This is a genomic window from Rhodobacter sp. SY28-1 (assembly GCF_005222785.1).
Taxonomy (GTDB): Bacteria; Pseudomonadota; Alphaproteobacteria; order Rhodobacterales; family Rhodobacteraceae; genus Tabrizicola.
In genome coordinates this window covers 893690-950073 of sequence record NZ_STGH01000003.1, presented here as the reverse complement: position 1 = coordinate 950073, position 56384 = coordinate 893690, and the positions used below count along the sequence as shown (strand labels likewise).

At 66.3% G+C, this 56384-nt stretch carries 54 protein-coding genes and 1 tRNA gene (2 of these 55 running past the window's edge); 27 read left to right on the top strand and 28 right to left on the bottom strand.

All coding sequences use genetic code 11. The features are described 5' to 3' along the window. Positions 1–301, top strand: the 3' portion of a protein-coding gene (locus E8M84_RS18800; RefSeq protein WP_137112710.1) for a TrkH family potassium uptake protein. It extends 1148 nt beyond the left edge of the window; only the last 301 of its 1449 coding nucleotides appear in the window; the start codon falls outside the window, past its left edge; the stop codon is at positions 299–301. Positions 302–325: 24 nt separating this feature from the next. Here E8M84_RS18800 and E8M84_RS18795 read toward each other — a convergent pair whose 3' ends face one another. Next, positions 326–2089, bottom strand: a complete 1764-nt coding sequence (locus E8M84_RS18795) for a serine protease (protein WP_137112709.1) — start codon at positions 2087–2089, stop codon at positions 326–328. 176 nt (positions 2090–2265) lie between these two features. Between E8M84_RS18795 and E8M84_RS18790 the strand changes: the two genes are divergently transcribed. From E8M84_RS18790 to E8M84_RS18740, 11 genes are all read left to right on the top strand, one after another. Then, positions 2266–3192 carry a glycine--tRNA ligase subunit alpha gene (locus tag E8M84_RS18790; protein WP_137112708.1) on the top strand — a complete coding sequence of 309 codons (927 nt, stop codon included), beginning with the start codon at positions 2266–2268 and terminating at the stop codon, positions 3190–3192. Beyond that, the gene (locus tag E8M84_RS18785; protein WP_137112707.1) at positions 3189–3665 is read left to right on the top strand and encodes a DUF6446 family protein; all 477 of its coding nucleotides are present in this window, start codon (positions 3189–3191) and stop codon (positions 3663–3665) included. Before E8M84_RS18790 ends, E8M84_RS18785 begins: the two co-directional genes overlap by 4 nt. Positions 3666–3667: 2 nt before the next feature. Next, positions 3668–4333, top strand: a complete 666-nt coding sequence (locus E8M84_RS18780) for an FkbM family methyltransferase (protein WP_137112706.1) — start codon at positions 3668–3670, stop codon at positions 4331–4333. A 9-nt stretch (positions 4334–4342) separates the two neighbouring features. Continuing rightward, on the top strand, positions 4343–6622 hold the full coding sequence (glyS, locus tag E8M84_RS18775) for a glycine--tRNA ligase subunit beta (protein WP_137112705.1): 2280 nt from the start codon (positions 4343–4345) through the stop codon (positions 6620–6622). 158 nt (positions 6623–6780) lie between these two features. Then, on the top strand, positions 6781–9327 hold the full coding sequence (locus E8M84_RS18770; protein WP_137112704.1) for a putative PEP-binding protein: 2547 nt from the start codon (positions 6781–6783) through the stop codon (positions 9325–9327). 186 nt (positions 9328–9513) lie between these two features. Further along, positions 9514–10137, top strand: a complete 624-nt coding sequence (locus tag E8M84_RS18765) for a cell wall hydrolase (protein WP_137112703.1) — start codon at positions 9514–9516, stop codon at positions 10135–10137. An 84-nt stretch (positions 10138–10221) separates the two neighbouring features. Next, on the top strand, positions 10222–11127 hold the full coding sequence (locus tag E8M84_RS18760; protein WP_137112702.1) for a dihydroneopterin aldolase: 906 nt from the start codon (positions 10222–10224) through the stop codon (positions 11125–11127). Between the two features lie 46 nt (positions 11128–11173). Then, a complete protein-coding gene (gene folP / locus E8M84_RS18755; RefSeq protein WP_137112701.1) occupies positions 11174–12193 on the top strand; it encodes a dihydropteroate synthase in 1020 nt (339 codons plus the stop codon). Continuing rightward, positions 12190–13533 carry a phosphoglucosamine mutase gene (gene glmM / locus E8M84_RS18750; protein WP_137112700.1) on the top strand — a complete coding sequence of 448 codons (1344 nt, stop codon included), beginning with the start codon at positions 12190–12192 and terminating at the stop codon, positions 13531–13533. The genes folP and glmM overlap by 4 nt, the downstream gene beginning before the upstream one ends. A 177-nt stretch (positions 13534–13710) precedes the next feature. Next, positions 13711–14529 carry a hypothetical protein gene (locus E8M84_RS18745; RefSeq protein WP_137112699.1) on the top strand — a complete coding sequence of 273 codons (819 nt, stop codon included), beginning with the start codon at positions 13711–13713 and terminating at the stop codon, positions 14527–14529. Then, entirely contained in the window at positions 14526–14996 is a 471-nt protein-coding gene (locus E8M84_RS18740; protein WP_137112698.1) for a hypothetical protein, read from the top strand. The genes E8M84_RS18745 and E8M84_RS18740 overlap by 4 nt, the downstream gene beginning before the upstream one ends. Positions 14997–15002: 6 nt before the next feature. Here the strand turns inward: E8M84_RS18740 and E8M84_RS18735 are convergent, their stop codons facing one another. Further along, the gene (locus E8M84_RS18735) at positions 15003–15779 is read right to left on the bottom strand and encodes a hypothetical protein (protein WP_137112697.1); all 777 of its coding nucleotides are present in this window, start codon (positions 15777–15779) and stop codon (positions 15003–15005) included. 133 nt (positions 15780–15912) lie between these two features. On the opposite strand from E8M84_RS18735, the gene E8M84_RS18730 reads away from it, so the two are divergent. After that, positions 15913–16140 carry a hypothetical protein gene (locus E8M84_RS18730; RefSeq protein ID WP_137112696.1) on the top strand — a complete coding sequence of 76 codons (228 nt, stop codon included), beginning with the start codon at positions 15913–15915 and terminating at the stop codon, positions 16138–16140. Positions 16141–16151: 11 nt separating this feature from the next. On the opposite strand, the gene E8M84_RS18725 is transcribed toward E8M84_RS18730, so the two are convergent. Next, entirely contained in the window at positions 16152–16463 is a 312-nt protein-coding gene (locus tag E8M84_RS18725) for a hypothetical protein (protein ID WP_137112695.1), read from the bottom strand. Positions 16464–16564: 101 nt separating this feature from the next. Next, complete coding sequence (gene ilvC, locus E8M84_RS18720; RefSeq protein WP_137112694.1) at positions 16565–17587, bottom strand: ketol-acid reductoisomerase; 1023 nt, start codon at positions 17585–17587, stop codon at positions 16565–16567. 127 nt (positions 17588–17714) lie between these two features. On the opposite strand from ilvC, the gene E8M84_RS18715 reads away from it, so the two are divergent. The 4 genes from E8M84_RS18715 to E8M84_RS18700 all read left to right on the top strand — a co-directional run bounded on the left by E8M84_RS18715 (position 17715) and on the right by E8M84_RS18700 (position 20982). Then, positions 17715–18173 (top strand): Lrp/AsnC family transcriptional regulator, encoded by a 459-nt coding sequence (locus tag E8M84_RS18715; RefSeq protein ID WP_137112693.1) that lies wholly within the window; start codon positions 17715–17717, stop codon positions 18171–18173. After that, positions 18170–18652, top strand: a complete 483-nt coding sequence (locus tag E8M84_RS18710; RefSeq protein ID WP_137112692.1) for an Lrp/AsnC family transcriptional regulator — start codon at positions 18170–18172, stop codon at positions 18650–18652. The genes E8M84_RS18715 and E8M84_RS18710 overlap by 4 nt, the downstream gene beginning before the upstream one ends. 99 nt (positions 18653–18751) lie before the next feature. After that, positions 18752–19855, top strand: a complete 1104-nt coding sequence (locus E8M84_RS18705; protein WP_137112691.1) for a mandelate racemase/muconate lactonizing enzyme family protein — start codon at positions 18752–18754, stop codon at positions 19853–19855. Positions 19856–19857: 2 nt separating this feature from the next. After that, entirely contained in the window at positions 19858–20982 is a 1125-nt protein-coding gene (locus E8M84_RS18700; RefSeq protein WP_137112690.1) for an aminotransferase class V-fold PLP-dependent enzyme, read from the top strand. Between the two features lie 55 nt (positions 20983–21037). Here E8M84_RS18700 and E8M84_RS18695 read toward each other — a convergent pair whose 3' ends face one another. The 4 genes from E8M84_RS18695 to E8M84_RS18680 all read right to left on the bottom strand — a co-directional run bounded on the left by E8M84_RS18695 (position 21038) and on the right by E8M84_RS18680 (position 23787). Next, positions 21038–21289 (bottom strand): hypothetical protein, encoded by a 252-nt coding sequence (locus E8M84_RS18695; protein WP_137112689.1) that lies wholly within the window; start codon positions 21287–21289, stop codon positions 21038–21040. Positions 21290–21547: 258 nt separating this feature from the next. Beyond that, positions 21548–22771, bottom strand: coding sequence for a UbiH/UbiF family hydroxylase (locus tag E8M84_RS18690; RefSeq protein ID WP_137112688.1), 1224 nt, complete (start codon positions 22769–22771; stop codon positions 21548–21550). Positions 22772–22832: 61 nt separating this feature from the next. Next, positions 22833–23075, bottom strand: coding sequence for a hypothetical protein (locus tag E8M84_RS18685; RefSeq protein ID WP_137112687.1), 243 nt, complete (start codon positions 23073–23075; stop codon positions 22833–22835). Positions 23076–23139: 64 nt separating this feature from the next. Beyond that, on the bottom strand, positions 23140–23787 hold the full coding sequence (locus E8M84_RS18680) for a pyrimidine 5'-nucleotidase (protein WP_137112686.1): 648 nt from the start codon (positions 23785–23787) through the stop codon (positions 23140–23142). Between the two features lie 95 nt (positions 23788–23882). On the opposite strand from E8M84_RS18680, the gene E8M84_RS18675 reads away from it, so the two are divergent. Next, the gene (locus E8M84_RS18675) at positions 23883–24518 is read left to right on the top strand and encodes a GntR family transcriptional regulator (protein WP_137112685.1); all 636 of its coding nucleotides are present in this window, start codon (positions 23883–23885) and stop codon (positions 24516–24518) included. 12 nt (positions 24519–24530) lie between these two features. On the opposite strand, the gene E8M84_RS18670 is transcribed toward E8M84_RS18675, so the two are convergent. Together E8M84_RS18670 and carA are read right to left on the bottom strand one after the other, a co-directional pair. Further along, positions 24531–26399, bottom strand: coding sequence for a glycosyltransferase family 2 protein (locus E8M84_RS18670; RefSeq protein ID WP_137112684.1), 1869 nt, complete (start codon positions 26397–26399; stop codon positions 24531–24533). Positions 26400–26472: 73 nt separating this feature from the next. Continuing rightward, a complete protein-coding gene (gene carA, locus E8M84_RS18665) occupies positions 26473–27627 on the bottom strand; it encodes a glutamine-hydrolyzing carbamoyl-phosphate synthase small subunit (RefSeq protein WP_137112683.1) in 1155 nt (384 codons plus the stop codon). 181 nt (positions 27628–27808) lie between these two features. On the opposite strand from carA, the gene E8M84_RS18660 reads away from it, so the two are divergent. Then, the gene (locus E8M84_RS18660; protein WP_137112682.1) at positions 27809–28267 is read left to right on the top strand and encodes a GatB/YqeY domain-containing protein; all 459 of its coding nucleotides are present in this window, start codon (positions 27809–27811) and stop codon (positions 28265–28267) included. Positions 28268–28319: 52 nt separating this feature from the next. Continuing rightward, positions 28320–29756 carry a phage tail sheath family protein gene (locus E8M84_RS18655; protein WP_137112681.1) on the top strand — a complete coding sequence of 479 codons (1437 nt, stop codon included), beginning with the start codon at positions 28320–28322 and terminating at the stop codon, positions 29754–29756. Here the strand turns inward: E8M84_RS18655 and E8M84_RS18650 are convergent. The 3 genes from E8M84_RS18650 to E8M84_RS18640 form a co-directional block, all read right to left on the bottom strand. Continuing rightward, a complete protein-coding gene (locus E8M84_RS18650) occupies positions 29719–30141 on the bottom strand; it encodes a hypothetical protein (protein WP_137112680.1) in 423 nt (140 codons plus the stop codon). The genes E8M84_RS18655 and E8M84_RS18650 overlap by 38 nt on opposite strands. 73 nt (positions 30142–30214) lie before the next feature. Further along, entirely contained in the window at positions 30215–30607 is a 393-nt protein-coding gene (locus E8M84_RS18645; RefSeq protein WP_170971997.1) for a hypothetical protein, read from the bottom strand. Between the two features lie 41 nt (positions 30608–30648). Continuing rightward, complete coding sequence (locus tag E8M84_RS18640; protein WP_137112678.1) at positions 30649–31140, bottom strand: DUF2244 domain-containing protein; 492 nt, start codon at positions 31138–31140, stop codon at positions 30649–30651. A 103-nt stretch (positions 31141–31243) separates the two neighbouring features. Here E8M84_RS18640 and E8M84_RS18635 point away from each other — a divergent pair, with 103 nt between their 5' ends. Further along, entirely contained in the window at positions 31244–31933 is a 690-nt protein-coding gene (locus E8M84_RS18635) for a gamma-glutamylcyclotransferase (protein ID WP_205914638.1), read from the top strand. Here the strand turns inward: E8M84_RS18635 and E8M84_RS18630 are convergent. The 4 genes from E8M84_RS18630 to lipB form a co-directional block, all read right to left on the bottom strand. Then, complete coding sequence (locus E8M84_RS18630; RefSeq protein WP_137112677.1) at positions 31930–32877, bottom strand: alpha/beta hydrolase; 948 nt, start codon at positions 32875–32877, stop codon at positions 31930–31932. The two genes, E8M84_RS18635 and E8M84_RS18630, sit on opposite strands and share 4 nt — an antisense overlap. A 74-nt stretch (positions 32878–32951) precedes the next feature. Then, positions 32952–34631 carry a cytochrome c oxidase subunit I gene (gene ctaD, locus E8M84_RS18625; protein WP_137112676.1) on the bottom strand — a complete coding sequence of 560 codons (1680 nt, stop codon included), beginning with the start codon at positions 34629–34631 and terminating at the stop codon, positions 32952–32954. A 206-nt stretch (positions 34632–34837) separates the two neighbouring features. Further along, positions 34838–35248, bottom strand: coding sequence for a cytochrome c family protein (locus E8M84_RS18620; RefSeq protein ID WP_137112675.1), 411 nt, complete (start codon positions 35246–35248; stop codon positions 34838–34840). Positions 35249–35338: 90 nt separating this feature from the next. Next, positions 35339–36010 carry a lipoyl(octanoyl) transferase LipB gene (gene lipB / locus E8M84_RS18615; protein WP_170971996.1) on the bottom strand — a complete coding sequence of 224 codons (672 nt, stop codon included), beginning with the start codon at positions 36008–36010 and terminating at the stop codon, positions 35339–35341. 110 nt (positions 36011–36120) lie between these two features. On the opposite strand from lipB, the gene E8M84_RS18610 reads away from it, so the two are divergent. From E8M84_RS18610 to E8M84_RS18585, 6 genes are all read left to right on the top strand, one after another. Beyond that, positions 36121–37668, top strand: a complete 1548-nt coding sequence (locus tag E8M84_RS18610) for a peptidoglycan-binding domain-containing protein (RefSeq protein ID WP_137112674.1) — start codon at positions 36121–36123, stop codon at positions 37666–37668. Between the two features lie 85 nt (positions 37669–37753). Further along, a tRNA-Leu gene (locus E8M84_RS18605) sits at positions 37754–37840 on the top strand. 285 nt (positions 37841–38125) lie between these two features. After that, positions 38126–39226 carry an ABC transporter ATP-binding protein gene (locus tag E8M84_RS18600; RefSeq protein ID WP_137112673.1) on the top strand — a complete coding sequence of 367 codons (1101 nt, stop codon included), beginning with the start codon at positions 38126–38128 and terminating at the stop codon, positions 39224–39226. Between the two features lie 74 nt (positions 39227–39300). Beyond that, entirely contained in the window at positions 39301–40362 is a 1062-nt protein-coding gene (locus E8M84_RS18595; RefSeq protein WP_137112672.1) for an ABC transporter substrate-binding protein, read from the top strand. A 54-nt stretch (positions 40363–40416) separates the two neighbouring features. Next, entirely contained in the window at positions 40417–41670 is a 1254-nt protein-coding gene (locus tag E8M84_RS18590; protein ID WP_137112671.1) for an ABC transporter permease, read from the top strand. Positions 41671–41680: 10 nt separating this feature from the next. Continuing rightward, positions 41681–42652 carry an ABC transporter permease gene (locus tag E8M84_RS18585; protein ID WP_137112670.1) on the top strand — a complete coding sequence of 324 codons (972 nt, stop codon included), beginning with the start codon at positions 41681–41683 and terminating at the stop codon, positions 42650–42652. A 72-nt stretch (positions 42653–42724) separates the two neighbouring features. On the opposite strand, the gene E8M84_RS18580 is transcribed toward E8M84_RS18585, so the two are convergent. From E8M84_RS18580 to E8M84_RS18530, 11 genes are all read right to left on the bottom strand, one after another. Next, on the bottom strand, positions 42725–43663 hold the full coding sequence (locus E8M84_RS18580; protein WP_137112669.1) for an AEC family transporter: 939 nt from the start codon (positions 43661–43663) through the stop codon (positions 42725–42727). Then, the gene (locus E8M84_RS18575; RefSeq protein ID WP_137112668.1) at positions 43660–44463 is read right to left on the bottom strand and encodes an MBL fold metallo-hydrolase; all 804 of its coding nucleotides are present in this window, start codon (positions 44461–44463) and stop codon (positions 43660–43662) included. The genes E8M84_RS18580 and E8M84_RS18575 overlap by 4 nt, the downstream gene beginning before the upstream one ends. Further along, positions 44463–45272, bottom strand: a complete 810-nt coding sequence (locus tag E8M84_RS18570) for a TatD family hydrolase (protein ID WP_137112667.1) — start codon at positions 45270–45272, stop codon at positions 44463–44465. Before E8M84_RS18570 ends, E8M84_RS18575 begins: the two co-directional genes overlap by 1 nt. Before the next feature lie 6 nt (positions 45273–45278). Continuing rightward, positions 45279–46412, bottom strand: coding sequence for a DNA polymerase III subunit delta' (locus tag E8M84_RS18565; RefSeq protein ID WP_137112666.1), 1134 nt, complete (start codon positions 46410–46412; stop codon positions 45279–45281). Between the two features lie 193 nt (positions 46413–46605). Next, complete coding sequence (locus tag E8M84_RS18560) at positions 46606–47292, bottom strand: winged helix-turn-helix domain-containing protein (RefSeq protein WP_137112665.1); 687 nt, start codon at positions 47290–47292, stop codon at positions 46606–46608. Then, on the bottom strand, positions 47289–49964 hold the full coding sequence (locus E8M84_RS18555; protein ID WP_137112664.1) for a sensor histidine kinase KdpD: 2676 nt from the start codon (positions 49962–49964) through the stop codon (positions 47289–47291). Before E8M84_RS18555 ends, E8M84_RS18560 begins: the two co-directional genes overlap by 4 nt. Next, positions 49964–50539: a potassium-transporting ATPase subunit KdpC gene (kdpC, locus tag E8M84_RS18550; RefSeq protein ID WP_137112663.1), complete on the bottom strand. Its 576-nt coding sequence runs from the start codon at positions 50537–50539 to the stop codon at positions 49964–49966. Before kdpC ends, E8M84_RS18555 begins: the two co-directional genes overlap by 1 nt. A gap of 11 nt (positions 50540–50550) precedes the next feature. Beyond that, positions 50551–52584 carry a potassium-transporting ATPase subunit KdpB gene (gene kdpB / locus E8M84_RS18545; protein ID WP_137112662.1) on the bottom strand — a complete coding sequence of 678 codons (2034 nt, stop codon included), beginning with the start codon at positions 52582–52584 and terminating at the stop codon, positions 50551–50553. A gap of 7 nt (positions 52585–52591) precedes the next feature. Then, positions 52592–54265, bottom strand: coding sequence for a potassium-transporting ATPase subunit KdpA (gene kdpA, locus E8M84_RS18540; RefSeq protein ID WP_137112661.1), 1674 nt, complete (start codon positions 54263–54265; stop codon positions 52592–52594). A 13-nt stretch (positions 54266–54278) separates the two neighbouring features. Next, positions 54279–54377 (bottom strand): K(+)-transporting ATPase subunit F, encoded by a 99-nt coding sequence (kdpF, locus tag E8M84_RS18535; RefSeq protein WP_240790447.1) that lies wholly within the window; start codon positions 54375–54377, stop codon positions 54279–54281. A 433-nt stretch (positions 54378–54810) separates the two neighbouring features. Next, positions 54811–56384 carry the 3' portion of a prolyl oligopeptidase family serine peptidase gene (locus tag E8M84_RS18530; RefSeq protein ID WP_137112660.1) on the bottom strand. Its footprint extends 241 nt past the window's final position, so the window shows 1574 of its 1815 coding nt (coding positions 242–1815); its start codon lies beyond the right edge, outside the window; the stop codon is at positions 54811–54813.

Sequence of the window (56384 nt, the reverse complement as noted above, 5' to 3'; positions counted from 1 at the left end):
GGCAGTCGGGGATGACGTGCTGAACGCGCTGGTCATGTTCGTGTCGAGTTTCATCCTGATCCTCGGCACGATGAGCGTGGCGATGACACTGCTTGGGGTGGACACCGTCTCGGCCGTCTTCGCGGTCTGGACGACGCTGTGCAATGTCGGTTACGGCTTCGGCCCGCTGGTCGAGCGGACCGGGACCTTCATCGACTTCCCGCCCGGGGCCATCGCGATAATGACGCTGTGCATGATCCTGGGACGGCTGGGCCTCTTGGCCATTCTGGTCATGCTGCTGCCGGCATTCTGGCGGCGGTAGGTTTCCCGGTCCGCCGCCGACCCCTCACTCCCAGCAGGAGACGAGCGCGGTCATGCCGGCGGCCTGTTCCGACAGGGCTGCGGGGTCCAGAGGGGCGGTCGCGGTCGTGGGAAGCGTCGCCACGCCGGTCGGGGTCAGAAGCCGGGCGATCTCGGGCGCGGAGAGGGCGAAGGCAACGCCTGCGGGCATCAGCTTGCCGCCCTGCGGCTGGGCGGGCAAGAGCATGCCGAGGACGCTGCCAGAGGCGTCAAGCACTGCGCCGCCCGCATCGCCGGGCAGCGATTGCAGGGCGAGGCGGGAGTAGGCGGTTTCGCCGTTCAGGCCGGTGACGTCCTCCAGCGTGCCGAAGGTGATGACCGGGGCGGGCAGGCGGTCTTCGTAGGAATAGCCGGGCACGGCGATCTCGGACCCCGGTCGGGCGGGGGCGGTGGCAAAGCCCGCGACCGCGCGGGGGGCAAGCGCAGTTTTCGGGGTGAGAAGGGCCAGTCCGCTGGTCTTGTCGGCAAGGGTCACGGTCGCCTCGGTCGCGCGGTCGATGGTGACGCGGCTGCAACTGTCGACGGCTTCGACGGTGGTCAGGACCGCGCCTTCGGGCGAGATGTAAAAGCCGGTGCGGCTGAGGCGGGGTTTGCGCACCTCAAGCCCGGCCAGCAGGCCCGAGCGGGTCTCGGCGCCCATCACCGCCATGCCGGGGTCCAGCACGCCGTCGCCGTCGGGCGAGAAGCTGTCCTCGATCACCTTGATGATGCGGGCGTCGCGCGCCTCGTTCCCGGGGGTGGAGATCAGCATCCAGCCCTTGATCCGGCTGCCCTTCAACTCGGCGAAGACCGTCGTGTCGGCCTTGGGCGAGGTGCCGCGGATGCGGAAGCTGCGGTCGCCGCGGTCGCGGGGGCCGTCGAGCGGGACGGATTCGAGCGTCTGGAGCACGTCGTAGAGGCCGTAAAGCGCGGCCTGGTCGCCGGGTTGCGAGATCAGGACGATGCGGGGGGCATCGTCGGTTTTCGCTCGGTAGTGGACGAAGGGCGGCTCGTAGTGGTCGAATTCTACCAGGCCCAGGGGCAGGGTGACGGTGATGCCGGATTCCGCCTCGGTGATTTCGGTGAAGCCGAAGGCGGAAATCTCGCCCTTCCAGGCGTCCAGAAGTGCACGGCGCTGGCGGGTGGTCAGGATGCCGGTCGGCTCAAGCATGCCCTGCGCTTCTTGCCAGGCGGCCATGGAATTGCGGGTGCCGGGGCCAAAGGCACCGTCGATGGCGCTGGAATAGAAGCCGAACCATTGCAGCGCAGTCTGCAGCTCGCGGCGTTCCTCGGGGGTGAGAAGCGCCTCGCTGTCACGGGCCTGCTGGCGGTCTTCGTCAGGGGCCTCGACAGCGTCGGGTTCCGGGGTTTCGATCGTAGTGGCAAGGTCGGCGGCCAGGTCGGTTGCCGGTTCCGGGGCAAGCGCTGTTGCACCATCTTCGGGGAAGATCTGTTCGCCATAGCGGGCGCCATCGTCGACAAAGCTGTCCGAGGGGATCTGCCCTTCGCGTCTCAGCGCGCCAAGCCGGATCGGGGCTTCGTCGGTCGGGTAGGGCCCAAGCGCGATGCCATACCAGCCGGAGGAAAGGCGGAAGGCAGCGGCTTCGGGAAAGAGCGCCGCATAGGCGCGGGCCCGGTCAAGGGCAGTCTCCAGGTCCGGATGCGCCTCGACCTGGACCCAGGCCCGACCCTCCTGTGCATTCGCCTGCGGTGAAGGGGATAGGATCATCGTTGCAAGAACGGCGACAATCAACGCAAGCGGTCTGAACATGAACAGGTCCTGAAGACGGTTTCCGGCTAGGGGCCGACATTACGCATGACGCGCGCCGCGACAAGGGTGAAACACCCGCAAGGCCGGTCACGATTGCGCCGGTCCTTTCCGGAATTGACCCCTCTCGCCCCAATGGATAGGGAAGGCGCGACTTTGCCTTTGTCCCGGGGCCATCCATGTCCGACGCCACCACCACGCCAAAAAGCTTTCAGGAAATCATCCTGCGGCTGCAGAATTACTGGGCTGCGCAGGGCTGTGCCGTGCTGCAACCCTATGACATGGAAGTAGGGGCGGGGACCTTCCACCCGGCGACGACGCTGCGCAGCTTGGGGACGAAGCCCTGGGCGGCCGCCTATGTCCAGCCCTCGCGCCGCCCCACGGACGGGCGCTATGGCGAAAACCCGAACCGGCTGCAGCACTATTACCAATACCAGGTCATCATCAAACCCTCGCCTGCGAACTTGCAAGAGCTGTATCTGGGATCATTGGCGGCCATCGGGATCGACCTTGGCCTGCACGACATCCGCTTTGTCGAGGATGACTGGGAAAGCCCGACGCTGGGTGCCTGGGGTCTGGGCTGGGAGGTCTGGTGCGACGGGATGGAGGTCAGCCAGTTCACCTATTTCCAGCAGGTTGGCGGGCATGACTGCAAACCGGTGTCTGGGGAGCTGACCTACGGGCTGGAACGCCTGGCGATGTATGTGATGGGCGTGGACCATGTAATGGACATGCCGTTCAACGATCCGCAGTCGCCGATTGCGCTGACCTACGGCGACATCTTCCGGCAGACGGAGGAGGAATACTCCCGCCACAACTTCGACGGGGCGACGACCGAGATGCTGTTCCAGCATTTCAAGGATGCCGAGGCGGAGTGTCAGCGGCTTCTGGCCTTTGACGCCGATGACCCCAAGTCCGGCAAGCGGATCATCATGGCGCATCCCGCCTATGACCAGACGATCAAGGCCAGCCATCTGTTCAACCTCCTCGATGCCCGCGGCGTGATCTCGGTCACTGAACGGCAGGCCTATATCGGGCGGGTGCGAGCCCTGGCGAAGCTGTGCGCCGACGCCTTCCGGCAGACCGAGGCGGGGGCGGATCAGTGAATGCGGCGCGCGTTATCCTGGGGGCCATCGTGATCGTTGCCGCCGTCGCGGGCGTCTTCCTGTGGTACACGGCCGAGCGCGCCTTCTATGAGGAGGTGGCGTTTCAGCCGGGGGCCGAAATCCGTCTGGTGCCGCTGGTGGGCGACCAGCCGGAGGCCATCGTCGTGAACGGGATCGAGGGGATTGACGCGGACAGCTCTCCCATCAAGTTTCGGGCGTGCTTCACCACGCCTCTGACGCTGGCCATGCTGACCGAGACCTACCGGACCTATGAGGGCGCCGAACCGCTGGTCGCGCCGCGCGGGTTCGACTGTTTCGACGCCGAAGCGATTGGTCGGGCGCTGGAGACGGGCGAGGCGCTGGCCTTCCTGTCCGAGCCGGAGATCCACCCCGGCGTCGACCGGGTCGTCGCGGTGTTTGGCGATGGCCGCGCCTATGCCTGGCACCAGCTGAACGGGAGCCTTGGGGACTGAGGATGGCCGAGGCCGAGGACCCCCTGCGGAAGCTGAAGCGCCGTCACAAGCGCGACCTGCACTATGCGCGGGCGGAAGGGATGCTGTCCGGTGTCGTCTCGATGCTGCGACCGGGGGATGTGGCGGTGGATTGCGGGGCGAACCGGGGGGATGTGACGGCGCTCTTGGCCTCCAGCGGGGCCGAGGTCCACGCGTTCGAGCCTGACCCCTACAACATCGAGAAGCTGACCGAACGCTTTGCCGGGGTGTCGAACGTGCATCTGCACGCGGCTGCCGTGGGGACTGGAGCAGGCACCATCCGCCTGATGCGTGCCGCGAACTGGGAGGCGAACCCGGAGCTGGCTTCGGTCAAGAGCACCGTCGTCGCGGGCGGCCAGAACATCGCGGACGGCGAGGGGATCGACGTCGAACTGATCGACTTTCCGGCCTTCCTGCGCGGACTTGTCGGCGCGCATGGCCGGGTGGCCTTCGTCAAGATGGACATCGAGGGGGCCGAGCTGGACCTTCTGTCCGCGATGCTGGAGGCGCGGCTCTTCGACGATATCCAGCTGACCGTCGCCGAGACGCATGAGCGCAAGTTCAAGGACCTGCGCCCCCGCTTTGCCGCCCTGCGCGCCGCCATTGCCGACGCCTATCCGCCGACCCGCGTGAACCTCGACTGGATCTAGGAACAAGACATGCCCGACCTTCTGATCGAACTCTTCTCCGAGGAAATTCCGGCGCGGATGCAAGGAAAGGCCCGTGAGGACCTGCGGAAGCTGGTGACCGACGGGCTGGTCGAGGCGGGGCTGACCTATGCCAGCGCGGGCGCGTTCTCGACGCCGCGGCGGCTGGTCCTGTCGGTCGAGGGGCTGACCGCGGAAAGCCGCCCGGTGCGGGAGGAGCGGAAGGGGCCTTCGACCAGCGCCCCGGCGCAGGCGGTGGAGGGGTTCCTGCGGTCGACCGGGCTGACGCTGGACCAGCTGGAGCGGCGGGCGGACAAGAAGGGCGAGACCTTTTATGCCGTGGTCGAAAAGCCGGGTCGTCAGGCGGCGGAGATCGTGGCCGAGGTGTTGGAAGGCGTGATCCGCAACTTCCCCTGGCCGAAGTCGATGCGCTGGGGCAGCGGGTCGTTGCGCTGGGTGCGGCCATTGCAGTCGATCATCTGTCTCTTGTCCGATGAGACCGGCGCGCATGTGGTGCCGATGTCGGTGGACGGGATCGAGGCGGGGAACGTGACCGAGGGGCATCGGTTCATGGGCATCGGGCGCTTCGTGGTCTCGGGGTTCGATGACTATGTCGTCAAGCTGAAGCGCGCGAAGGTGGTGCTGGACACGGCGGAACGCGAGGCCGCGATCTGGCAGGGGGCGCAGAACCTGGCCTTTGCCGCCGGTATGGAAGTGGTCGCGGACCCGGGGCTTCTGACCGAGGTCGCGGGGCTGGTGGAATGGCCGGTGCCCCTGATGGGGCGAATTGCGGATGCGTTCCTGGGCCTGCCGCCGGAGGTGCTGCAGACCAGCATGAAGGAGCATCAGAAGTTCTTCTCGGTGCGGAACCCGAAGACGGGGCGGATCGAGGGGTTTGTCACCGTCGCCAATATCGAGGCGGCGGATGGTGGCGAGGTGATCCTGAAGGGCAACCAGAAGGTGCTGGCCGCGCGCCTGTCGGACGCGAAGTTCTTCTGGGAGAATGACTTGCGGGTGGCGAAGGCCGGGATGGGCGAGTGGGTGGAGGGGCTGAAGGCGGTCACGTTCCACAACAAGCTTGGCTCTCAGGCCGACCGGATCGACCGGATTGCCGCCTTGGCGCGGGAGATTGCGCCACTGGTCGGGGCGGATGCCGATGACGCGGAACGCGCCGCGCGGCTGGCGAAGCTGGACTTGCGCTCGGCGATGGTCGGCGAGTTCCCCGAGTTGCAGGGCGTCATGGGCCGCTACTATGCGCTGGAGGCCGGGGAGAAGGCCTCCGTCGCCGATGCGGCGCGGGACCATTGGCGGCCGAAGGGGGAGAGTGACTCGGTCCCTGTGGAGCCGGTGTCGGTCGCCGTGGCGCTGGCCGACAAGATCGACACGCTGACCGGGTTCTGGGCGATTGACGAGAAGCCGACAGGGTCGAAGGACCCGTTTGCCCTGCGGCGCGCGGCGTTGGGGGTGGTGCGGTTGGTCCCTAGCAATCGGACTGTGAAACTTGTTCCAATTCTGCAGACAGCTTTGACGTCCCACGTTGCATATGAAATTCGATATCGCACCACTGCTGAGGCCATGCGGCGCATCATCGAACGGGAGTTTGAGAATCTTTCGGAAGCCTTCCACAATCAGTACGGGCAAGGTTGGGAGCGACTCTTCTCCGATGTCTACCCAGTTCTAAGGGAAGACATGTGGCAGTCGGAACTGGGCCAAGGGTTATTTGACAAGCTCTTGGCGCGTCAGTTGGACTGGATCGCCGACGTCGCTTCTGACCTCCTCTCCTTCTTCCACGACCGCCTCAAGGTCTACCTCAGGGACCAGGGCGTCCGGCACGACATCATCGACGCCTGCCTTGCCATGCCGGGGAACGACGACCTGACGCTGCTCGTCAAGCGGGCCGCGGCGCTGTCGGAAACGCTCAAAACCGAGGACGGGGCGAACCTGCTGCAGGGGTTCAAGCGGGCGAACAACATCCTGTCTCAGGCCGAGGCGAAGGATGGGGTCGAATACTCCTTCGGGGCGGATGTGAAGTTTGCCGAGACGGAGGAGGAGAGGGCGCTGTTTGCGGCGCTGGACAAGGCAGAGGCGGCGATCTCTCCGGCCATGCAAGCAGAGGATTTCGGGACCGCGATGGCCGCGATGGCCGCTCTGCGCGGGCCGATTGATGCCTTCTTCACCGCGGTTCAGGTTAACAGCGACAACGAGATCATCCGGCGGAACCGGCTGAACCTTCTCCACCGCATCCGGGCGGTCTGTTCGGGCGTGGCCGACCTGACGCGGATCGAGGGGTAAGCAGCCCCCTTACCCCCATCTCTTCCCCACGATGGGAGGGGAGGTGCCAAGTGGTTCGTGTTTTCAACGACTGCCCAAAGATTCGTCATACAACTGACATGTCACGCTTGATTGACGGGTCTTTCGGCGTATGCTGCGCGTGAACATCAGGTGCTGCAGTGCAGAAACACGACCCCATTCCGGAATACGCCCAGATCTCGCCATCGGCGCAGATCGCCACGGCGTCGCATGGGTGGCGGGCGAAGTGTTTGCAGCGGCTGGTCCGCCTTGACCTGCCGGTGCCGAAGTCGGTGGCGCTGCCTGCAACCACGGTCCGCGCGATTGCCGCGGGGCATGGGGTCGACACGCGCGGCATCCTCGACCATTTCGGCGACGGGCCGCTGATCTCGGTGCGCCCCAGCCCCGCGAACCCGGACTGGGGCGGGCCGGCGACGATCTTGAACATTGGCCTCAACGCCAAGCGCCACGCTCGACTGGCCGAGACGCATGGCGAGACGGCGGCAGATGCGCTCTACCTTCGCTTTGTGCAGGCCTATGCAATTCACGTCGCGCGGCTGGACCCGGACGTCTTTGACGGGCTGAAACCGGGGCCGGGTGCGTTGAAGGATGCGCTGCGCGAATACGAGGTCGAAACGGACGAACCCTTCCCGCAGGACCCGGCCCAGCAGCTGTCGGAAGTGCTGCGATCGATGGCACGGGCCTGGGAGGGCACCTCGGCCCGGCTTCTGCGGCAGGCCAAGGGGGCGCCGGAGGAGGCGGCCTTGGGCCTTGTCGTGCAAGAGATGGCGCAAGGGATCGGGCAGGGGATTTCCGGATCGGGCGTGATCCAGTTCGTCGATCCGGTCACGGGCCAGCCGCAGATCACCGGGCGCTATCTGGGACAGTCGCAGGGTCGGGATGCGCTGAAGACGACCGAGGCGCTGTACCTGACGCGCGACCCGCGCGGGGCGTCACTGGAAGATGTCTCGCCCGAACTGTTCGCCACGCTGGTCGAATATGGGGCGACCTGCCGCGCGCGGCTGCGCGAGGAGATGCAGATCGAGTTCACCATCGAGGACGGGCGGCTGGCAGTGCTGGACGCGGTCAAGGTGCAACGCTCGGCCCGTGCGGGGTTGCGGATCGCGGTGGCATTGGCCGAAGACGGGGTGATCCCGCGCGACGAGGCGGTGTTGCGGGTCGAACCCCGGGCGCTGTCGGAACTGTTGCACCACCAGGTCGATCCGCGCGGGGCGCGTGATGTGATTGCCCGGGGGATCGCGGCCTCACCCGGGGCGGCGACGGGCAAGCTGGTGTTTTCCTCGGCGGCGGCTCAGGCGAGTGCGTCGAAGGGGGAGCCCTGCATTCTGGTGCGGCGCGAAACCTCGCCCGAGGATATCCGGGGGATGCATTCTTCGGCGGCAGTGCTGACCGAACGCGGCGGGATGACCAGCCACGCGGCGGTGATCGCGCGCGGGTTGGGGCTGCCTTGCGTGGTGGGCGCGTCCGATGTCCGGCTGGACACGCGAGACAAGAAGCTGACCGCCGCCGATGGCCGCGTTTTCCGCGAAGGCGACGTGGTGACGCTGGACGGATCCAAGGGCGAGGCGCTTGCGGGGGCGGCCGAGATGCTGCCGCCGGCGCTGGACGACAGTTTTCGCAGGCTTTTGGCCTGGGCCGATGAGGTGCGCGACATCGGGGTGCGGGCCAATGCCGACACGCCCGCCGATGCCGAAACCGCGCGCAAGTTCGAGGCGCAGGGGATTGGCCTGTGCCGGACCGAGCACATGTTCTTCGACGAGGACCGCCTTGTCGTCATGCGCGAGATGATCTTTGCCGATACGCCGGGCGACCGCGCGGCGGCCCTTGCGCGGCTGTTGCCGATGCAGCGGGCAGATTTCGTGCAACTGTTTGAGATCATGCAAGGTCTGCCGGTCTGCATCCGTCTGTTCGACCCGCCTTTGCACGAATTCCTGCCGTCGGACCGGGAAGGTCTGCGCGGGCTGGCCGAAGCGCTGGACCGGCCCCTGTCGGAAGTGACCCGGCGGGCCGAGGCGCTGACCGAGGTCAACCCGATGCTTGGGATGCGCGGGGTGCGGTTGGGTGTCGTGCTGCCGGAAATCTATGACATGCAGGCGCAGGCGATCTTCGAGGCGACGCTGGAATCCGCCCGTCGCGGCGCCCCGATTGTGCCGGAAATCATGATCCCCCTGGTCTCTGCCCGCCGCGAGGTCGAACTGGTCAAGACCCGGATCGACGCTTTGGCCGCCATGGTGCGCACCAAGGCCGGGGCGGCGTTCGACTACAAGCTGGGCGTGATGGTCGAAACCCCGCGCGCGGCCCTGCGGGCGGGAGAGATCGCCCAGCATGCCGCCTTCCTGTCCTTCGGCACCAACGACCTGACCCAGATGACCTACGGCCTGTCGCGCGACGATGCCGGGCGCTTCATGAACACCTATGTCCGGCTGGGCGTCTTCCCCGAGGACCCGTTCCACATCCTCGACATCGACGGGGTGGGTGAGCTGTTGCACATCGGGGCCGAGCGGGGACGCAAGACCCGGAAAGACCTGACACTTTCGATCTGCGGCGAACACGGCGGCAACCCGGAATCCATCGACTTCTGTCGCCGCGCCGGGTTCGATTATGTGTCCTGCTCCCCCTACCGAGTGCCAATGGCGCGGCTTGCGGCGGCGCATCTTGCGCTGAAGGATCGCAGTAAAACCGTTTAATATCAGTTAATTGTAAGGAAATCTTCACCATTTCCCTATGATTTTCGGCGGTATTTCGCTTATGCAGCATTGATTTTCGTGGCATTTCCGCAACAGCGGTAGACCCCCCGGGATGCATCCCCTACCTCCCCGCCAGCTTGCCAAGGCGGGGAGACTTCCGCCGGGAAACAATGACGGAAGAGCAGAATGAAACGCGACCTTGTGACCTTCGCGCTGGCGATGGGACTGGCAGCCAGTACTGCTACGGCGGATTCGAACTGGAACACTGGCATGTTCGGGCTGATGCCGACGCCTGCGTCCTACTCGCAGGACCTCAAGCGGTTGCCCCCGCCCGAGCTTGACGCGCCGTTGCCCGCGGTGGCGATGACCGAGGGCCTGACCGAGGATTGGCTGATGTCCCGGCCCGCACCCGAAGGCGATGCCGAATGGCAGTGCCTGACCGAAGCCCTGTATTTCGAAGCACGCGGCGAAAGTCTGGACGGCCAGATTGCCGTGGCCGAAGTGATCCTGAACCGGGTCGACAGCCCGCTGTACCCGCGCACGGTCTGCGGCGTGGTCAAGCAGCGTGGCGGTGGCGGGTGCCAGTTTTCCTACGTCTGCACCGGCAAGAAGAAGATGCGCGAAAAGGGTGCCGCCGATCTGTCAGGCCGCATTGCCCGCGCCATGCTGGACGGTGCCCCTCGGGTGCTGACCGCAGGTGCCACGCATTTTCATACGCGGGGCGTCAAGCCCAGCTGGTCCAAGCGGTTCTCGCGCACGGCCGCGATTGGCGCGCATCTGTTCTACCGGCAACCCGGCGCCAACGGCTGATGTCGCCTTCTGCGGCTTCGGTGACGCCTTCCCGCTTGGCCCTCGCGACCCGCGTGGTATGAGGGGCCGAACGGCGGAGGACCCCTGATGAGCGATATCGAGTTGGCTTTCGCCCATCCCGAGGACCGGGCCGAGGCGTCCGCGGGCGCAGGTATGCGCGACCGGATATCCTTGCGCGACCATGTGGTCGAGGCGGATATCGGTGCCTTCCAGAAGGAACGCGGCCACAAGCAGCGCCTGCGCTTCAACGTGGTGGTCGAGGTCCGACCGGTGACCGAGCCGCTGGAGGACGACGTCGACCGCATCCTGTCTTATGACCGGATCACCGAATCCATTGCGGCGGAACTGGCGGCCGAACGGCTGAACCTGTTGGAGACGTTGGCGGAACGGGTGGCCGAGCGGATCCTGGCCGAACCCGCGGCGATGCGGGTCTTCATCCGGATCGAGAAGCTGGACGTCGGTCCGTATGCCCTGGGGGTCGAGATCGTCCGGTCGCGTGCCGAACGCCCGGTGCAGAAGGCCGGGGCCGAGGGGATGGAGGCGGTCCATCCGCTGGTGGTCTTCCTCGACAATGCTACGATCCACGCGCCTGACCTTTCGGCCCGACTGGATCACTTGCTGGCGGAGAGTTTGCCGCTGATCCTGACCGTGGGCTTGCCTGACCTGCCGCGCCCGGTCACGGGGCACAAGCCGACGCAGCGCCGGGTAGACCTTTTGGCGATGGAGCAGAACGCTTGGGCGCTGGCTGCGCGCGATGCGCGCTGCGTGGTGGTGGCGACGCGGACCGAGATCGATTGGGCGATGAAGCGCGGGCAAACCGTGGTCTGGGCACCGTCCAAGCTGGTGCTGGATGCGGTCGACGGCCCGAAAGGGACCGATCCGGTGGGCCTGTCGCTGTGGTTGGCGGAAACCATGTCGGCCACGGCGCTGGTCGTTCACGGCGACGTTGCAGTCCCGGCAGGAAGCCGCGTCCCGGTGAAACGCGCCTGACGCTTCCCCCTTGAAAAGCGCTTGGGGTTCGGCCACTCCGAAAGCCATGGAGTATTTCAGACCTATCGCGATGACCGATCCGGCCCGGCCCGAGGGGGCCATGCCGCTGGCCGGGGGCTGGTGCTGGTTCGATCGGGTCGAGGTCCTGTCGCGCGCGATTCCCAGCCGGATCATTCCGGCGTCCGAGGTGCCTGCGGCGGTGCTGCATCGGCTGACGGCCCCGCGCCCGGCCTTTGCGGGCCTGACGATGGACCGCCCGCGGCTGATGGGCATCCTGAACGTGACGCCGGACAGTTTCTCGGACGGGGGCAGATTCCTGGGCGCCGAGGCTGCAGTGGCGCAGGCGACGGCGATGGCGGCAGGGTCCGAGATCATCGACATCGGCGGCGAAAGCACCCGGCCCGGTGCGGTCGAGGTTCCGGTCGAGGAGGAAATCGCCCGCACCGTCCCGGTGATCCGGGCGCTGCGGGCGGGCGGGCTTGCGGCGCCGATCAGCATCGACACGCGGAAAGCGCGCGTGGCCGCCGCCGCGCTGGAGGCGGGGGCGAGCATCGTCAACGATGTCTCGGCTTTCGACTTCGACCCGACGCTGGGGCCGCTGGTGGCCAAGGCGGCGGCACCGGTGGTGCTGATGCATGCGCAGGGCGTGCCGGCCAGCATGCAGGACGATCCGCGATATGGCGATGTGCTTCTGGATGTCTATGACGCTCTGGCCACGCGGCTGGCGCGGGCCGAGGCACTGGGGATAGACCGGTCAAGGATCGTGCTGGACCCCGGCATCGGCTTTGGCAAGACGCTGGAGCACAACCTGACGCTACTGCGCGGGATGTCCCTGTTTCATGGCCTGGGTTGTGCGCTGCTGCTGGGCACCTCGCGCAAGCGGTTCATCGGGACGATTGGCCGGGCCGAGGCGCCCGAAACCCGCGCGCCGGGGTCCATCGCTTTGGCTTTGGCGGGGGTGGCGCAGGGCGTGCAGATCACTCGCATACATGACGTGGCCGAGACGTGGCAGGCGCTGCGGCTTTGGCAATCTTTGAATACCGATCATTTGGAGGATGAGGCATGAGCCGCAAGCTATTTGGCACTGACGGCGTCCGGGGGCGGGCGAACAGCTGGCCGATGACGGCGGAACTGGCGTTGAAACTGGGCGCGGCGGCGGGGCGGTATTTCCGCCGCGACGGCTCCTCGGCGCATCGGGTGGTGATCGGCAAGGACACGCGGCTGTCGGGCTACATGCTGGAAAACGCGCTGACGGCGGGGTTCTGTTCGACGGGGATGAACGTGCTGCTGCTCGGGCCCGTGCCGACGCCTGCGGTGGGGTTCCTGACCAAGTCCATGCGGGCGGATGTCGGCGTGATGATCAGTGCCAGCCACAACCCGCACCAGGACAACGGGATCAAGTTCTTCGGGCCGGACGGGTTCAAGCTGTCGGACGCCGCCGAGGCCGAGATCGAAGCGATGATCGAGGGTGAGATCGCGCCCGCGAAGCCCGAAAACATCGGCCGGGCCAAACGGATCGAGGATGGCCGGGGGCGGTACGAGGAGTTCGTGAAGACGAGCTTTCCGACCGGCCTGCGGCTGGACGGCCTCAAGGTGGTGGTCGACTGCGCGAACGGGGCGGCCTACCGGACCGCGCCCGAGGTGCTGTGGGAACTGGGGGCCGAGGTGATCCCGATCGGGGTCGCCCCCAACGGGACCAACATCAACGACCGCTGCGGGTCGACCCATACCGAGACGGCTGCCGAGGCGGTGGTGACCCACGGCGCGCATGTGGGGATCGCGCTGGACGGCGATGCCGACCGGATCATGATCCTGGACGAGACGGGCCGGGTCGCGGACGGCGACCAGATCATGGCGCTTCTGGCGGCCCGTTGGGCGTCGGAGGGGCGGCTTACCGGGGGCGCCTTGGTCGCGACGGTGATGTCGAACCTTGGGCTGGAGCGGTTCCTGCAAGGCCGGGGCCTGCGGCTGGAGCGGACGGCGGTGGGCGACCGCTATGTCGTCGAGCGGATGCGGGAAGGCGGGTTCAACCTGGGCGGCGAGCAGTCGGGGCATATCGTGATGACCGACTATGCGACGACGGGGGATGGGCTGGTCGCGGGGCTGCAGTTCCTGGCGGAGATGGTTCGGACCGGGAAACCGGCGTCGGAGCTGACACGGTCCTTCGAGACGGTCCCGCAGATGTTGAAGAACGTCCGTTTCACCGCCGGGGCGCGGCCATTGGAGGTCGCCTCGGTGCAGGAGGTGATCCGGGCCAGTGAGCAGCGGATCGAGGGGCTGGGGCGGATCCTGATCCGGAAATCGGGGACGGAGCCGCTGATCCGGGTGATGGCGGAGTGTGAGGACGAGGTTCTGCTCGCCGCCGTGGTGGACGAGATCGTGGGGGCGGTGGAGGCTGCGGTCTGACGGATGTGCCCACGGTGGACAAATCCGGTTCACCGAATGAAATCAGTTGCTTGGAAAATCGCGTTAAGGCGGTGTTAACCTCTGCCCGAACACCCGGAGGGTCAGGCTTTCCGCTCTGGCGCGGGGCGCACGGGCGCGGCACTGTCCGCAGGAACGGACCTAGGGAATGGGCGGAACATGCAGAAGATAGGCTGGGGTTTCGGTGTCGTCGCGGTGCTTTGGGGTTCCTCTGTGCTGGCGCAGGACCTGTCGCTTGCAGGCCATACGATCAGCGTGACCGATGACGGAATGGGCAGCGCGGCGCTGGTCGTGGATGGCGAGGTCCTGCACGAGAACGGGGTGATCTACCTGGATGAGGCCACGCAGCAGATCAGCGGGCTGACGGTCATCACCGGCGTGGCCGGGGCGGGCGGGAATGCCTGCGGGGCGGCGCCCTTTGTGCTGGCGCTGCAAGAGGGGGCGGCACCGGCCTTCTATGGCCCGCTTGACAGCTGCCGCGAGTTCACGATGCAGGTCCAGCCGGAAGCGCTGGTGTTTTCGACTGAACCGCTGCCATCGGAACCTGGCGAGGTCTGGGTCTGGAACCCGGTCACTGGCATGACCGAAGCCCTGCCCGAGGAGTTCAGCGCGGACAGCGCGGCAGGCTGGGACGCGGTGCCCACGCTTGCCCAGGCCCATCCGGTGGATGCGATGAAGCTGGCCCCGGTGCAGGCGGCGCTGCAGGCGGGGCTTGGCGCGGACTATGCGGTCTTTGCCGAGCGGATTTCGGACCTTGGCTCAGGCGATCTCACGGCGGAAGGCTATCTGGGTCAGGCCTGCCTGAAGTTCACCTGCGATGCGGACTGGGCCTTCCTTTACCTGCACCCCGCGACCGAGGGGGTCTTTGTCGGCTGGCATGTGGAGGGCGAGATCGAACCGCATATCTGGCCGAAGGACACCAATCTCTGGCCCGCCGAGGCGATGGCGGCCCTGCGCGCGGCGGGGGGTGAGGGATGAGGGCGCTGAAGGCAGGCGCGCTGGCGCTGGTGGCCGGGGCGGCAGGAGCCGAGGTCAAGGACGAAGAGTACTATGCGGGCGACCAGCTGGTGCAGATCGAGGTCTTCGACGGGACGGAGATCATGTGGGTCGGCCCGAACCAGTACGAGCGGACCCAGGTCCTGTCCGGCCCCGACATCGAGATCCTGGCAGAGATGACCGACGACGAGGCGCTGCAGATGCTGGGAGTGCGGGCGCTGGTGGCGGTGCAGCCGGGCACGCACAGCTGCGAGAACCTTGGCAATCCGCTGGCGTATCATGTGGTCACGCTGGGCGCGGAACTGGCAACCGACGGGCCGCTGACCACCTGCGTCGAACTGACGGTTTCGCTCACTCCGGGCGCGATCCTGCTGGAGGAGGACCCGATGGGTGAGGGCGAGTCTTACACCTGGGTCCCGCGGCAGGGCTTTGGCGGCGCGGCGAACTGACCGCAATCAGCCGCGCGGCTTTTGCGCAAGGGCATAGTCGCCGCGATAGGCGAGGCTGCCGTGGTGGGTGATCTGGGCTGTCTCGTGACACCAGATCTCACCACCGCAGCCGTCGATCCAGCGGCGGCAGAAGGACGTGTCCTCGCCGTGCATCACCGCGCCGCCGCGGCCGCGCAGGTGGCTGAAGAAATCGTGGAAATCCGCGCCGGGGTAGCCCGGGCCGTTGAAGCCGGGGACGGGCAGGGCTGCGCCCGTCTGCACCATGCGTTCGGGAACCTCGCGACGGATCAGCATGAAGCCGGTACCCGCGCCCGGGACCTTGCGAAAGCCGTCGCGGGTGACATGGGGCCAGGGTTCGCCGACCTCGAAAACCTCGGGGATGTTGTAGCGCAGGGATTCGGCCAGCAGCTGTTCGGTCGGGGCACGGTCGGCTGCGGGCTTTGCCGCTTCACGCTCGATGGCGGTGCGGAAGACTTGCCAGCGCATCTGGCGCTGGGGGTAGGGTGCCACTGTGAAATCGGCGTCGAAGTTCAGGAGCTCGAAGAAGAGCTGCGGCTGGTAGCTCATGTCGCTGTCGAGAAGGAGCGCGTGGGTGAACTTCCTGTCCGCCAGAAAGCAGGACATCAGGTAGTTGCGCGAGATGACGAGGTCGGACCATTCGTAAGTCTTGAGCGCAAAGGCGATGCCGCGTTTGGGAAGCTGCTGAGTGAGGCCAAGCAGGCTGTGCACGGCGGGCGTGTCGATCTGGCCGCCGGTGGGCATCAGGATCATCAGGGTGGTCATGCGCGCCCTCGCTTGGGATGGGCAAGGGTTTGCGGCGGCAGCCTGGGTTGTCAAGCGGGGAACCGGATGCCGCCGGGGCGGTTGACCCGGTGACGGGTGCCGCCGGGGCGCCCCTTATCAATCGGAGGCCAAGATGTTTGGTGGAGCCATCGTTCCGTTCCTGTCGCTGTTCACCCTGCTGGCGGTGGGCGTTTTCGCGCTGATCTCGAAAGAGCGGACAAAGGACCGGATGCGCAACCCGAATGCGCCGGTGTCGACCCTTGCCAGGGACGGCAAGTATGGCGGGGTGGCGTTCCTGTTGCCGCTGGAGGCGCGGGTGCGTCGCGTCGAAGTGCTGCGCCCGGTCTACGCCTTGATCTAAAGCTGGGTGGTCTACCGCTGCGGTGACCAGCCGTCAGTGCAGGACAGTGCGGTAAAGCGCTGGGTGCAAGTGACGAGGCTGCCGTCGGGCAGGGCGAAGGTGAGCGCAAGGCCGAACATGACGCCCTGGCCGCCGACTCCCGTCGCCTCGCCCTCTTGCGGGGCGCGGGCGGAGGGCTGGACCGGGATGGTCTGGCCGTCCCGCATGAGCGCGGTGATCGGCCGGGTGGCAAGATCGTTCAGCGCGACGCTGGCGCCGGTGTTGGTCAGGATGAACCACAGGACCGCAAGGGCGATCAGGGCGATTGGGATCCATTTGCGCATGGCGGCCTTCGATGCGGCATCTTCGGGCAGGTAAGCCCGGAGGGGCCGGCCCGGCAATGAAAAAGGGCGCCCGGAGGCGCCCTTTTCCGTGTGGGATGCGATCAGTTGCGGGCCTTGTCGACCATCTTGCCCTTGGCGATCCAGGGCATCATCGCGCGCAGTTTTTCACCGACCTTCTCGATCTGGTGTTCGTCGTTGATCCGGCGGGTGGCCTTGAAGAACGGCTGGCCGACGGCGTTTTCCTGCATGAAGTCGCGGACGAACTTGCCGGTCTGGATGTCGGTCAGGACCGCCTTCATCCGGGCCTTGGTCTCATCATAAGGCAGGATGCGCGGGCCGGAGACGTATTCGCCATACTCGGCCGTGTTCGAGATCGAGTAGTTCATGTTCGCGATGCCGCCTTCGTAGATCAGGTCCACGATCAGCTTCACTTCGTGCAGGCACTCGAAGTAGGCCATTTCGGGCTCGTAGCCGGCTTCCACGAGGGTTTCGAAGCCCATGCGGATCAGTTCGACAAGACCGCCGCAGAGGACTGCCTGTTCGCCGAAGAGGTCGGTTTCGCATTCCTGGCGGAAGTTGGTCTCGATGATGCCCGAACGCCCGCCACCGATGGCGGAGCAGTAGGAGAGGCCGATTTCCATCGCCTTGCCGGTCGCGTCCTGGTGGACGGCCACAAGGCAGGGCACGCCGCCGCCCTTGGTGTATTCGCCACGGACGGTGTGGCCGGGGCCCTTGGGGGCCATCATGATAACGTCGACGCCCTTTTTCGGCTCGATCAGGCCGAAGTGGACGTTCAGGCCATGGGCGAAAGCGATGGCGGACCCTTCGCGCAGGTTGTCGTGGACGTACTGCTTGTAGGTCGCGGCCTGCAGTTCATCGGGCATGGTGAACATGATGAGGTCGCACCAGGCGGCGGCTTCGGCGATGCCCATGACCTTCAGGCCCTCGGCTTCGGCCTTTTTGGCGGACGGCGAACCGGGGCGGAGTGCCACGACAAGGTTCTTCGCGCCCGAATCGCGCAGGTTCAGCGCGTGGGCGTGGCCCTGGGAGCCGTAGCCGAGGATGGCGACTTTCTTGTCCTTGATCAGGTTCACATCGCAGTCGCGGTCGTAGTAAACGCGCATTGGGCGTCCTCCGTTTGGTTGATGGGGGGACAATAGGGATTGCTGGCACGTTTCCCGTGCATTCTTTGACTTATTTGTCGAACTATGCAAAGGATCATTCTCTATTTGATCGATTGCCGAGAAATTCATGCAACTGGACGACACCGACCGCCGCATCCTGCGCCACTGGCTGGCCGAGCCGGGGCTGGAGCGCGCGGTCCTGGCCGAACGGGCGGGGGTGACTCCGGCGACGCTGTGGCGGCGGCTGGACAGGCTGCGCGAGGGGGGCGTGATTCGTCACGAGGGCGCGCGGGTGGAGTGGCGGGCACTGGGGTATGAGGTGGAGGTGAGCTTGCGGTTTACCCTGGACAAGACCAACCCGCGGGCCTTTGACGAGTTCATTGTGGCCGCGCGGGAGGTGCCCGAGGTTATCGGGATCGAGACCTTCCTTGGCCGGGTCGATGTGCGCCTGAACGTCATTGCGCGGGATATGGGGCATTGGACCGGCATCTACCGTGACCGGATCTTGACCCTGCCGCATATCGCCGAGGTGGAGGCACTGATGCTGGTGTCCACGATCAAGGAGACCGGGGGGCTGCCGCTGTGATCGATCTTGATGACACCGACCGGGCGATCCTGCGCGAGCTGGTGGCGGACGGGACACTGTCGGCGGGGGAGTTGGGGCGGCGGTTGGGCCTGTCGCAGCCCGCGGCCTGGCGGCGTGTCAGGCGGCTGGAGGAGGCGGGGGTGCTGAAGGGCCTGGCGGTGGAGGTCGACCGCGAGAAGCTGGGGTTCGGGGTCACGGTGTTTCTGGGGGTGAAGCTTGCGACGAAGGGGCGGGTTTCGCTGGAGGACTTTGAACGCGCAGTGCAGGCGATCCCCGAGGTGCAGGTGGTGCAGCATGTGCTGGGGCTGTTCGACTACCGCCTGCGGGTCGTGGCGCGGGACATCGCTGATTTCGAGCGGGTGTTGCGGCGGCGGATCATGACCCTGCCGGGGGTCGGGAACGTCGAGGCGAACGTGCTTTTGACCGAAGAACGTCGCCCGGGGCCATTGGGTGTGGCGGAAACGGTCGGGAAAGCGTGATCTTTGGCGGCTAGGGTCGGGGTCGCTCCTCGTCGCATTTCATGCGCTCGTCGCGATGAGGAGACGAAGTCGAACGAAGAGCCGTGCCGGGGAGAGGCCATGAAGATTGCCAAGCTGGAAACCTTCGACACGCCCTATGTCTGCTTCGTGAAAGCCACGGCAGATACCGGCGATGTCGGCTGGGGACAAACCTCGACCTATCAGGCGGACATCACGGCAGAGATTTTCCACCGGCAGGTTGCGCCTTACGCGCTGGGGACGCAGGTCGAGGATCTGGAGGACACCCTGCGCCGCACCTTCGAGCGGGAGCACAAGTTTCCCGGCAGCTATCTGCGCCGGGCGCAGGCTGGTCTGGATACCGCCGTGTGGGACTTGCGGGGGAAGGTGGCGGGCAAGCCCGTGGCCTCGCTGCTGGGTGGGTCGCCGGGCCGCGTGCGCGCCTATGCCAGTTCGATGAAGCGCGATATCACGCCCGAGGATGAAGCGGCGCGGTTCGTCAAGCTTCGGGACGACTTGGGTTTCGACGCCTTCAAATGGCGCGTGGGGGCCGAGGTGGGGCGCGACCAGGACGAATGGCCGGGGCGGACGGAAGCAGTTATTCCCATTGTTTCCAAGGCGCTCGGCGACGATGTTGAGAAGCTGGTTGATGGGAATTCCTGCTATTCCCCCGCGAAGGCCATCGAGGTTGGGCGGATGCTGGAAGACAACGGCATCGGTCATTTCGAGGAACCGTGCCCGTACTGGGAGGTCGACCAGACCGCCGAGGTCCGGGCTGCCCTGAACATCGACGTGGCGGGGGGCGAGCAGGATTGCGAGCTGACGGCCTGGCAACTGGCCATCGAGCACAAGGCGGTCGACATCCTGCAGCCGGACATCATGTACATGGGCGGCATCTGCCGGACGCTGGAGGTTTGCCGGATGGGCGAACGAGCGGGCCTTCCGATTACGCCGCATGCGGCGAACCTTGGCCTCGTGACAATGTGCACGATGCACCTTCTGCGGGCGATCCCGAATGCCGGGAAGTATCTGGAATTCTCGATCGAGGGTCTAGATTACTACCCTTGGCAGGATGGCCTCTTCCTGAACGACCCCTATCGGATCGAGGAGGGCCGTGCCACAGTGACGGAAGCCCCCGGCTGGGGCGTCGAGATCAACCCTGACTGGCTGGCCCGCGCCCGCCACCGTGTTTCTGAGAGGACCTGAAGATGCCCGGACTGCACGCCCATATCGACCCCGAGGGGCTTGAGGAATTCTCGGTCGTCTTCACCGACCGCTCGCTGAACCACATGTCGGCGCGGTTTCAAGGGGTGATGCGCGACGTGTCGGGCATGTTGAAGGAGGTCTACAAGGGGTCTGCCGTGGCGCTGGTCCCCGGCGGCGGGTCCTATGCGATGGAGGCCGTCGCGCGGCAGTTCGGCAAGGGGCGGGTCCTGATCGTGCGCAACGGCTGGTTCAGCTATCGCTGGACGCAGATTTTCGAGGCGGGCGGGTTCGCGTCCGAGACGACCGTGGTGATGGCGCGGCAGACCGGCAACGATGCCCGCGCGCCCTACGCCCCGCCGCCGATTGACGAGGTGGTGGCGAAGATCCGCGAGGTGAAGCCCGAGGCGGTGTTCGCGCCGCATGTGGAGACGAGCGCCGGGATCATCCTGCCCGACGATTACATCGCTCAGATGGCGGCGGCGGCGCATGAAGTCGGCGCTTTGATGGTGCTGGACTGCATCGCTTCGGGCTGCATCTGGGTGGACATGGCCGCGACCGGGGTCGATGTACTGATTTCTGCCCCGCAGAAGGGGTGGTCGGCATCCCCAAGCGCGGGGGTGGTGATGCTGTCGCCGATGGGCGAGGCGCGGCTGGCGGAGACCACGTCAAACTCCTTTGCGCTCGACCTGAAGAAGTGGTGCGCGATCATGGAGGCCTACGAGAAGGGCGGGCATGCCTATCATGCGACGATGCCCACGGATGCGATTGTGGGCTTCCGCGATGCGATGGTCGAGACGAAGGCGATGGGGTTCGAGGCCGCGAAGGCCGCGCAATGGGCGCTGGGGCGGGCGGTGCGTGCTCTGATGGCGGAAAAGGGCGTGCCGTCTGTGGCGGCCGAGGGGTTCCAGGCGCCGGGGGTGGTGGTCAGCTATACCAGCGACCCCGATGTGCAGAACGGTGCGAAGTTCCGGGGAGAGGGCTTGCAGATCGCGGCGGGGGTGCCCTTGCAGGTGGGCGAAGGACCGGAGTTCAAGACCTTCCGTCTGGGGCTGTTCGGGCTGGACAAGCTCAAGGATGTCGATGGGACGGTCGCGCGGCTGAAACGGGCGGTGGACGTGGTCCTCTAGACGACAGGCCGGAGGGGAGCGCCTCCGGCCTGTGCGTTTGAGCAGAGTGACGAGGTCACTGGGCGTTCGAAAGGATCGCCTGCACGCCACCAGCCACGTCGGACGGGGTGCGGGTGTTCTCGGAGTTCGAGAAGAAGCTGACGATTTGGGCGTACTGCACGTTGGTCAGCGAGGACAGATCAGCGTTCGGCAGGACCGAGAGGATTTCGGACTGGATGGCCGAAGAGAGCGCAACCGGAGCCTGCTGGGCGAAGGCGCCCGAAGCGGTGGCAGCGACCAGAGCCGTGACAAGAGCGATGCGTTTCATGTTGTAATCCTTCTGTTTTGTTTCATCCGCCGTCGTCTGTTGGCGGTGAAAGGAACATGGGATCGAAACCCGGAAAAGGGAAATCACGGCTGACTCACCTGGCCTCTCTGCGATGTGATGGCGTGTGGGACTTGCGGCGAGAGGGCGACGAAATCCAGTGGAAACAGGTGAAGGCGGTCGCCGCATCAATCACATGTTTCACGGAAATCACGCGCACGCGTCAGGTTGCGTCTGCTCTGTGCAATTTTGCACGAAACTTTAGGCCCGGTCTGGCGTAGCAGAATTCTTGCTGAGCCCAAGGCCGGTGCGCATCAGGACCTGGCGGACGGGGCGGGCGGAGTAAAGGGCGTCGAGGGCCTTTGCGCGCAGGTCGCGCAGGATCGGGGCTTCGGCCATCGAGGCACGGTTCAGAAGGTCGATCCCGGTCACGCGGGCCTGCACCTCGAAATGCCGGGCGCGGTGGAAGCTGTCGGTCACGGCGGGCACTCCGGGGTCGTCCCGGTGGGACAGCGCCAGGTCGAGAAGGCTGGCAAGATCGGCCAGCGACATGTTCAAACCTTGCGCGCCAATCGGGGGTACGACATGCGCGGCCTCGGCCATCAGGACGGTGCGGGGGCCGGAGAGGCGGTCGGCGATCTGGCTGATGATCGGCCAGACCGAGCGGCGACTGACCAGAGTCAGGGGGCCGAGGATGCCGGAGGAGCGGGCAGTCATCTCGGTTTCGAAATCGGCCGTTGGCAGCGCGGCGAGGCGGGCGACTTCCGGGCCGGTCTCCATCCAGACGACGGCAGAGGCCGGGCGGCCGTTGCGGTCGGGCAGGGGGACGAGGGTGAATGGGCCGCCCTTGCGGTGCACCTCGGTCGAGACGTTCTGGTGCGGGATATCGTGGGTGACGGCGAAGGCAAGCGCCTTCTGGCCGTACCGGGTGGTCTTGACGCCGATGCCTGCGGCCTCGCGGACGGGGGAGGTGCGGCCATCGGCGGCCACGACCAGTTTCGCGGCGACCTGCGCTCCGTCGGTCAGCGTCACCAGTGCCTCGGCGTCGCGGACCAGCATCTGCGCAAAGCCGGTGCCGGGGCGGAAGCTGACGTTGGGCAGTTCGGACAGGCGGGCGACCATTTCGCGGCGGAGGAGCCAGTTCGGCAGGTTCCAGCCGAACGGGGCGTCCGAGATGTCGGCGGCGTCGAAATCCTTGGTCAGCCGGGCCTCGGGCGCTTCGCCCCCGGCGTCAATGATGCGCATGACCTGCAGGGCGGCGGCGTGGGGTTCGAGCCGCGACCAGAGGCCTGCGGCCTGCAGGACCGGGATCGAGGGCTGAAGGAAGGCGGTGGTGCGCACGTCAGCTCCGTCGTCCTCGGCTGCGGTCACCGGAGGGGTGGGATCGACGCAGATCACGCGGAAGCCGGCAGTGCCTAGGGCGCAGGCCGCTGTAAGTCCGGCGACACCGCCGCCAGAGATCAGGATGTCGGTGGTTTCGCGCATGTCGGGCCTCCTTCCGCCAGCATAGGGCGGCCCGGGGCGGGGGGCCAGAGGACAGGGTGCCTCAGGGTCGGGCGAGGATGATGAGGATGACGAACATCACCGGGACCATGGCCACTGCGGTCAGCACCAACGCGGGCAGGCCCCAGGTTTGCACGGCAAGGACCACGGCGGTCACGAAGATTGTCAGCAGGTAATAGATCGTGTCGGTGTCGCGTTCGACGTCGCGGATCACGCGTCCGACAACGGGGACCTTGCGGGCAAAGCGGCCGAGGGGGCTGGGGGCGGTGACGGCTGTCGCGATCATGGGCATCCTCACGGTTACGAAGTGGACTTAGCGCGATACCGTGCAACGGCCATGCGGCGGAGTGTCACCCCATGAGGCGGGCTAGAAAGGCGGCGAGGTCGTCGGTGTGGTGGTGGATGTGGTCGGCGGGTTCGGGCGCGGGGGCGACGTGGACCGTCCGCATCCCCAGTGCGTGGGGCACGGCGAGGTTGCGGGCGTCGTCTTCGAACATCGCACCCTTTGCGGGATCAAGGCCGTCCTTTCCGAAGACGGTTGCAAAGGCCTGGGCGGCGGGTTTGGGGTGGAACTCGGCGTGCTCGACCCCGTAGATGCCGTCGAAAAGGCCGGCAAGTCCGCGGGCGACAAGGACTTTTTCGGCATAGGGCGCGCAGGCGTTGGTGTAGACGATTTTGCGGCCAGGCAGACGGGCGATGCTGTCGGCCAGCCCGGGGTCGGGCGCGAGGACCGAGAAGTCGATGTCGTGGACTTCATTCAGGTAGGGTCCGGGGTCGACGCCGTGTTCAGTCATCAGGCCCGCCAGCGTGGTGCCGTAGGTCGCCCAGTAGTGGGCGCGCAGGTGATCTGCCCGCGCCCTGTCGACCTTGAGCGCCTGCATGACCCAGTCGGTCATCTTGACCTCGATCTGGTCGAAGAGCCGCATGTGGGGCGGGTAAAGCGTGTTGTCGAGGTCGAAGACCCAAGTGGTGACGTGACTGAAATCCTGTTTCGGCATGGGACGGATGTAGTGCGGGGGCGCGGCATTGGGAAGGCTTGATCGCGGGGCGGGGGCCGCGTTAGGGTCCGGGCCGCGCAGGGGGGACGGAACGGGTGCAGAAAGACGCATATACGCTGTTGATGGAGGCGATCGAGGCCGGGGTCTACAAGCCGGGCGACCGGCTGGTGGAAAGCGAGCTGGCCGAGCGGCTGGGGGTCAGCCGGACCCCGGTGCGCGAGGCGCTGCAGCGGCTGGAAACGCAGGCGATGCTGACGCGCGACGGGCGGAGCCTGATTGTCGCCTCGCTGGATCACAACCAGTTGGCCGAACTTTACACTGTGCGGACCGAGCTGGAGGGGCTGGCGGCCCGGCTGGCCGCGCGACATGCGACGCCCGAGGAAGTGCGGGTCCTGAAAAGCATGGTGGCCGAGGATCGTGCCTTGTTGGGTGGCGATCCGCGGGCGCTGTCCCGGGCCAACAAGCGGTTTCACAAGCAGATCCATCTGGCCAGCCACAACCGGTTTCTGGTGCAGCAGCTGGACCTGGTGCATCGCAGCATGGCGCTGATGGCGAATACGTCGTTTGCGGCCGAAGGCCGGGACGAGGTGGCTCTGGAGGAACATGCCCAGATCGTCGCGGCGATCGAGGCGGGAGATGGAGATGCGGCCTATCAGGCGCTGAAGTCGCATATCAGCAAGGCCTTCGAGACGCGCCTGCGGGTCGATGCGGGCGAATTGCGGATGCGCTAGCGCCTTTCGGCGTCAGTCTGCAGGCTCCTCTGCCGGGTCGAAGAGGCCGTGGGTGGTCTTGTCCCAGTAGAATGGCCGGGTCGCCAGTTCGATCAGCCCCTTGTAGGCGGCGAGCGAGGCGAGCGGGTAGTAGAGCTTGAGCGTCAGGACCCAGATCCGGCTGAGGCCATGCGCGGTGCGACCAAGGCCAAGCGCGCCGATCAGGATGTTCGCGACCTCGGACAGGAAGAAGACCCCGGCGATGCACCAGACGGCGGCCGGGGGGAGGGCTGCGTAAAGCGGGTGGTCGAAGCCGAAGGGCAGAAGGAGGAAGGACCAGAGCAGGGGCGCGAGCAGGAATTGCGCGATGGTGCCGAGGAACAGGACCTGGAACCCGAGGAATCCGCGCGGGCCAAGCTGGCGCCAGAGCTGCACCGGCTGCCGAATGTGGACGGCCCAGGTCATCATGTAGCCCTTGATCCAGCGCGAGCGCTGCTTGATCCACGGGAGCGGGCGGCAGTTCGCCTCTTCATGCGTGACGGTGTCGATGAGTTCAGTGCGGTAGCCGTGGCGCGCAAGGCGGATGCCGAGATCGGCGTCTTCGGTCACGTTGTGCGCGTCCCAGGCGCCGAGGCGGTCCAGCACCTCGCGCCGGAAAAAGAGCGTGGTGCCGCCGAGGGGTACGACCAGCCCAAGCCGGGCGAGGCCGGGCAGGACCAGGCGGAACCAGCCGGCATATTCGATGGTGAAACAGCGGCTTAGCCAGTTGGTGCGGGGGTTGTAGTAGTCGAGGACACCTTGCAGGCAGGCGACCTCGGGCCCCGAGCGCTGGAAGCGTTCGACGACGCGGCGAAGCTGGTCCGGGTCAGGTGCATCCTCGGCATCGTAGACCCCGATGATGGCGCCGCGGGCATAGTCGAAGGCGTGGTTCAACGCGCGGGGCTTGGTCTTGACCTGACCATCCGGCACCACGACGACCCGCATCCAGGGCGGGAGTTCTGAGTTGGCGAGCGCGTCGAGGGTGATGTGATCCTCCGCTTCCACGGCGAGGATGACGTCGAGGAGGTCGGCCGGATAGTCGAGACGGGCGAGGCGGCGGACGAGGCGGGGGGCGATGTCGGCCTCACGATAGAGCGCCACGATGATCGAGACGATGGGCTGGATCGCATCGCTGGCGGGGTCCGGGCCGGGACGGGGGGCGCGGAGGGCGGCGACGGCGGCTGCGATCTTCAGGATTGTCAGGCAGGTTAGGGAGAAGACGGCGAAGGCAAGGGCGGCGAGGCCGGAGGCAAGGGGCGCGAGGGCGAGGGCGAAGAGGATCAGGCCGAGGACGGCCAGGGCGCGCGGCGACTGGTGCAGGCGCGGCCAGTTGCGGCAACTTTCGGCGGGTGCGACGCGGGTTTCGGCGGCATGGGCCAGGCGGTCGCCACGCCGGGCGTGGATCGCGGCCAGGATCGCGCGGGGCGAGGCGATGCCCGCGGCGACGGGGCCGAGGCGGCTTTCCAGCATCGGGCGGAGGCGGTGAAACTCCTCTGGCCGGGAGGTGGCGACGACGGTGACGGCGCCGACCTTCTGCCAGGGGACCAGCCCGTGGCGCAGGCAGTCCTGAGTGCCGACCGCGTCGATCAGGCGGGGGTCGGGGTGCGCGCTGTCGAGATCGAGGACGCGGATGCCGTGGTTGCGGGCATCGACGCCGAGAAGGTCGCGTTCGACGACAAGGCCGCGGGTGCGCAGGACGTCCGGCAGGCGGCCAGCCTCACGCCCCTGATGCGAGAGGGCGGTGAGCATCTCTTCGGGCGCGACGACGCCCGCGCGCAGGAGCGAGGCGCCGACGGCAAAGCGGCGAAGCCCTTTGGGCAAGGGAACGGCAATCTGGTCAACGATCTGTTCGGCGGCACCCATAGCAACCCCCACCTCCGCAGGATGCAGATTGGGGGCTCAGGGTTAACAGGCGGTTAACTGCGTTCCGCCCGTTTCAGGCGGCGCGGCGGGATTTCATCGCGGCGGCGAAGCGTTCGAACAGGTAGAAGCTGTCCTGGGGGCCGGGCGAGGCTTCGGGGTGGTACTGGACCGAGTAGATCGGCTTGCCGTCCACCGCGATGCCGCAGTTGGTGCCGTCGAAGAGCGAGATATGCGTCTCCATGACGCCCTTCGGCAGGGTGTCGGCGTCGACGGTGAAGCCGTGGTTCATCGAGGTGATCTCGACCTTGCCGGTGGTCAGGTCCTTCACGGGGTGGTTCGCACCGTGGTGGCCGTGGTTCATCTTGCGGGTCTTCGCGCCCAGGGCCAGCGCCAGCATCTGGTGGCCAAGGCAGATGCCGAAGAGCGGCAGGTCCTTGGACAAAACGCCCTGGATCATCGGCACGGCATAGGCGCCGGTCGCGGCCGGGTCGCCGGGGCCGTTCGACAGGAACACGCCCTCGGGGTTCAGGGCCAGGACATCCTCGGCGGTGGCGGTGGCGGGCAGGACGGTGACTTCGCAGCCAACGGAGGCCAGGCAGCGCAGGATGTTGCGCTTGGCGCCGTAGTCGATCGCGACCACCTTGAAGCCCGGGCCCTCGCGGCGGGTGTAACCCTCGGGCCAGGCCCACCGCTTTTCATCCCAGCGATAGCTTTGCGCGCAGGTGACATCCTTGGCGAGGTCGAGGCCAACCAGTCCCTTCCAGGCGCGGGCTTTCGCTACCAGTTTCTCGATGTCGAACTTGCCATCGGGGTTGTGGGCAAGGGTGACATGCGGCGCGCCCTGCTGGCGGATCGCGCGGGTCAGCCGCCGCGTGTCGATCCCGCCGATGCCGATGCGGCCGATCTTCGTGAGCCAATCCGTCAGCTCACCAGTTGCGCGCCAGTTCGACGGCTCGGTCGGGTCCCACTTCACCACCATGCCTGCGGCAGAAGGGGTGGTGGTTTCGTCATCCTCGGGCGTGACGCCGGTATTGCCGATATGGGGGAAGGTGAAGGTCACGACCTGGCCCGCATAGGAGGGGTCGGTCATGATTTCCTGGTAGCCGGTCATCGCTGTGTTGAAGACAAGCTCTGCCACCGTCTCGCCCACAGCGCCAAGGCCATGGCCGTAGAACAGGGTGCCGTCGGCAAGTGCGAGGCAGGCGGTAGGCTTCTGCGGCGCAGGCATGGGCGACTCTCCCTTTGGGCAAATTGCGCGGAACCTAAGGAAAGCCAGGGGCAGGGTCAAGCCCGGCTGGGAAAAGGATTGTGTATCAGAATCAATGGGTTGGGAAATGGGGCCACAGTTGCGGTCCGGACGGGTTCAGGGTATTGTCGGAAACTTGGGGAAACTATCGGAAAGACCTGCCATGCTTTTGCGCGACCGTCTGCAGACGGCCCTCAAGGAGGCCATGAAGGCCAAGGAGGCCGACCGGCTGTCCACGCTGCGCCTGATCAACGCCGCCATCAAGGACCGCGAGATTGCGGTCAGGGGCGAAGGGGACGGGGTCGAGGTAGGCGAGGCCGAGATCCTGCAGATCATGGGCAAGATGGTGAAGCAGAGGCAGGAATCGGCGCGGGCCTATGAAGAGGGCGGGCGACTGGAACTGGCCGAGAAGGAACTGGCCGAAATCGGCGTGATCCAGGAATTCCTGCCGCGCCAGATGGACGCGGCCGAGATCGCGGCGGCGGTCGATGCGGCGGTGGCCGAAACGGGGGCGGCCAGCATCCGCGACGTGGGCAAGGTGATGGCTGCGCTGAAGGCCAGGTACACCGGCCAGATGGATTTCGGCGCGGTGGGCGCGCTGGTGAAGGGGCGGCTGGGGTAGGGCCTGCCCTCTGACCGGCGGTTCCGCGTCAGCGGGAGAAGGACGCGGGCGCATGGCCCTGACGCCGGGTGTGCATGTCGAAGAGAAGGTTGCTGGGCAATTGGCCCGGCTGCCGACTGCCGTGACGGCCTTTGTCGGCCCGGTTCCGGGATTGGCGGAAAAGGGGCCGATCCGGGTGATCTCGTATCCCGATTTCCTGGACAAGGTCGGCGCGCCGCCGCCCGAGCCGATGGCGGTGCGGGTCACGCGGCGGCTGGATGCCCAGGGCCGGGTGCTGGCCGTCGCGGTGGACTGGCATGGCCCTGCGCCGCAGGTGCCCGCAGTCGTGCTGCATCCGGCCGTTGCTGCGCATTTCGACAATGGCGGCGGGGCGGCCTGGATCGTGCCGACAACCGGGGGCAGCGCAGAGGAGCTTGTCGCGGGCGTGCAGGCGACCGTAGGCCTGAACGACGTGACGCTGCTGGCGGTGCCGGATGCCGTACACCTTGCGGTCCCGGGCTGGAGCAGGGTGATGGCAGCGGCATTTGCGTCTTGTGCGGCGAATGGGCGGCGGATGCTGATCCTGGATGTCCCGTCCGCGCGGCAAGAGCTGTTCGTGAGCTGGGCCGAGACCTGCACAGGGTTTCGCGCGTCCCTGTCCGGCGTGACGGCAGCTGAGTTGCGCTATGGGGCGGCCTATGCGCCGTTCCTGCAGATGGGACGGGCGCATGAGGTCGATCTGTCGGCGATCCGGGTCGCGGAGGCCCGGGATGAGACTGTCGCGGCAGATGGGACGGTCACGGTGCGGGAGACCCATGGTCTGGTCGGGCGGGCGGTGTCGGCGATCGCGGGAGATCCCGGAGCGCTGTCGATCCGGAGCGCGGCGCTTGAGCTTGCGCGTTCGGCGCGCGTAGTGCTGCCGCCATCGGGGGTCGTCTCGGGCCTGCTGGGGCAGAATGATCGCGAGCAGGGGGTCTGGAAAGCCCCGGTCAACCGGGCTTTGGCGGAGAATGCACAGCCCGCGCTGCCGGTGCGCGCCGCAGACGAGGACCTGCTGCGCGATCCGGTCGGGGGGATGGCAATCAATCCGCTCCGCAGCCTTCCGGGCCGGGGCGTGCGGAAATGGGGTGCGCGCACCCTTGCAGGCCAGGACCCCACCGCCACTTACATCCCCCAGCTTCGGCTGGTGATGTGGGTCAAGGCCTGCCTGTCCCAAGGGCTGGAGCCTTTCGTGTTCGAGCCAAACACACCCGTCACCTGGACCAGGGTGCGCGGGATGGTCCAGGACTTTCTGCTCGGCCTCTGGCGCGAGGGGGCGTTGCAGGGCACGACGCCGGAGCAGGCTTTCTTTGTGGCGGTCGGTCTTGGCCGCACCATGACCGAAGCCGACATCGAGGAGGGACGGATGGTGGTCGAGGCCGGGATTGCGACCCTGCGACCGGCAGAGTTGTCACTCGTGCGTGTGGTTGTGACTATGGTCGGGCCGGACGCCCCGCAGCCCACGCGATGACGAGCCAGAAGACGGACCGGAACGGCAGGGCGAGCGCGGTTCGCAGCTCGACCCTGGTCCCGGCCAGCGCGAGACCCGCGAAGAGTGCGAAGACTGCCAGCGTTGCAAGCCCGATGGCCAGCGCAATCCCGCGGGCAGCGGGGTGGTTTTGCCAAAGGGCAAGGGCACCGATCAGATAGACGACCCCCGCGACGGTGTTGAAGATCACGACGAAGGGCAGGGCGTCCCCCGCCGCCCGCTGGGCGGCCTCGGGGCCAAACAGCACGAGGCTGCCGCTGAGAATGGTCAGGGCGCCGAACGCCCCGGCGGCAATGGCGGCGGGGCGTGTCCAGCGGGGTGAGAGTGCGGGCATGGCCTGATCGTCCCAAGGGAAGGATGCAGGCATCCTGCAACCGCGCGCCGGATGCCGCCTTGACCCTGGTCAAGCCCGCCGCGGCGGGAGACCCCGCCGGACCGGCCTATTCCGGATACTTGCGAACCGCCTTTGCCGCGTCGATCTTTCCGCCCGACTTCTTGGACTGCGCCGTGGCCGTCCACTGGTACTTGTGCTGCCCGCTGGGAGGGCACGGGCTTTTGTACTTGAAGCTGCCAGGCTCGATCACGGTCTGGCCGGTATAGGCGATGGTGCCGCCGCCGTGGTCGAAGCTGGGGTAATTCAGGTCGACCATCTTGAAGCGGATGAACTTGGTCCCTTCCGGCACGTCCGTCAGTTCGAAGCGCGGGTTGTCGACCGTGTTCGGACTGCCGTTGGTGCAGGACTTCAGCGCCCCCCATTCGAAGCCGATCTCGAAGGCCTGGGCGGGCAGGGCGGACAGGGTCAGGGCGACAGCGACGGCAAGAGCTTTGGTCATGGTGGATCTCCCGGGTTCTATCCCGGTCTTGTCCGCAACAATCATGGCCGGCGTAGGCCCGCAATGCGGCGTCCGAGATCTTTCTCCAGCGCGATGCGTTCGTCTTCGGACAGGAAGGCACCGAGCTCGACCTCGCGCCCGTCGCCCTTGAGCGTCAGGTAGTTCGGCACCGGGCCGCCGGTTTCGTGCAGGGTGACGCGCAGCCAGTAGGGGTTCGCCTCCCAGTCCTGGCGGCGGCCCTTGGGGCCGTGGCGGACGAGGGTGACGCGGTCAGGGGAGAGCCGCAGGTCCTCGACAATGTCGCGGTCGCGGCCGTTCTTTCTTAGCGCGAACCAGATGGCCCAGATTGCGCCGAGGAGAAACGGGAGGAGCGCCCAGACGACCGGGCTGCCGATGATGCCCATCAGCGGCACGGCGATCAGTGCGGCGGTCAGGCCGACGAACCAGACGAACCCGGCTTGCGTGAGCGACCGGTGCGGCCAGAGATGCAGGCGGTCCTCGCCGCCTTCGGGGGGAAGCCATTCATAGGGCATGGCTCCTTTCTAATTTCTCGCCCCCGAAAGGGAAGACCCCTGCGGCAGCTTGTCAGCAGGGCGGACCTTTGCGATCCTGCTTCGGGGTGACCGGGGGGCTGCAATGGCAGGTTCGGGTCGGGTGATGGCGCTGGGGCCGGCGCATCTGGCGAAGGTGGCGCGCGAGGTGCCACGGATCGAGTATGCCTCGAACCTGACAAGGATCACGGACGACGAAATGGTTGTCATCGCCGAGCGTATGGCAAGGCAGGTGGACGGCGGGCCGTTCTGGCTGTTCGCCTATGGCTCGCTGATCTGGAAACCGGACTTCGAATATGTCGAGGCGCGGCGTGGGTTGGTACATGGCTGGCGCCGGTCCTTCTGCCTGCCGATCCGGAACTGGCGCGCGACGCCAGACCAGCCGGGGTTGATGCTCGCGTTGCAGCGAGGCGGGGCCTGCTCTGGCATCGCCTACCGGATGCCCGAGGATGATCCGCATGGCCGCATGTTGCGGCTACTGAAGCGCGAGGTCGCCTCTCACGAGGGCCTTCACGGGGTACGGTGGGTGACGGTTCGGACGCCGGAAGGTGCAGTCCGGGCCCTGGTCTTCTACTGTGCGCCAAAGGATGGTCCGGCCGTCGAGCGGCTGACACCGGACGAGCAGGCCCGGCGGCTGGCGCAGGCGGTCGGCCATGTCGGCAGCTGCGCAGAATACCTTTACAACACCGTCAGCCATCTGGAGGCGCTGGGGATCCGCGACCGGTATCTGTGGGACCTGCAGGCCCGCGTCGCGGCCGAGATCGACCGGCTTTAGCCCTTCACCTGCGCCAAGAAGTCATGGAAGGCCTTGCGATAGGCGGCGGGGTCCTCGGCATGAGAGCCAAGGTGGTCGGCCCCGGTCCAGAGCGTGACGGTGGGCGCCGTGCGCGCTGCGGCGAGGGATTGCGAGGGGCCGATGGGAACGATCCGGTCGGCGCTGCCATGGGCGAGGAACAGAGGTCCCGGGAAGACCTGGTAGGCAGCGGCGGTTTCGGCCTGGTCCAGAGTCAGGCTGGTCTTGAACGGCAGCACCTGTTTCGCAGTCCAGGCGATGACCTGTGGCAGGGGTTTCCCGCCCGCGGCGGCGAGGTGATCCATCACGGCGGCAAAGCTGATCGCGGGGCTGTCGAGCGCGATGGCGCTGACGCGGGGGGCGAGCGGGCTTTGCTTCAGGAATTGGCCAAGGATCGCGCCGCCCATCGATTCCGCGACGACGAGCACGCGGTCGGTCTCGGCCGGGGCCATGCGGGTCACGGCGGGTTCAAGATCGGGCCATTCGGTCAGGCCGAAGCCATAGCTTCCGTCGGGCGAAGCGGGGGCGCCCTCGTCGTTGCGGTAGGTCACCAGAAGGACGGTCCAGCCGGCCTCGTGCAGGATCGACAGCGCGCGATAGCCGTCCTCACGCGCGCCGGCGATGCCGTGGACGTAGATGGCACGGCCCGCCTCGGGACCGGCGGCGGGGACTAGCCAGGCCTCGGCCGCACCGAGGGGCGTGTCCAGGGTTACGGTCTGGAAGGGCAGGGACAGTGCCTGCATCGGGTCGCCGCGAAAGCCGAGTGCGAGCGGGTCGCTCGGCGGCTCGGCCGTGGCGAGGGCTGCGGCGATCGGGCCGGTCTTCAAGAGGCCCGCCGTTCCATGGGCCAGGAAATAGCCTGCGATGCCGACATATCCCACGAAAGCCAGCGCCACGAGGGAAAGGAGGAAGAAGACGATTCGCATGGCATACCTCGAAGGCGAAAGGAAAGGGCCCCGGGTGCTGGTGCAGCCCGGGGCCCTTGGATCAGATCAGGCGCTTAGTGCGCGTGGCCCTTGTCCCAGTCGGACTGCTTGGGCAGCTGCTCGAACGTGTGTTCCGGCGGCGGCGAGGGCAGGGTCCATTCCAGGGTGTCGGCGTATTCGTTCCAGTAGTTGTTCTCGGTGATCCGACGGCCCCACAGGAGCGTGTAGAACACGATGCCGATGAAGAACACGAAGGACGCGAACGAGATGAAGGCACCGACCGAGGAGAACCAGTTCCAGTAGGCGAATGCCTCGGGGTAGTCGATGTAGCGGCGCGGCATGCCCTGGCGGCCCAGGAAGTGCTGCGGGAAGAAGGTCAGGTTCGAGCCGACGAACATCATCCAGAAGTGCAGCTTGCCCGCCCATTCCGGATACTGACGGCCCGACATCTTGCCCAGCCAGAAGTAGATCCCGGCGAAGATCCCGAACACGGCACCCAGCGACATCACATAGTGGAAGTGCGCCACGACGTAGTAGGTGTCATGGTAGGCCCGGTCCACGGGGGCCTGGCTGAGGACGATCCCGGTCACGCCGCCGACGGTGAAGAGGAAGAGGAAGCCGAAGGCCCAGAGCATCGGGGTCTTGAATTCGACCGACCCGCCCCAGATCGTCGCGATCCACGAGAAGATCTTCACGCCCGTCGGCACCGCGATGACCATCGTCGCCAGCATGAAGTAGGACTGCTGGGTCAGGGACATGCCCACGGTGTACATGTGGTGCGCCCAGACGACGAAGCCCAGGACCCCGATGGCGACCATCGCGTAGACCATCGGCAGGTAGCCGAAGATCGGCTTGCGCGAGAAGGTCGAGATGACCTGAGAGATGATCCCGAAGGCCGGGATGATGATGATGTAGACCTCGGGGTGGCCGAAGAACCACAGGATGTGCTGGTAAAGGATCGGGTCACCGCCACCCGAGGGGGTGAAGAAGGTGGTGCCGAAGTTGCGGTCCGTCAGCAGCATGGTGATCGCGCCGGCCAGAACGGGCAGGGCAAGAAGGATCAGCCAGGCGGTGACGAAGATCGACCAGCCGAAGAGCGGCACCTTGTGCAGGGTCATCCCCGGCGCGCGCATGTTCAGGAAGGTCGTGATCATGTTGATCGCGCCCAGGATCGAGGAGGCGCCCGACAGGTGGACGGCGAAGATCGCGAGGTCCATCGCATAGCCGCCTTCGGCCGTGGTGGTCAGGGGCGGATAGAGAACCCAGCCCACGCCCGCGCCGGTGCCAAGGTCGCCACCGCCGCCCGGTGCCAGCATCGAGGCCACGCCCAGCGAGGTCCCGGCGACGTAGAGCCAGTAGGACAGGTTGTTCATCCGCGGGAAGGCCATGTCCGGCGCGCCGATCTGCAGCGGCATGAAGTAGTTGCCGAAGCCACCGAAGAGGGCGGGAATGACGACGAAGAACATCATCAGGACGCCGTGATAGGTAATCATCACGTTCCAGAGGTGCCCGTTCGGGGTGCAGGTCGCGGCCGCGTCGGCCACGAAGCGCGCGCCTTCCTGGCACATGTACTGGACGCCCGGCTCCATCAGTTCAAGCCGCATGTAGACGGTGAACAGGACCGAGATCAGGCCGACGAGACCGCCGGTGAACAGGTAGAGAATCCCGATGTCCTTGTGGTTGGTCGACATGAACCAGCGGGTGAAGAACCCGGGTTTGTGGTGTTCGTGGCCGTGGATGGCTGCGTCCGCCATTGGCGTCCTCCGCTTTGGTCGTTCCGTGATGCCGTTCGCCGCCCGTTGATCGGGTTGCCCGGTTTCCCTTGTGATCCCGTCTTTAGCGATGCCGAAGGCAGGTCGCAATGCACGACTTTGCCGCAGGACAGAGATTTTCGGGCGGAATGACGAAGGGCGCGGTTCCGATGCGGAACCGCGCCCCAAAACCGTGCTGTCGGACGGGCTTACTGGGCGACCGAGGCCAGGTACGCGGCCACGTCCTCGCCACCGGCGGAAAGCTTGAAGGACATCTTCGACTTGGCCGCATCATCGCCGAGCGCCTGCTTCAGATAGCCGGCCGGGTCGGCGGTATATGCGGCAAGGCTGGCTTCGTCCCAGACCGCGCCGGTTGCGCCCAGAGCGGCAATCGACTCGCCATATTTGAAGTCGGGGTCCGAGGCCACGCCACGGCCGATGACGCCGTAAAGGTTCGGGCCGGTGCGGCCGCCCTTCTGGATCTCGGTTCCGTCCGGCGCGATCACCGAATGGCAGGCCTTGCACTTCTTGAACGTATCCTCGCCCGCGGCAGGGTCGCCCGCGAAAGCGGGAGCGGCCATGGCAGTGGCGGCAACGGCAAGAAGGATGAACGTCTTCATGATGTCCTCGTGTTCAACTGGGGGCAACGCTGCGCCTCCACGAGCGGAACATGGGGGTGGGGGGCGTTGATATGCAATAGCATGTTGGTGCTATGCGACATCTTGCGCGGCGCAACTGCGCTGGAAGGCCCGTTCGAAGGTGGACATCAGCGCCGCGTCGAGATCGGCCATCGTGACGGGCAGGCCCAGATCGACCAGGCTGGTCACCCCGTGGTCGCGGATGCCGCAGGGGATGATTCCGTCGAAGTGGGACAGGTCCGGCTCGACGTTGATCGAGATGCCGTGGAAGCTGACCCAGCGGCGGAGCTTGATGCCGATGGCGGCGATCTTGTCTTCGCCGGGTTTGCCGTCGGGACCGGGGCGGTCGGGCCGCTGGACCCAGACGCCGACGCGGCCATCGCGGATTTCGCCTGTCACGTTGAACTCGGCCAGAGTGTCGATGACCCAGCGTTCCAGGTCGCGGACAAAGCAGCGCACGTCGCCGCCCCGCGCCTTGACGTCGAGCATCGTGTAGATCACCCGCTGGCCGGGGCCGTGATAGGTATACTGCCCGCCGCGACCGACCGGATAGACCGGGAATCGGTCGGGCTGGACAAGGTCGGCCGGCTTGGCCGAAGTGCCTGCGGTATAGAGCGGGGGATGCTCCAGAAGCCAGATCGCCTCACCGGCGCGGCCCTCGGTCATGGCGGCGACATGCGCTTCCATCGCGGCAACTGTTTCCGGATAGGGCGCTAGTCCGGGTATGTGACGCCATTCTACCAATCTGACGCTCCAATCTTCGGGGCGGTGTGAGGGACTTGATGGAAATCCTGCCTTCCCCAAGGGCAATCCCGTGTTAGGCTGTACCGGGGTTCTTTTCACGGAGTGATGTCATGAAGATCAAGAAGATTGCAACGGCGGCGCTGATGGCCTCGGTCGCCTTATCCCCTCTTTCACCGATTTCCGCGCCCGCGCGCGCCGATGGCAAGGACTTTATCGCCGGTGCGATCATCGGTGGCATCATCGGCGGTGCGGTTGCCAACGAGAACAACAAGAAGAGAACAACGACGACGCGGTCGACCAAGAAGTCGACCAAGTCCTCGATCAGCGCCGAACAGCGCGAGGCGAACCGCGAGGTGCAGACGGCGCTGAACTATTTCGGCTACAGCGTTGGCACGGCAGACGGGTCGATCGGGCCGCGGTCGCGGGCGGCGATCAGCCAGTATCAGGCGTTCCTCGGCTATCCGGCGACGGGCCAGCTGAGCGAGCATGAGCGGACGATCCTGGTCACGTCCTACCATCGCGCGGTGGCGGGCGGGCCGGTCATCGCCTCGACCGTGGCGAGCAGCCCCTATGGGATGAAGGCGATACTGATCGCGCAGCGCGACGAGATGGCTGGGATTGCGCCGGGCGGCACGATGGCCGCGGCTGGCGTGCCGGCGCCGGGCTCGGTTGCAGCGGCTGCGGCTGCGGCGCTGCCGACGCTGGTCGCGGACGAACCCGAGGTTGAGGTGCCAGCCCCCGAGACCGTGGCGGCCCTGCCCGAGGACCCCGCACTTCCGTCCTTCATGAGCCCGGCAGGGTCCAAGGGCTCGCTCGCATCGGCTTGCAACCAGATCGGCCTGACGACCACGGCAAATGGCGGTCTGACCACGGCAGATGCCATGCAGGACGCGAATTTCGCCCTGGGCGAGCAGTTCTGCCTGGCGCGCAGCTATGCGATTTCGCGCGGAGACGAGCTGACTGCGCAGATCGCGGGCTTTACGCCGGACCAGATCGCCGAGCAGTGCGCGGCCTTCGGGCCGGTGCTGAAAGACCATGTGGCGGCGCTGTCGCTGAAACCGGCCGCCGATGTGCTGGGCGGGGTCGAAGGCTTCATCCTGTCGTCTGGCATGTCGCCGGCGCAGCTGTCCGGGACGGCCAAGGTCTGCCTTGGGGTCGGCTATGCCCAGGATGACATGAACGTCGCCATCGGCTCGGCCCTGCTTTTGGCGTCGCTTGGCGAGCGGGGGTATTCGGAATACCTCGGCCACCACCTGAGCCAGGGCTTCGGCGCGGCGGAGCGGCCTGATCTGGCGATGGACTGGTACCAGATGTCGCTGGACGCGATGGAACAGGGCCAGATGGTCGTGGCGCCGGGCGTCCAGGGCCGGGATGCGGTGATCAAGAAGGCGTCCTACCGGATCAACGGCCGGGCATCGGAACTGGAACCCGAGGTCGAGGTGCAGGAGGCGGCGCTGCCGGTCTTCGACGTCGAGGTGCCGGAGACCGAGGTCGCCGAGGCCGAGCCGGTTGTCGATCCTGTGGTCGAAGCTGCGCCCGAGGCTGTCGCGCTGGCCCCTGCGGCAGAGCCGGGTGCGAACGGCGAGATGATGCAGTCGGGCATGCAGGCCGCGATCACCGCGGCGCGGCTGCCGCTGCTCATCTTCCAAAGCAACTGACATGGTCGGAAGGGGGCGTGCAAAATGCCCCTTTTCATCCTGCGCGCCAGTCGCTAGATAGCGGGCGTCCAAACCGGGCCCACATGCGGATGTGGCGGAATTGGTAGACGCGCAGCGTTGAGGTCGCTGTTCCTTAACCGGAGTGAAAGTTCGAGTCTTTTCATCCGCACCAGGGTTCGCTGGACAACGCCAAGGGCGCGGGGGAAACCCCGCGCCCTTCGCCTTTGCAGCCACTTTCTTCGGCAGGATTGCATCCTTTTCTTGCGATGATTGCAGGCAGATCGACTGCCGGGCTGTCGAATACTGTGCGTTCTTCCCGTAGCGGCGCAAAGCTGCCCAAACAGGTCGCGAAAGTGCCGTTTGGCGTCGAAAAACTGCGTTGCATTGGGGGGCGCGTTTCGGTTTAGTCGAATCAAGCCAGAGGGCGAGAAGCCCCGGAACCATCAGGGAGACACGGGTGACGCAAGAGCCCCGCAACGACGCCTTCGTCGCGTTTGAGCACGTCCAGAAAAGCTATGACGGTGTCACGCTTGTTGTGAAGGACCTGAACCTGTCGATCGGCAAGGGCGAGTTCCTGACGATGCTGGGGCCGTCAGGTTCGGGCAAGACGACCTGTCTGATGATGCTGGCCGGGTTCGAGACGGCGACGCATGGCGAGATCAAGCTGGACGGCGTGAACATCAACCAGGTCCCGCCGCACAAGCGCGGGATCGGGATGGTATTCCAGAACTATGCGCTGTTCCCGCACATGACGGTGGGCGAGAACCTGGCCTTCCCGCTGGAAGTCCGCGGCATGGGCAAGGACGAACGCGAAGCGAAGATCAAGCGCGCCTTGGACATGGTGCAGATGGGGGCCTATGCCAACCGTCGCCCCGCGCAGCTTTCGGGCGGCCAGCAGCAGCGGATCGCGCTGGCGCGAGCGCTGGTGTTCGACCCCAAGCTTGTGCTGATGGACGAACCTCTGGGCGCGCTGGACAAGCAATTGCGCGAGCACATGCAGTTCGAGATCAAGCATTTGCATGAATCGCTTGGGATTACAGTGGTATATGTCACCCACGACCAGGGTGAGGCGCTGACGATGTCGGACCGCGTCGCGGTGTTCAACGATGGCCGTATCCAGCAGCTTGCGCCGCCGGCCGACCTGTACGAACGCCCCGAGAACAGCTTCGTCGCGCAGTTCATCGGCGAAAACAACAAGCTGATGGGCACCATCGAGGAGCTGACGGGCGACAAGGCGCTGGTCCGGCTGACCACGGGCGAGTTGATCGACGCGACCGCGGTCAACGCCAAGGAGAAGGGCCACAGGACCCTGGTCTCGATCCGGCCCGAACGAGTGGAGTTCAAGCCCGAGATGATGCCGCCCGGTGCCCACACGATCGAGGCCGAGGTAGTCGAGATCATCTACATGGGTGACATCCTGCGCGCGGTCCTGAAGGTCGCCGGGTCGGATGACTTCGTGATGAAGATGCGCAATACGCTGGGGCAGACCAAGCTGTCGCCCGGCCAGAAGATCAAGGTGGGCTGGCATCCCCAGGATGCCCGCGCGCTCGACCCCTGATACCGTGCGGGGGGCAGGCGTCCCCCGGTCGGAAAAGAGCAATGAAACTTCAGTTCAACCTAGGGAGCTTGCGAATGAAGAAGACCCTCATCCTGACGACCGCCTTGGTCAGCTTTGGCTTTGCCGCCAATGCCGACGTGACGGTCATGTCCTGGGGCGGTGCCTATGGTGCGGCCCAGAACGAAGTCCACGTTCAGCCTTGGGCAACCGCGACAGGCAATACCGCCGTCATGGTTGACAGCGACAACCCGGCAGCACCGGTCAAGGCTATGGTGGAAGCTGGCAACGTAACCGTCGACGTCGCGTCTCTTGAGTATGCCGATGTCATCCGTCTGTGTGACGAAGGCATTCTCGAGCCGATCGATGCGTCGATCCTTGCACCAGGCGCGGACGGAACGCCGGCGCTTGAGGACTTCCTTCCCGGCTCTGTCGTTGAATGTGGCGTTTCGACCGACGTGTGGGCGAACGTCTATGCCTACGACACCACGAAGTTTCCCGAGGGCCCGACGACGGCAGCCGATTTCTTCGACCTGGAGAAATTTCCGGGCAAGCGTGGCCTGAAGCGTGGCGCAAAGGCAGTGCTTGAGTTCGCGCTTATGGCTGATGGCGTTCCGGCGGCAGAGGTCTATGCGACGCTCGGCACTCCGGAAGGGGTAGACCGTGCGTTTGCCAAGCTTGATACCATCAAGTCGGAAGTCGTCTGGTGGGAAGCGGGCGCCCAGCCGCCGCAACTGCTGGCGGATGGCGAAGTGGCAATGACCACTGCCTACAATGGACGACTGTTTGCCGCCATCACGGCCGAAGGCAAGCCCTTCCAGATCGTCTGGGATGGCCAGATCTACGAGAACGAAATGTACGTCGTGCCTAAGGGCGCGCCGAACAAGGATCTGGCGATGGACTTCATCAAGTTCGCCACCACGACCGAGGCGCTGCGTGCTCAGGCCGAACTGATCTCCTACGGTCCGCCGCGGAAGTCTGCGTTGAAGGAAGATATCCTGTTCAAGGGAAGCGAGTTCTCGATGGCACCGCACTCGCCGACCTCTAACCTCGACAACGCACTGTCGTCCGACTTCGAGTTCTGGGTAGACCATGACGCGGAACTGAACGAGCGGTTCAACGCCTGGTTGGCGCAGTAACAAAGACCCGGCCGGGCGCAATCCCTTGCGCCCGGCCACATTTGCGAGGACGGCATGGCCGAAGCGACCAACGAACTTCTGACCACTGCGGATGGCCGCCCGCTGAAGGCCGCGCTGCAGGCCGCACAGGCCCGCGCCAAGCGCCGCGCCTTCCTGCTGGTGCTGCCGCTGCTGCTGTTCGTCCTGCTGACCTTCCTGATCCCCATCGGCCTTATGCTGAAGCGGTCCTTCGAACATGACGGCTTCGCGTCGTCCGCCCCGGCGCTGGTGGCGTGGTTCGAGGCCAATCCCGATTTCAACCCGGCCGACCCGCCGGAAGAGGCCTATGCCGCGCTGGTCCAGGACTTGGCCCGGATGCAGACGGACAAGACGACCGGCATTGCGGGCACGCGGATCAATTATTCCGTCCCCGGTACGATCAGCCTGTTCAAGAAAGGCGCGCGCGAGGCGGGGGACCTGACCCCGCCCTTCAAGGAAAGCCTGGTCGCGGTCGATGCCGACTGGGCGAAACCGGCGCTGTGGCGGGGCATGGCCTCGGCCTCAAACGTCTACACGGCCGAGTTCTACAAGGTCGCCTCGGACTTCAAACTGAACGACGACGGCTGGGCGCGGGGTGAGGACAATGAGCGCATCTACCTCTACCTCTTCTTCAAGACCTTCCTGATCTCGGCGATCATCACCTTCCTGTGCCTCTTGCTGGCCTTCCCGGTGGCGCATCTTCTGGCGACGCTGCCGATGGCGAAGTCCTCGCTCTTGATGATCTTCGTGCTGTTGCCGTTCTGGACCTCGCTTCTGGTGCGGACGACGTCGTGGATCGCGCTGTTGCAGGAACAGGGGATCGTCAACGACCTGCTGGTCGGCATCGGGCTCATTGGCGACGATGGGCGGTTGTCGATGATGTACAACATGACCGGCACCATTGTGGCGATGACGCATGTGCTCTTGCCGTTCATGATCCTGCCCCTCTATTCCGTCATGCGGGTGATCCCGCCCAGCTATGCCCGCGCCGCCCGGTCGCTGGGGGCCACCAGCTGGACCACCTTCCGCCGGGTCTACCTGCCGCAGACCCTGCCGGGGATCGCCGCCGGGTCGCTTCTCGTCTTCATCCTGGCGGTGGGCTACTACATCACGCCCGCGCTGGTCGGGGGCGCGGACGGGCAGCTGATCTCGAACCTGATCGCCTTCCACATGTCGAAGTCGAACTGGTCGCTGGCCGCCGCCATCGCCGGGATGCTGCTGGCGTCGATCCTGCTGCTTTACTGGCTTTACGACCGGCTGATCGGCATCGACCGGCTGAAGTTCGGCTGAGGAGGACATCATGGCACTACCCACCTATGCCTCGCCGCTGGAACGGATCTGGTACTACACCTACCTGGTGATCTGCGGGCTGGTATTCCTTTTCCTGATCGCGCCGATCCTGATCGTGGTTCCGCTGTCGTTCAACGCCGAGCCCTATTTCACCTTCACCGAGAAGATGCTGTCCTTCGACCCGACGGGATATTCCCTGCGCTGGTACGACACGCTTTTGACGCTGGGCCACCCGGCACCGGAAACGGTGCGTGACAGCACCTGGTGGTCGGCAGTGTGGGAGCGGGCGACCTGGGTGCAGGCGGCGAAGAATTCGTTCTGGGTCGGGCTTTGGGCGACGATCCTGGCGACCGTGCTGGGCACGATTGCGGCACTTGGCCTGTCGCGACCGGAAATGCCCTATCGGCGGCTTATCATGGCGCTGCTTATCAGTCCGATGATCGTGCCGATCATCATCATCGCGGTGGGGATGAGCTTTTTCTTCGCCCAGGCCTGCATTGCGCCGGACAGCGCGATGGGTGCGGTCTTCGGAGTCTTCCTGTCGGAAAAGGGCTGCCTTGCGAACTCGCACCTTGGGGTCATCGTGGCCCATGCCGTGCTGGGCATCCCCTTCGTCATCATCACCGTCACTGCAACGCTGACGGGCTTTGACCAGTCGCTGATCCGGGCCGCGCACAGCCTTGGGGCCAATCCGCGGACGACCTTCTTCAAGGTCATCATGCCCTTGATCCTGCCCGGCGTGATCTCGGGCGCGCTGTTTGCCTTTGTCACCTCGTTCGACGAGGTGGTGGCGGTCCTGTTCATCGCGGGTCCCGACCAGCAGACGATCCCGCGCCAGATGTTCAACGGCATCCGCGAGGCAATCTCGCCTGCCATTCTGGCCGTGGCGACGATCCTGGTGCTGATCTCGGTTCTGTTGCTGGTCACGGTCGAGCTGTTGCGGCGGCGGTCGGATCGGCTGCGGGGCGTGACCGGACGCTGAGGGGCTCATCGTTCGCCTTCGGCTTCTCGTCGTGGGCGATCGGCGCGGACGGGCGAAGCCGCCGAGGAGCGGTCAGGGCAGGATGTGCAGCCAGCCCCAGGTCGTCAGGATCGACAGGGCGGTGGCGACGAGGACGCTGGAAGCATTCACCCGTTTCCCGACCCCGTACATGTGCGCGAACATGTAGGCGTTCACCCCGGGCGCCATCGCGGCGGTGACGACGGCCGAGCGCAGGGCATCGGTCCCGAGCGAAAAGACCTGGGTGCCCAAGACCCAGGTGACCGCCGGATGCAGGATCAGCGAGGCCGCGGTAACCATCAGGACCGGCCCGATGTCACCCTCGATCCGGTAGCGGACCAGGACGCCGCCTAGGCCGAACAGCGCGACCGGAATCGCGGCGCGGGTGATCATGTCGATGGCCGACCAGAAGAACCCGGGCAGCGGATTTCCGGACAGGTTTACCGCAAAGCCCAGGAGGATGCCGATCACCAGCGACTGCGACAGGATCGCCTTGGCGATCTGGCGAAGGAGGGCTGCGCCCGACAGGCCATGCCCCCGGGTCCTCGCCCATTCCATCAGGGCGATGCCAAAGCCGTACAGCATCGGCGCGTGCAGGGAGATAATGGCATAGTTGCCCTGCAGGGCGGCAGTGCCGTAGGCGCGCTCGGTGATCGCCAGGCCGAGAAGGAGGGAGTTCGAGAAAAGTCCCGCAAAGCCGATCGAGACGGCATCGGGCATCGCACGGTGGAACAGGTACATCGCTCCGAAGAAACAGGCGAAAAAGCCCGCGAAGGCCCCGGCGTAGAAGCTGGTCATCAGGCCGGGATCGTAGGCCGCCGAGAGGTCGAGAAACGCGATCGAGCGGAACAGGAGGCAGGGCACCGCGAAGTTCTGGGCGAACCGCATCAGGGCGTCGACGGCGGTTTCGGCCATCAGGTTGGCGCGGACCATCGCATAGCCAAAGCCGATGACAAGGAAGACCGGAAGGATGACGTCGAGAAGGGCGCTCACGGCTGGTTGTCGTAGGCGACCGTCATGCCGTCGAAGGCGGGTCTGATGTGGGGCGGAAGTTCCTCGCAGAGGGTCGCGTAGTCGAGATCGACATGCATGTTGGTGATCACCGCGCGGGCGGGCTTGGCGCGGGCGATCCAGCCGAGGGTCATATCAAGGTGCGCATGGGTCGGGTGCGGCTTGCGGCGCAGCGCGTCGACGATCCAGCAGTCCAGGCCTTCAAGCACCGGCCAGCTTTCCGCCGGGATGTCGACGGCATCGGGCAGGTAAGCCAGGGGGCCGATCCGGAAGCCAAGCGCGTCCATGCTGCCGTGATCGGCGCGGAATGGGGTCAGGGTGACCGAGCCTCCGGCCCCCGCGACGGAAACCGGGCCGTCGATGGTGTGGAGGTCAAGGATCGGCGGATAGGGTGAGCCTTCGGGCTGGACGAAGGCATAGCCGAAGCGGGACAACAGCGCCTCTTGCGTCGGGCCGTCGGCCCAGACCGGAAGGCGCTGGCGCTGGTTGAAGACCACCTGCCGCAGGTCGTCGATGCCGTGCATGTGGTCGGCGTGGCTGTGGGTGTAGACGACGCCATCCAGCGCGCCGACGCCTGCATCGAGAAGCTGGTCGCGCATGTCGGGCGAGGTGTCGATCAGGACGCGGGTCACGCCCTCGGCCGTCTCACGGGTGATGAGCATCGAACAGCGGCGGCGGCGGTTTTTCGGGTTTGTGGGGTCGCAGTCACCCCAGATGCCGCCGAGACGAGGGACCCCGCCAGAGGAGCCGCAGCCGAGTATGGTGAAGGTGAGCCGCGCCATCATGCGGCCTTTGCGGCGCGCGCGGCGCGGGGGAAGAGGCGGTCGAAGTTGGCGGTGGTCTGCGCGGCGAAGGCTTCGAGTGTCAGGCCGAAGACCGGGGCCAGTGCCCGGGCGGTGTAGGCGACGTAAGCCGGTTCGTTGCGCTTGCCGCGATAGGGCGGGGGGGCAAGGTAGGGGCTGTCGGTTTCCAGGATCAGCCGGTCGAGCGGGGCCTTGGCGAAGATGTCGCGCAGGTCCTGCGACTTCGGGAAGGCGGCGATGCCGGAGATCGAGAGGGTGAAGCCCATCTCGAGTGCTGCCTCGGCCAGGCGGGGGCCGGAGGAGAAGCAGTGCATGACGCAGGAATAGGGTCGGCGGGCGATGCCTTCGGCGAGGATCGCCTCCATGTCCGCGTCGGCGTCGCGGGAATGGATGATGAGCGGCAGGCCGGTTTCCTGTGCGGCCTCGATATGAAGGCGGAGCGAGGTCTGCTGGATGGATTTCGAGTCGGCCGTGTAGTGATAGTCGAGCCCGGTTTCGCCGATCCCGACGAATTTCGGATGCCTGGCCAGCGCCACAAGCTCTTCGACCGTGGCAAGGGGTTCCTCATGCGCGCTCATCGGATGGGTTCCGGCGGCGTAGAACACTTCCGGATGCGCCTCGGCCAGGGTGCGGACTTTCGGTTCGTTCTTGAGCCGGGTGCAGATCGTCACCATCCGGTTCACCCCGGCGGCACGGGCGCGGGCGATGATTTCGGCGGTTTCGCCAATCAGGTCGGGGAAGTCCAGGTGACAGTGGCTGTCGACCAGATCAGGCAGGGTGGGAGACATCTTCGGCTACCTCAAGGCGAGGCTTCCCGCCGTCTCGTCGAGCTTCAGAAGCATATCCATCAGAAGCGCGGCAGGGTCAAGATTGACCGCCTTGCCGCGCCGGGCGCGGGCGGCCACGGACTGGGCAAGGTCGGCCCAGCCCCGGGCGGCAAGCGGGTCGGGCGACAGGCGGTGCAGAAGCTGCGCTTCGCCAGGCGCGGCCTCGGGGGGCGTGACGCCGGTCACCCCGTGCCGGGCCAGCCGGGCAAGGACGAGGTCGATCAGCGTCACCAGGAGGTCGAAGGTTTCGGCAGCCCCCCGTGCCCCGGCCATGTCGGACAGGGCCAGGGCCTGCGGCCGGTCCAGGCGGGGCAGGGTGGCGAACAGGCGGATCAGGGCGGCGTAAAGTTTCAGCCCGTCCAGGTTCGTCATCCGGAACGCCTCGCCCACCGACCCGCCCGAGAGTTCGGCCAGCGCGCTGCGGTCCTCGGGCGCGATGTCGCCGCCGGCCTGGGTGAGTGCGTCGGCAAGGTCCTGCGGCCCCAGCGGGTGCAGGCGAAGCTCGCGGCAGCGTGAGCGGATCGTTGGCAGAAGGCGCGCGGGCTGATGCGCGATCAGGAAAAACGTCACGTTTGCAGGGGGTTCCTCCAAGAGCTTCAACAGCGCGTTGGCGGCGGCCGGTCCCATTTCGTCAAGGCTGTCGATGATCGCGGTCCGATGACCCCCGTCGGTGGCGGACAAGGCGAAAAAGCTTTTCATCTTTCGAACGTCATCGACCGAGATCACCTGCGACAGGGCGGTTTCCTTCTCGTTCGGGCCGCGGCGCAAAAGGAAATGCCTCGGCTCGGCGCCTTGCAGCAGGCGGCGGGCGACCGGGTGGCTGTCGGGGATGTCCAGACTGTCCGGCGGGGGGGCCGCGAACATCCCGCCGTCATCGGGTGGGGTGGCAAGCAGGAACCGGGCCATGCGCCAGGCGAGCGTCGCCTTGCCCACGCCCTTTGGCCCGGTCAGCATCCAGGCATGGTGCATCCGGCCGGACTGGTGGGCGCGCAGAAGCTCGGCCTCGGCGGCGGCATGGCCGAAAAGCACCCGCGTCTCGCGCGGATGGGGTGCACCCTCCAGACGGTCGGGTTCGGGCAACTGGTCTTTCGGCTCGGCCATGGGGGCAATTTGCACGGGGCTGATGGCGGGGGAAAGGGGGTCCTTGGCTGCCGCCCGGTTTCGTGGAGTGTGTGGGGATCGGGGACGATGATGCGGAAGTTCAATGCTGTGGGACGAGTGCGAGGTCAAGACACCCAGTCTGACGCCACAAGATTGTGCAAAACGAGCCATGCGGCCAGGGTCGCGTCAACGGTCAGGAGCCTTCGAGGAACCTGTATCCGATTCCCGGTTCGGTCATGATGAAGCGCGGGTTCGTGGCGTCGTCGCGCAGTTTCTGCCGCAGTTGACGAATGTAGACCCGCAGATACTGGCTGTCGCCCGCATGGGCCGTTCCCCAGATCGCCTTCAGGATCATCTCCTGGGTGACAAGGCGCCCGCGATGGCTCGCGAGCATCCAGAGCAGGTCGAACTCCCGACGCGTGAGGTGGAGGGGATGGCTGTCCAGAGTGGCGGAATGGTCGGCAGCGTCGATCCGGAGCGGACCGATGGTCAGGACCGAGGGCTGGATTTCGGATACGCGGTCGCGCAGAAGACTGCGCACGCGGGCCAGAAATTCCTTCACGCCAAAGGGCTTGACCACATAATCCTGCGCGCCTGCGTCCAGCGCCTCGACCTTGCCGGCTTCGTCGACCCGGACCGACAGGATCAGGACGGGAATCTGGCTCCAGCCGCGCAGGTCGCGCAGGACGGACAGGCCATCGGCATCGGGCAGGCCGAGGTCGAGCACGACCAATGCCGGGGCTTCGCGGGCGGCGGAGGCCAGACCTGCGCGCGCGGTTGCCGCCTCGATCACGCCGTAACCGTCCGCTTCCAGCGCCACCCGCAGAAAGCGCCGGATCGGGGCTTCGTCGTCTATGACCAGAATGCGCGCGTCGGTCATGCGGGACCCTCGGGATTGTTCAGGGGAAGGGCAACGACCATGCGCGTGCCAAGGCCGTCAGGGCTGCCCGCTTCGGCGCGGATCGTGCCACCCATCGCTTCGACCAGGCCCTTGCAGATCGCAAGACCGAGGCCAGTGCCCGCGCGCTGCCGGTCGCCAATGGCCACGCGGTAGAACATGTCGAAGATCCGCGACCGGTCCGCCGGTGGGATGCCGGGTCCGCGGTCCGCTACCCAGATCTCCACCCGCGAACCCGTCTGGGTGACACCGATGCGGATCGGCGAGCCTTCGGGAGAATATTTGGCGGCATTGTCGAGCATGTTCACCAGAACCTGCTCCAGAAGCACGCCGTCGGCCAGGATCAGCGGCAGGTTCGGGGCAAGGTCCACCTGAACGTCGTGCCCGCGCAACACACCCTTCATCCGAGCGCGCGCGCCACCGACGATCTCGGCCACGTCCTGCGGTGTCAGGCGGGGCTTCAGGGCGCCGTGGCCAAGGCGGGTCATGTCCAGAAGGTTCTGGACATAGCGGTCCAGCCGCTCGCCTTCTTCGCGGATGTTGTCGGCAAGGTCGCGGCGGGACTTGGCGGGCAGGTCGCTGTCGGCCAGGTGCCCGGCCGCGCCGATGATGGTGACGAGCGGCGTGCGCAGGTCGTGGCTGACACTGTTCAGAAGCGCCGTGCGCAAGCGTTCCGTTTCCGTGGCAAGCTGGGTGGCGGCGAGGTCCTCGGTCAGTCGCAGGCGTTCGAGCGCCAGGGCGATCTGGTCGATCAGCGCGTCCAGAAGCCGCCGGTCGGTCCGGGCAAGCTGGCGGTCGTCCTCATAGGCGATGCCCAGGACCCCGAGCCGCCGGTCGCCGGCGATGAGCGGCAGGAAGAACCAGCGCGCGGTGGGCAGGGTGTCCGACCCACGACCGGCGGGTTCGCCCTTTTCCCAGGTGAACTGGGCCGCGGATTGGTCGCGGACCTCAAGCCGGTCTTCGGGCGGGAAGCCCCCGACAACTTGCAGCTCTGCCCCGCGCGGCATCAGAAGCACCACCTCGCAGCGCAGGATTGTCGCGACATGGCTGACCGAGGCCCAGACCACGTCGTCCGCGGTGGCCGAGGCGGCGACACGGCGGCTGAAGTCGTAAAGCTTGTTCGTGCGGTCCGAGATTGCGGCCTGCGCTTCAATCCGGGCGCGAAGCCGCGCGGCCAGGTTGCCGGTGATCAGCGAGGCCACGAGGAAGAGACCAAGCGTCAGGATTTCGCCCTGTCGTGAGACCTGGAAGGTAAAGCGCGGCTCGGTGAACAGGAAGTTGTAAGCCAGAAACCCCAGCACGGCGCTGGCAAGGGCCGGGCCAAGGCCCCGGCGGCTGGCGACGAAGACGACCGCCGTCATGTAGATGACGCTGAGACTGGCAATCGGGAAAAGCTGGTCGGCGGCGAAGGAACAGGCCGAGGCGACGGCGACGGCGAGGACCGCCTCGATCCAGCCCCTGGGCTCGGCCCCCAGGAGAGGCAGGCGCAGGCCCAGGGGTTTCGTCCGGTCTTCAGGTTCCGAGGCAAGCGTGACCTCGAACGGGCCCGAACGGCGCAGGAGGTCCGCCGCCACGTCCTCGCCGCCGAGGCGCAGCCAGAAGGGTCGTGGGCGGGGACGGCCGATGACGATGCGGCGCACGTTTCGGGTCTTGGCGTAGTCGAGGATCGCTTCGGCCACGTCGTGCTCGGCCTCAAGCGTGGCGAGTTCCGCGCCAAGGCGTTCGGCCAGGCGCAGGCTGCCCGCCAGGCGGTCCTTGTCGGCTTCCGGCAGCGTTTCTGCCCGGGCCTGCACCACGTTCAGCGCAATCCAGTCGGCCCGCGCCCGGTCGGCGCTGCGCTTGGCAACCCGGATCGCCTCGCGCGCCGCAGGACTTTCGTTCAGGCAGACAAGGATCCGCTCTTGCGTCGGCCAGGGGCCGGAGATCGCGTTTGCCGCCATGTGCTCGCGCAGCTGCGCATCGACCCGGTCGGCGGCGGTGCGCATGGCAAGTTCGCGCAGGGCGGTAAGGTTGCCCTTGACGAAGAACGACGACAGCGCGCGTGAGGCCTGATCGGCGGGATAGACCTTGCCTTGCTTCAGCCGGTCGACCAGCTCGTCCGGCGGCAGGTCGATCAACTCGATCTCGTCGGCCAGTTGCAGCGCATCGTCGGGAACGGTTTCGCGAACCCGGACGCCGGTGATTCGGGCCACGGTTTCGTTCAGCGTCTCGATGTGCTGGATGTTCAGTGTGGTGTAGACGTCGATCCCGGCGGCCAGAACCTCTTCGACGTCCTGCCAGCGTTTGTCGTGGCGGCTGCCTTCGGCGTTGGTATGCGCCAGTTCGTCGATCAGCGCGAGGTCCGGCTTGCGCGCCAGAAGCGCGTCGAGGTCCATCTCGGTCAGCACCCGGCCCTGATAGAGCACGGGCTTGCGCGGCAGTTGCGTCAGGCCTGACAGCTTGGCCTGGGTCTCGGCCCGGCCATGCGTCTCGATCAGCGCGGCCACCACGTCGCGGCCCTTCGCGGCCTCGCGGTGGGCGTCGTCGAGCATGGCCCAGGTCTTGCCGACGCCGGGGGCCGCGCCGAGGAAGACCTTCAGCCGCCCCCGACCTTCGCGCGCTGCATGGGCGAGAAGGGCCTCGGGCGAGGGGCGGATGTCGGTCTCTTCGCTCATCAGTTGCCAGCGGGGGGCATCGGGAAGGCGTCGTCAAGGGCGATGTTGGTGAGAAGGACGTTGACGCGCGGTTCGCCGTAAAGGCCGAAGGTGCGGCCCTGGACAGACGCCTCGATCAGGGCCCGCACCGCCGTCGGGTCGGCCCCGCGTGCGGCGGCGATCCGGTCGGCCTGCGCAAGGGCGGTTTCGGGGCTGATGTCGGGGTCGAGGCCAGAGCCAGAAGCCGTGACGGCGTCAATGGGTGCAGGGGCGCCGTTCAGCGCCTCCCACGCGGCGCGGCGTTCCGCAACCGCCGCGATCAAGGCCGCAGAAGTTGGCCCAAGGTTCGACGCGCCGGTCCCCGCCGCGTTCCAGCCGCTCGCCGACGGGCGGGGGTGCAGGTGGCCCGGTCCCGCGAAGGGCTGGGCGATGAGGGAAGAGCCGATGACGGTGCCCTCCCGTTCGATAAGGCTGCCGTTCGCGGCGGCGGGGAACAGGGTCTGGGCAAGGCCGGTCATGGCCAGGGGATAGGCCAGGCCCGTCAGCAACGTGAAGAGCACGGTCAGAGAGATGGCGGGGCGAAGCTGTGACAGCATGTCAGGTCTCCTCAGGCAAGGTTCAGCGCGACAAGGGCCAGGTCGATGGCCTTGATGCCCATGAAGGGCACGATCAGGCCGCCGAGGCCGTAGATCAGCAGGTTCCGACGCAGAAGTGCCGCCGCGGTGGAGGGTCTGTACTGCACCCCACGCAGCGCCAAGGGCACCAGCGCCACCAGAATCAGAGCGTTGAAGATCACGGCGGACAGGATCGCCGAGGTGGGCGAGGCAAGGTCCATGATGTTCAGGACACCCTGCCCCGGATAGGCGGCAACGAAGATCGCGGGGAGGATGGCGAAGTATTTCGCGACGTCGTTGGCGATGGAGAACGTCGTCAGTGCCCCACGGCTGATGAGCAGCTGCTTGCCCACCAGCACCACCTCGATCAGCTTGGTCGGGTCGCTGTCTAGGTCGATCAGGTTCGCGGCTTCCTTTGCGGCCGGGGTGCCCGCGTTCATTGCCACCCCCACGTCGGCCTGCGCCAAAGCAGGCGCGTCGTTCGATCCGTCGCCGCACATGGCGACCAGCCGCCCACCCGCCTGTTCGCGGCGGATGAGGTCCAGCTTCATCTCGGGTGTGGCCTCGGCCAGGAAATCGTCCACCCCGGCCTCGGCGGCGATGGCGGCGGCAGTCAGGGGGTTGTCGCCGGTAATCATCACGGTCCTGATGCCCATGGCCCGCAACTCGGCAAAGCGGTCTCGCACGCCGGGTTTGACGATGTCCTTGAGGTGGACGGCACCCAGGATTTCCGTCCCCTCGGCCACGAGGAGAGGCGTGCCCCCTGACCGCGCAATGGCGTCAACCTGCGAGGCCAGCGCGCCAGGCGGGGTTTGGCCCGTCAGCCGGATCACCGCGTCGATGGCCCCCTTGCGGTAAGACCTGCCATCGACATCAAGGCCCGACAGACGCGTCTGCGCCGTGAAGGCCACGGGTTCTGCCCCCTTCGGCATCGCGGGCACCGCCCCAAGGATTTCGCGCGCCTTGTCCACGATGGATTTGCCTTCGGGCGTCTCATCGGCCAGCGAGGCCAGAACTGCCGCCTCGGCCAGCCGCCGCAGGTCCACCCCCGGTGCCGGGATCAGCGCATCGGCCATCCGGTTGCCGAAGGTGATCGTCCCGGTCTTGTCGAGGAGAAGCGTGTCCACATCCCCCGCCGCCTCGACCGCGCGGCCGGACTTGGCGATGACGTTGGCCTTCACCAGGCGGTCCATGCCCGCGATCCCGATGGCGGACAGGAGCCCGCCGATCGTCGTGGGGATCAGCGTCACGAACAACGCCCCCAGCACGATCACCGGGATCGCCGCGCCCGAGTAGCTGGCAAAAGCCGGCAGGGTGACCACGACGAACAGGAAGATCAGTGTCAGCCCGACGAGAAGGATGTTCAGCGCGATCTCGTTCGGGGTCTTCTGCCGCTCGGCCCCTTCGACAAGGGCAATCATCCGGTCAAGGAAGCTTTTCCCCGGCTCGGCGGTCACCCGGATCACCAGCCAGTCCGAGACGATGGTCGTCCCGCCGGTGACGCCCGACCGGTCGCCACCCGCCTCGCGGATCACAGGCGCGCTTTCGCCAGTGATCGCGCTTTCGTTGACGGATGCCACGCCACGCACCGCCTCGCCGTCGGTCGGGATGATCTCTCCGGCGGCGACATGGACGAACTGGCCGGGCCTGAGCGCGGTGGACGGCGTGTCGACCCCGTTCGCGGGATCATCGTCCGGGGCATCCAGCACCCGCACGCGGGTTTCGGATTTGGTCGCCCGCAACGTATCGGCCCGCGCCTTGCCGCGTCCTTCGGCCAAGGCCTCGGCGAAGTTGGCGAACAGGACGCACAGCCACAGCCAGGCCGAGATGTGCAGGCTTGTCCCCGCCCCATCGGCCCCGGCCAAGAGGTCGCGCAGCCCGAGGATCGTGGTCATCGCGGCCACAACCGCCGTGACGAACATCACGGGGTTTCGCCACAGGACCCGGGGATCGAGTTTGAAGACGCTTTCGCGGATCGCGGCTGGGTAAAGGCCGCTCAGGTCAGCGGTTTTCGCTTGTTTGGACATGGTTGCCTCAGAAGCTTTGCCCAGCCAGCCGCGCGGTCTCTTCCGCGATGGGGCCAAGGGCAAGGACGGGAAAGAAGGTCAGCGCGCCAAGAATGACCACGGTCAGGATTAGGAGCGTGACGAACAGGGGACCATGCGTCGGGAAGGTGCCGCTCGTGGCCGGGGCCTGGGGCTTCTTCGCCATCGACCCGGCGATGGCCAGCAAAGGCACGATGATCGCGTAGCGCCCCAGCAGCATGATGATGCCGAGCGCGGTCGTCTGCCAGATGTTCGCCGCGCCCCAGCCGCCGAAGGCCGAGCCGTTGTTCCCGGTGGCCGAGGAGTAGGCGTAAAGGATCTCGGACAGCCCGTGCGGACCTGCATCCTGAACCGAGGCCAGAGCGGCCGGAACGGTGCTGGCGAAGGCCCCGCCCACCAGGATACCCAGCGGCATCGACAGGAAGGCGAGGACAGCGAGCGTCACCTCGCGCCCCTCGATCTTGCGACCGAGGTATTCGGGCGTGCGCCCCACCATCAGCCCGGCCAGGAACACGGCAAGGACGACGTAGAGGAGCATCCCGTAGAGCCCTGCGCCGACACCGCCGAAGATCACTTCGCCGATCTGCATGAAGACCAGCATCACCAGCCCCGACAGCGGCATGAACGAGTCGTGCATCGCGTTGACCGAACCGTTCGACGCCGCGGTGGTCGAGGCCGCCCAGATCGAGGACAGCATCGCGCCAAAGCGCTGCTCCTTGCCTTCCATGTTGGCCCCCAGGCCCAGCGACGGGTTTCCTGCCACCTCGTAGACATGAATCACCGCAAGGCCCGCGACGAACATCACCGCCATCGCGGCAAAGATCGCCCAGCCCTGCCGCCGGTCGCCGACCATCCGGCCGAAGAGAAAGCAGAAGGCTACCGGGATCAGCAGGATCGACAGGCTCTGCGCGAGGTTCGACGTGATGGTCGGGTTCTCGAACGGATGCGCCGAGTTTACCCCGAAGAAGCCCCCGCCGTTGGTGCCAAGCTGCTTGATCGCGATCTGCGCGGCGGACGGGCCACGGGCGATGATCTGTTCCTGCCCCTCCACTCCCGTCGCGGTGACCGCGCCCTGCAGCGTCTGGGGCACGCCCTGCGCGGCAAGGAAAAGGGCCAGCAGGATCGACAGGGGCAACAGGATCCACAAGGTCGAACGTGTCATGTCGACCCAGAAATTGCCGAGGGTCGAGCCTTTCGGCGCAGCGAAGCCCCGGATGACCGCCACTGCCACCGCCATGCCCGTCGCGGCACTGACGAAGTTCTGCACCGTGAGGCCCGCCATCTGGCTCAGGTAGCTCAGCTGCGCCTCGCCCGAATAGGCCTGCCAGTTGGTGTTGGTGACGAAGCTGACAGCGGTATTGAACGCAAGGTCAGGGGACACCGAAGCGATGCCGTCGGGATTCAGGGGCAGCAATCCCTGCAACCGCAGGATCGTGAAAAGCAGAAGGAAGCCCACCAGGTTGAAGGCCAGCACCGAAAGCGCGTAGGCCGACCAGCCCATGCCCCGGTCGGGCGCAGCCCCGCAGGCGCGCAGCAGGGCACCCTCTACGCGCAGCAGGGGGAGCGGCAGCGTGCCACTGTAGACGCGTGCCATCCAGTCGGCGAGGGCCCAGGCCAGGCCGACGAGGACCACGAAGTAGAGTGCATATGCAGCCAAGGTCATGTCATACGCCCCATCAGAACCGATCAGGGCGCAGCAGAGCCACGCCAAGATAGACGAAAAGGCCCGCCGCAACGGCAAGGCCGAGGATCAGGTCGAACATGGCGGCCCTCACATCCGCTCGACGGCGCGCACACCGAGGGCAAAGGCAGCGAACCCGGCGAGGCCGAGGGCGAGATAGAGAAGATCGAGCATGTGAAATCTCCGGTAATGCGAGCCAGAGAATCCACCGGGATCGCGTAAAGGCGCTATGCGGGATTTCGTTGTGCGGCGTAAGGAATGCGTAAGGGGATCAAGAAATCTGAAGCCGAAAGGTGGACCCGTTCACTGGCCGACAAGGGTAGATGCCGTTGTGCGTGGAGGAGGCACATGTCCGCGTTCCGACCGTTTTGGTCCAAGCGCGCGCTTTGGTTCGAAGGCAAAGGATGGTGGTAACGTACTGGACCACGCGATCGGGGGAGCCTCCGGCGACAGGTCTCGCAAGAAAGTTGTTGGTACGGATGCGTGTCGGTGACAGCCAAAGAGCGGCTTCTTGCGATGCTAATCCCTCAGCCACTCTTTCGCAGCCCGTTCCGAAATGCCCCTTCCAGGAACTCCACACTTTTTCGCAGGTAGCTCGATACGTTTTTGCGCCGGAACACGCCATGCCCCTCGTTCTCGAAAAGCAGGACTTCATGCGGGATTCTCGCTGCGGTGAGGTCCCGGACCGCCGCATGGGTGTTCTCCCGTCCGACGTTGGAGTCGGCCAGCCCGTGGACGATCATGACGTGGCCCCGGATCTGGTCGATGAAGCGGCCGGGCGAGGCGTTGGCGTATTTCTCGGGGAACTCTTCGGGGGTGCCGCCCATCATCTCTTCGCTGTAGGCCCGCCCATGCGGCATCTCGGTCGCGTGGTAGTCGATGTCCAGCCGATACATCCCGCACATCGGGATCGCGGCGGTGACAAGGTCTGCATGGCGGGTGATCGCGTACCAGCTGGAGAAGCCGCCGTAGGAATTGCCTGCGACGGCAACCGGGCCGTGGATGCCTGCAGCCAGCGCCTCCTCCAGACCGCTGCGGATGTCGGCCTGTTCGCGCCCGCCCCAGCCGTCTTCCTTGACGGCCTCGCGGTGGGCATAGCCAAAGCCGGTCGAGCCCCGGTAGTTCGGGTCGAGGACGGCGTAGCCAGAGGCGACCCAGAACTGGATCTTCGGGTTCACCCAATCCTCGGAATGCCAAGTCGGCCCGCCGTGGACGTATCCGATCAGGCCTTTGGGCGGGCCATCGGGACGGTAAAGCCAGCCTTGCATCGGGCGGCCATCCGGGGCAGTCCAGCGGAAGTCCTGTGGGGCGGCGTGGTGGCGTCGGGGCTCCGGGTCGGCGCGGAAGATCGTCTGGCAGGTGCCGTCGGCGGCGATGGTGACGAGGTCATGCGGGGCGTCGGCGTCGTAAGCCTCGGCCAGCCAGCCGCCATTGGGGAGCGCGGCATGGGTCAGGAGGCTGCGGCGGCCTGATGAGTTCGGGAGGCGGCGGATGCCCTTGGGTCCGACAAGGGCGGCGCGGGTGTGGCTTTCGACGTGGTGGATGCAGAGGAAGTCGTCGCCAGTGCCTGCCAGCACGGAATGGGGGAACAGGTCTGGTTCGCCCGCCCGCCAGTCGATTGCGCCGCTGGACAGAGTCAGGATGCCCAGCTTGTCGCGCTGGTCGTGGTCACAGGCAAATCCGATACGGTCGTCGTCCAGCCAGGCGGCGAGAACGTTGTTGGTCGGCCCGAGGTCCAGGACCTTGATCGCCTCTCCCCCCGTCACGGGCACCAGCCACAGCTGATACCCCCCCGGCGCACGGTCGCTGCGGTGCCAGAGAAGGCGGGTGCCGTCTGGCGAAAGCTGGGGGCCGATGTAGAAGTGCGGGGGGCTGTCGGCTTGGGCCAGGCAGGTGCGCTTGCCGGTTGCCAGGTCCTGCCGCCAGAGCCAGGCGCCTTGGGTCACTTCGTTCAGGCCATAGTCGTAGTCGGCGAGAAAGAAAATTGCCGCGCCGTCTTTCGACAAGGCGCCGCCGTAGACGTAGTGGGTGTCTTGCGTGGGCGTGATCTGGGTCAGCGCGCCGGTTTCGCGGTCGAGGAGCAGAAGGTGGTCATGCTCGT

Bases quoted from the DNA above. Each gene is read 5' to 3' on its own strand.
- E8M84_RS18795 (WP_137112709.1), bottom strand. From the start codon at position 2,089: ATGTTCAGACCGCTTGCGTTGATTGTCGCCGTTCTTGCAACGATGATC.
- E8M84_RS18790 (WP_137112708.1), top strand. From the start codon at position 2,266: ATGTCCGACGCCACCACCACGCCAAAAAGCTTTCAGGAAATCATCCTG.
- E8M84_RS18780 (WP_137112706.1), top strand. From the start codon at position 3,668: ATGGCCGAGGCCGAGGACCCCCTGCGGAAGCTGAAGCGCCGTCACAAG.
- glyS (WP_137112705.1), top strand. From the start codon at position 4,343: ATGCCCGACCTTCTGATCGAACTCTTCTCCGAGGAAATTCCGGCGCGG.
- E8M84_RS18765 (WP_137112703.1), top strand. From the start codon at position 9,514: ATGAAACGCGACCTTGTGACCTTCGCGCTGGCGATGGGACTGGCAGCC.
- folP (WP_137112701.1), top strand. From the start codon at position 11,174: ATGGAGTATTTCAGACCTATCGCGATGACCGATCCGGCCCGGCCCGAG.
- glmM (WP_137112700.1), top strand. From the start codon at position 12,190: ATGAGCCGCAAGCTATTTGGCACTGACGGCGTCCGGGGGCGGGCGAAC.
- E8M84_RS18745 (WP_137112699.1), top strand. From the start codon at position 13,711: ATGCAGAAGATAGGCTGGGGTTTCGGTGTCGTCGCGGTGCTTTGGGGT.
- E8M84_RS18740 (WP_137112698.1), top strand. From the start codon at position 14,526: ATGAGGGCGCTGAAGGCAGGCGCGCTGGCGCTGGTGGCCGGGGCGGCA.
- E8M84_RS18735 (WP_137112697.1), bottom strand. From the start codon at position 15,779: ATGACCACCCTGATGATCCTGATGCCCACCGGCGGCCAGATCGACACG.
- E8M84_RS18730 (WP_137112696.1), top strand. From the start codon at position 15,913: ATGTTTGGTGGAGCCATCGTTCCGTTCCTGTCGCTGTTCACCCTGCTG.
- E8M84_RS18725 (WP_137112695.1), bottom strand. From the start codon at position 16,463: ATGCGCAAATGGATCCCAATCGCCCTGATCGCCCTTGCGGTCCTGTGG.
- ilvC (WP_137112694.1), bottom strand. From the start codon at position 17,587: ATGCGCGTTTACTACGACCGCGACTGCGATGTGAACCTGATCAAGGAC.
- E8M84_RS18715 (WP_137112693.1), top strand. From the start codon at position 17,715: ATGCAACTGGACGACACCGACCGCCGCATCCTGCGCCACTGGCTGGCC.
- E8M84_RS18705 (WP_137112691.1), top strand. From the start codon at position 18,752: ATGAAGATTGCCAAGCTGGAAACCTTCGACACGCCCTATGTCTGCTTC.
- E8M84_RS18700 (WP_137112690.1), top strand. From the start codon at position 19,858: ATGCCCGGACTGCACGCCCATATCGACCCCGAGGGGCTTGAGGAATTC.
- E8M84_RS18695 (WP_137112689.1), bottom strand. From the start codon at position 21,289: ATGAAACGCATCGCTCTTGTCACGGCTCTGGTCGCTGCCACCGCTTCG.
- E8M84_RS18690 (WP_137112688.1), bottom strand. From the start codon at position 22,771: ATGCGCGAAACCACCGACATCCTGATCTCTGGCGGCGGTGTCGCCGGA.
- E8M84_RS18685 (WP_137112687.1), bottom strand. From the start codon at position 23,075: ATGATCGCGACAGCCGTCACCGCCCCCAGCCCCCTCGGCCGCTTTGCC.
- E8M84_RS18680 (WP_137112686.1), bottom strand. From the start codon at position 23,787: ATGCCGAAACAGGATTTCAGTCACGTCACCACTTGGGTCTTCGACCTC.
- E8M84_RS18670 (WP_137112684.1), bottom strand. From the start codon at position 26,399: ATGGGTGCCGCCGAACAGATCGTTGACCAGATTGCCGTTCCCTTGCCC.
- carA (WP_137112683.1), bottom strand. From the start codon at position 27,627: ATGCCTGCGCCGCAGAAGCCTACCGCCTGCCTCGCACTTGCCGACGGC.
- E8M84_RS18660 (WP_137112682.1), top strand. From the start codon at position 27,809: ATGCTTTTGCGCGACCGTCTGCAGACGGCCCTCAAGGAGGCCATGAAG.
- E8M84_RS18655 (WP_137112681.1), top strand. From the start codon at position 28,320: ATGGCCCTGACGCCGGGTGTGCATGTCGAAGAGAAGGTTGCTGGGCAA.
- E8M84_RS18650 (WP_137112680.1), bottom strand. From the start codon at position 30,141: ATGCCTGCATCCTTCCCTTGGGACGATCAGGCCATGCCCGCACTCTCA.
- E8M84_RS18645 (WP_170971997.1), bottom strand. From the start codon at position 30,607: ATGACCAAAGCTCTTGCCGTCGCTGTCGCCCTGACCCTGTCCGCCCTG.
- E8M84_RS18640 (WP_137112678.1), bottom strand. From the start codon at position 31,140: ATGCCCTATGAATGGCTTCCCCCCGAAGGCGGCGAGGACCGCCTGCAT.
- E8M84_RS18635 (WP_205914638.1), top strand. From the start codon at position 31,244: ATGGCAGGTTCGGGTCGGGTGATGGCGCTGGGGCCGGCGCATCTGGCG.
- E8M84_RS18630 (WP_137112677.1), bottom strand. From the start codon at position 32,877: ATGCGAATCGTCTTCTTCCTCCTTTCCCTCGTGGCGCTGGCTTTCGTG.
- ctaD (WP_137112676.1), bottom strand. From the start codon at position 34,631: ATGGCGGACGCAGCCATCCACGGCCACGAACACCACAAACCCGGGTTC.
- E8M84_RS18620 (WP_137112675.1), bottom strand. From the start codon at position 35,248: ATGAAGACGTTCATCCTTCTTGCCGTTGCCGCCACTGCCATGGCCGCT.
- E8M84_RS18610 (WP_137112674.1), top strand. From the start codon at position 36,121: ATGAAGATCAAGAAGATTGCAACGGCGGCGCTGATGGCCTCGGTCGCC.
- E8M84_RS18595 (WP_137112672.1), top strand. From the start codon at position 39,301: ATGAAGAAGACCCTCATCCTGACGACCGCCTTGGTCAGCTTTGGCTTT.
- E8M84_RS18590 (WP_137112671.1), top strand. From the start codon at position 40,417: ATGGCCGAAGCGACCAACGAACTTCTGACCACTGCGGATGGCCGCCCG.
- E8M84_RS18585 (WP_137112670.1), top strand. From the start codon at position 41,681: ATGGCACTACCCACCTATGCCTCGCCGCTGGAACGGATCTGGTACTAC.
- E8M84_RS18575 (WP_137112668.1), bottom strand. From the start codon at position 44,463: ATGGCGCGGCTCACCTTCACCATACTCGGCTGCGGCTCCTCTGGCGGG.
- E8M84_RS18570 (WP_137112667.1), bottom strand. From the start codon at position 45,272: ATGTCTCCCACCCTGCCTGATCTGGTCGACAGCCACTGTCACCTGGAC.
- E8M84_RS18565 (WP_137112666.1), bottom strand. From the start codon at position 46,412: ATGGCCGAGCCGAAAGACCAGTTGCCCGAACCCGACCGTCTGGAGGGT.
- E8M84_RS18560 (WP_137112665.1), bottom strand. From the start codon at position 47,292: ATGACCGACGCGCGCATTCTGGTCATAGACGACGAAGCCCCGATCCGG.
- E8M84_RS18555 (WP_137112664.1), bottom strand. From the start codon at position 49,964: ATGAGCGAAGAGACCGACATCCGCCCCTCGCCCGAGGCCCTTCTCGCC.
- kdpC (WP_137112663.1), bottom strand. From the start codon at position 50,539: ATGCTGTCACAGCTTCGCCCCGCCATCTCTCTGACCGTGCTCTTCACG.
- kdpB (WP_137112662.1), bottom strand. From the start codon at position 52,584: ATGTCCAAACAAGCGAAAACCGCTGACCTGAGCGGCCTTTACCCAGCC.
- kdpA (WP_137112661.1), bottom strand. From the start codon at position 54,265: ATGACCTTGGCTGCATATGCACTCTACTTCGTGGTCCTCGTCGGCCTG.